Raw genomic sequence first — 57,671 nt, 5'->3', positions numbered from 1 at the left:
CTTCTTAACATGAGTATGAGAGCTTGTCGCTGTGTCGGGGCAGTACACACGAGCAGGGAGCCAGTCGTCCGTTACAGCTGCAACTGCCTCCTAATCGATCGTATGCATTCCTGACTCACAAGCTTGCTTCGCGCGCGAGCGCCGCAGGCGAGCATCGACCGCGCCGCAATCGACTCTCTTCGAGATAAACATACATGTGAGGAGCACAAGGATGCACGTACTGGAACAAAGGAAGCTCGGCAGGACAGAGGCGACCGTCACTTCGCTCGGCCTCGGCACATCGCCATTGGGCGGGTGCGGCGTGCCCGTCTCCTTCGAGCAGTTCGAGGAAGTGATCACAGCGGCGTATCGCGGGGGAGTCCGGTATTTCGATACGGCACCTCTCTATGGACTTGGCAGATCGGAACACACACTCGGTCACATACTCCGAACTCACAAGTTGCGCGGCGATGTCACGTTGAGCACGAAGGTAGGCCGGGTTCTCAAGCCGGCAAGCCGCGCGAAGAGGGCGGAGTCGCGCTATGCAATCAACTGGGTCGATCCACTGCCTTTCGTCGACGAGTATGACTACTCTTACAGCGGCGTGATGCGAGCGTTCGAGGACAGCCAGCAGCGTCTCGGCGTCGATCACATCGATATCCTTCTGGTGCACGACATTGGAAGGGTCTGGTTCGGTGAAAAACACGATATCTACCTCGGCCAGCTGCGCGATGGCGGCTTTCGAGCACTGGACGAACTCAGAAACTGTGGGGCGGTGAAAGCGATCGGGCTTGGTGTCAACGAAACCGAGTCTGTCCTTAAGGTTTCAGACGAGTTCAAACTCGACTGTTCGATGGTAGCCGGCAGATATTCGCTGCTCAATCACGAGCCGGCGAAAGAGTTCTTTCCTGAATGCGAGCGCCGCGGCATTTCCATCATTGCGGCTGGCGTTTTCAATTCCGGCATTCTTGCTGAAGGCAGCGCGGGTAATCCAGCGACCCGGACCTACGACTGCCAGGCTGCGCCCGACGAAGTGCTAGATCGCGTGAGAAAGCTTGAGTCGGTTTGCGAACGATATAGGGTGACGCTTCCGGCAGCGGCGCTTCAGTTTGTGTACCGTCATCCGGCCGTCACATCTGTGGTTATCGGCGCGCTAAGCGGGAACCAGGTCGAAACCAATATCGCGTCCCTAACCGCTCGGATTCCGGAAGAGTTCTGGACAGAACTCCAAACGGAAAAGTTGATTCCGGCGGACTGACCGGCGCTGAACACACAGAATATTAACCACTTGTCACATGGCGTTTGCTGATGCGAGCGCTATGCCCCAGATAAATTCTCAGGACATTTTTGTATGGATTACGTACGTCTTGGCCGCACAGGGCTGAAAGTATCGCAGTTGTGCTTGGGCTGCATGACCTATGGAGCCCCGGATCGGGGCAATCACCCGTGGACGCTCGATGAGGAAAAGAGCAGACCTTTGATTCAGCGCGCGATCGAGGAAGGCATTAACTTTTTCGATACGGCCAACAGCTATTCGGATGGAACGTCAGAAGAAATCGTCGGCAAGGCGCTCCGCGATTTTGCCCGCCGCGACGAGGTTGTGATCGCAACGAAAGTCTACTATCCGTCGTCCAAGGCTCCGAATATCGGCGGTCTGTCGCGGAAGGCAATCATGTCCGAGATCGACAAAAGCCTGCGGCGGCTGGGTACTGACTACGTCGATCTCTACATGATCCATCGGTGGGACTACACGACACCTATCGAGGAGACCCTTGAAACGCTGAACGATCTCATCAAGGCGGGAAAGGTTCGGTATATCGGCGCTTCTTCGATGTATGCATGGCAATTTGCAAAGATGATCTACACGGCCGATTTGCATCGATGGGCACGGCCCGTGAGCATGCAGAATCATCTGAACCTGCTCAACCGGGAAGAGGAGCGGGAGATGATTCCACTGTGCATCGCCGAAGACATTGGCATCACGCCATGGAGCCCACTGGCGCGCGGCCGCCTCACACGAAGCTGGGGTGAAAAGAGCTATCGCACGGAGACGGACGAGCCGGGCAAGAAGTTCTACGAAGAACTCTTCGAGCAGGCCGACAGAAAAGTGGTGGAGGCGGTCGCCGCAATCGCGGAACGCCGCGCCATTCCGCGCTCCCAGGTTGCACTCGCATGGGTAATCCGGCACGCTGGCGTGACATCGACGCTGGTCGGAGCATCGAAGGAAAGCCACCTGACGGATGCCGTTGCCGCATTACAGGTCGAGCTTACCGACGCCGAAGTGGCAGAGCTGGAAGCGCCGTACGTTCCTCACAATATCTCCGGGTTCGAGTAAGCCAAAGCGGTACTCCCTGGGGTTAGGCCGGGCTGGCGGAATCTCGAGGCAGGGCGGATAGGCCTCGTGTCGCTACTGCGCGAGGCTGATCGTTCACGACATTTACACAGCATCAAGCTGCCTGCGTTAGCCGGCGAAGCTGGCCGACATGATGGGAATTTGAAGGTAACCGATTGCACGGTCGCAGAGACTCGGACTACGTACTAGCGTAACGTAGGCAGCAAATCGCATTGGGAGATAAAAAGACCATGACACGAATCGGCGTGACCGGTGGGACGGGGAAACTCGGGCGCGCCACGATCAGAGAGCTGATTCAGCATGGCTACAACGTGGTCAGCCTCGATATGAGCAGGCCGGTGAGTGGCGAGTGCCGCTTCATGCAGGTCGACTTCAATGACTACGGCCAGACGGTCGAATCACTGACGTTTCGCGACGCTGGCTGGGGTGGCATCGATGCGCTTGTTCATCTCGCGGCAATTCGGGGCCCTTACCTGGCGCCCGATGCACACCTGTTTCGAAACAATACAACAACGACGTTCAACGTGTTTCATGCAGCGCGAGCGATTCTCGCATTTTCAAGGCGCTGTATAGCTTGCTTGCACGTCCCAGATGGGCCTGCATCGCCCGCGATGCGGCCTCTTCGTCACCTTTTTCGATGGCGTCGACAATGCTTGAATGTTCGGCCAGCGTCAGTTCTTCGGCGCCGGGTGCGCGTACCACCGGTCTGTAGTAATCCGCAGCCCAACGAAACAGCGATTCGACGATCGCCGGATAAATCGGGTTGCCGCTAATTCGCGCAATCTCACGGTGAAAGGCCATATCGCGTTTGACGAATTCTTCCTATTGTCGGTCGCAGTTCGCTGCCTCGCGATCGCGAGTCTCAAACGGGCAGCGTCCTATTCCGTTGCCTTACTGGCGGCCATCGGAGCTGTCCCCGATTTCAGGAAAATTCGCGCGTCCTTCACGTGTTCGAGCGTGTCGGGTTGCATTCTTATCAGATGCATTGCGCCGCCGGCGACCTGAGATATCAATCGCTCTGCCGTGGGAATGACAACCCGCGCTCGCTCGCCATGGACGATCTCTACGATGCCGGACCGTTCAAGAGTCTACAGCGCTTCGCGTATAGCAGGGCGGCCCACGCCGTAGAAGTCCATTAATTCGCGCTCGAACGGCAATTGCGCACCCGCGGCGATCTCGCCGGACCGGATTCGGTTCATCAAGCGATCTACAACTTCCTGGTAGAGCTTTCGCCGGGGGATAGAGTCTTACATTGTTAATCTCGCGGGTGTTGGTCTAATGACATTACCGTGCGAGAACTTTGTCTGAAAGTGGTCTCTGAGAGACTCGACTTTGCGACCTCGACATTCACAACCCGAAGCTCGCTCGGCGAAGAAATAGGGCGTTTCCTCATCGAAAAAATACTGGCACCTGAAGATAAAATGAATCGAATGCGTGCCGCCATCGTTATGCGCTATGAGCCGCTGGAACGGCCGTGGTGTCGAAAGCCATGTCTAACAAGCGCGAGTAAGCGTTCAAAGGCCGCTGAGGCGGCCTCGAAGGCAGAACTTTCGGGCCGTGGCACTCATTGCGACGACCTGGCCTCCAGCCTGTCAGCGGATAGTCGGAATGTGAGTGGAGATCAAGACGACGCATGGTTGAAGGCGCCCGTTTCTCATCGATTCAATAGTCGGGGTTGTTACGCACCAGGTGCAACGGCTTCGTTTGGCCGTGCAAAGACCTGGGCGTTCGCGGCCTCCAGCGCTTCTTCGACCAGCTCGATCCAGTGACGCACGCGCGTCCTGCCCGCGCCATCCAGATGCATCTGGCAACCGATGTTCGCTGTCGCGATGATATCCGGCTGTCCGCTTTCGAGCGCGGCCATCTTGTGGTCGCGCAACTTCTGTGAGATCTCAGGCTGCGTGATCGAATACGTTCCCGCCGAGCCGCAGCACAAATGCGCGTCGGGCACCGCGGACAGATCGAAGCCGAGCCGCGTCAGCACGCTTTCGACTGCGCCGCCGAGCTTCTGCGCATGTTGCAGCGTGCAGGGACAGTGAAATGCGACGCGCAACGCAATGGCATCGTCGGCGGGCTGCAGGGCGTCGAGCGGCTCGGCCGCCAGCACTTCGGCGAGATCGCGCGCCAATGCGCTCACGCGAGCCGCCTTCGCCACGTAAAACGGATCGTTGCGCAGAAGGTGCCCGTATTCCTTCACGAACGCGCCGCAGCCGCTCGCCGTCTGCACGATCGCTTCGGCACCTGCTTCGATCGCGGGCCACCACGCATCGATATTGCGACGCGCGCGATCGAGTCCGGCATCCTGTGCGTTCAGGTGATAGTCGGTCGCGCCGCAGCAGCCGGCCTCGCGTGCCGGCGTCACGCTGATGCCGAGTCGGTCAAGCACGCGCGCGGCCGCCGCGTTCGTGTTCGGCGATAGCGACGGCTGCACGCAGCCTTCGAGCATCAATACGCGCCGCGCGTGACGTGGAACAGGGCGCGGTTTTGCGGGCACGGCGGAGCGTACAGGAATCTTCGCCTGCACGCTGGCAGGCAACAACGGCCGCAAAGCACGCCCCGTCTTGAGCAGCGCGCCGAACACAGCGGGACGTGGAATCACCGTGCACAAGCCCTTGCGCGTCAGCCGCTCACCGACGGGCCGCTCGACGCGGCGTTCGAGTTCCGCGCGCCCGATATCGAGCAGCCGGTGATAGGTGACGCCCGAGGGGCAGGTCGTTTCGCAATTGCGGCACGTGAGGCAGCGGTCCAGATGCAATTGCGTTTTGTCGCTGACGGGCCCGCCTTCGAGCAGTTGCTTGATCAGATAAATGCGCCCGCGCGGTCCGTCGAGTTCATTGCCGAGCAGTTGATACGTCGGGCAGGTCGCATTGCAGAAGCCGCAATGCACGCACGAACGCAGGATGCTTTCCGCTTCCTCGGCATCGGGCAGGGCTTTCGCGTGAGAGTCGAGATTCGTTTGCATGAGCACGCTCGCTTCAGAGATCGGCGTACAGCCGGCCAGGATTCAATACGCCATTCGGGTCGAGGCGGCGTTTCAGTTGACGCTGATAGCGCAGCAGCGGTGCGGCGAGCGGCTGGAACGGCTCGCGTTCCGGCGACGGCGTGAAGCAGGTCGCATGTCCGCCTGCGGCATGCGCGAACTGGCGGATTTCGGCAGCGGACGCGTCGCTCTTGAGCCAGCGCTGCGCGCCCGCCCAGTCGATCAGCACGTCGCCCGGCAAGGGCTTCAACGGTGTCGCGTTCGGCAGCGACAGGCGCCACAGCGGACGCGTGTCCGCAAAGAACGGCAGCCGATGGTCGCGCAATGCATCCCAGAACGCGCAATCGATCTCTTCGCCGCCGATCCGGTCCACGGCCGACTTCACCGAGCCGCTGCCGCCTTCGAGCCGCACAAGCAGCTTGCCGTCGATATAACAGGCGCCGCTCACCGGCAGCGCGGCCTTGCGCCATGCCGACAGCTCGCGCATCGCTTCGTCGGCGCCGAGCGTGAGCGCAAAGCTGCGGCGCTCGCGCGGCTTCGGCAGCACCTTCAGCGACACTTCCGTCAACACGCCGAGCGAACCGAAACTGCCTGCCAGCAGACGCGACATGTCGTAACCCGCGACGTTCTTCATCACCTGGCCGCCAAAGCGAAGATGATCGCCGTCGCCCGTAATCACGCGGCAGCCGAGCACTAGATCGCGTATCGAGCCTGCCCACGGGCGGCGCGGTCCCGACAGTCCCGTCGCCACCGCGCCACCCACGGTTCCGTGGCCATCGAAAAGCGGCGGCTCACACGGCAACATCTGGTCGGCGTCGTCGAGCACGGCGTGCAGTTCGACGAGCGGCGTTCCCGCGCGGGCAGTGATCACGAGTTCGGTCGGGTCGTACGCGACGATGCCGCGATGCGAGCGCGTATCGAGTTCTTCGCCTGACACGGCGCGGCCGAGCAAGCGCTTGCTGTCGCTGCCGCGAATGCGCAACGGCGTGAGCCGCGCGATCGCGCGCTGAACCTGCGCGATCAGGCGCGCGCTGTCGTCCGTTGAATCGAATTCGCGTCGCATCAGAAGCGCTCCAGCTCGGGAAAGGGCAACTTGCCGTGATGGATGTGCATCGCGCCGAATTCCGCGCAGCGATGCAGCGTGGGAACGTTCTTGCCGGGATTGAGCAGGCCGTCGGGATCGAAGGCGGCCTTCAGCGAATGGAACAGCGTGAGTTCTTCGCTGCTGAACTGCACGCACATCTGATTGATCTTCTCGCGTCCGACGCCGTGCTCGCCCGTGATGCTGCCGCCGACAGCGACGCACAGTTCGAGAATCTTCGCGCCGAGCGTTTCGGCGCGTTCCATCTCGCCGGGCGCATTGGCGTCGAAGAGAATCAGCGGATGCATGTTGCCGTCGCCCGCATGGAAGACGTTTGCCACGCGCAGACCATATGCGTTCGACAGCTCCGCGATGCCGCGCAGCACACGCGCGAGTTCGCGGCGCGGAATCGTACCGTCCATGCAGTAGTAGTCTGGCGAGATGCGGCCCACAGCAGGAAACGCATTCTTGCGGCCCGCCCAGAAGCGCTGGCGTTCGGCTTCGTCCTTCGCAATACGGATGTCGATGGCGCCGGCTTCGCGCAGCAACGCTCCGACGCGATCGCAGTCTTCCTGCACGTCGGACTCCGCGCCATCCAGTTCGCACAGCAGTATTGCTTCGGCATCGACGGGATAGCCCGCGTGGATGAAGTCTTCAGCGGCGCGGATCGCGAGGTTGTCCATCATTTCGAGGCCGCCCGGTATCACGCCCGCGCCGATGATCTGCGCGACGGCATCGCCAGCCTTTTCGATGTCATCGAAGCGCGCGAGCAGTACCTTCGCGCTTTGCGGCTTCGTCAACAGCTTGACCGTGACCTCCGCGACGATACCGAGCATGCCTTCTGAGCCCGTCAACAGCGCGAGCAGATCGAAGCCGGGCGAATCGAGCGCTTCGGAACCGATCGTCAGACGCTCGCCGTCAATGGTCAGCACTTCGAGCTTCAGGATGTTGTGCACGGTCAGCCCGTATTTCAGGCAATGCACGCCGCCCGCGTTTTCGGCGACATTGCCGCCGATGGAGCATGCGATCTGCGACGACGGATCGGGCGCATAGTAGAGGCCGTAAATCGCGGCCGCCTGTGAGATCGCGAGATTGCGCACGCCGGGCTGAACGCGCGCAAGCGATGCTTCGGGGTCGATGTGCAGAATGCGATTGAAGCGCGCCATCACGAGCAGGATGCCCTGTTCGAGCGGCAGCGCGCCCCCCGACAGACCTGTGCCCGCGCCGCGAGCGATGACGGGCACCTTACGCGCAGCAGCGAATGTCAGCAGCGCCTGCACCTGCTCGATCGAATCGGGCAGCGCGACCATCATCGGCGTCGTGCGATACGCGGCGAGGCCGTCGCATTCGAATGGGCGCAGATCTTCGTTGTCGTGCAGCAGTTGCATCGAGGGCACGAGACGCTGAAGCTCGGCGACCAGCGCGGCCTTGTCATGCGAGGGCAGTGGGCCGTCGATCCGTTCGTCGTACGCGTAGCTCATGGGTGTCTCCGAGGGCGCGGGTGCTGTGTCATGCGCCGCTTATCCGTGTTGCCGCCGATTGTTCCCGTTTCGTATTGCCCTGTCGATGGACGTGGCTAGTGGTCGTACCAGTTTTTTGATTTCCACGAAAGCATGCAGGTTGCGCTGAAGCAGGCGTGGAATGAGAATTGGCGCTATCATCGACGGCATCCAGAACCTGTTCGACAAGTGGTCATACCAGTGATTTCCGACCCGGAAAACCCCGCAAAACAGTTCGATCGCAAGATTGCCGATGTGGTCGCGGAGCGCATCGAAAGGCTGATCGTCGACGGCGTGCTGAGGTCGGGGCAGGCGCTGCCATCGGAGCGTCGCCTGACGGACAAGCTCGGCGTATCGAGAACGGCTTTGCGCGAAGGGCTGAAGCTGCTGCGCGCGCGGGGCATCATCGAAACGGCGCACGGCAAGGGTTCGTTCGTCGCGAACCTGACTGCGCAGCCACCGCAATCGCCATTGATGCATCTGCTCGGTTCGCAGCCGCGCACGCTCTTCGACCTGTTCGAAGTGCGCGGCATGCTCGAAGCCGAGTCGGCGCGTCTGGCCGCGTTGCGCGGCACGCCCGCCGACTACATGATGATCACGCGCCGCTACGAGGAAATGCTCGCCGCGCACAATACCGAAACCGACCCGGCCACGCATGCCCGCCTCGATCACGCGTTTCACCTGGCGATCTGCGAGGCGTCGCATAACCCGGTGCTCGTGCACACGCTGCGTTCGCTGACGGAACTGCTGCTGAGTTCAGTTTTCGCGTCGGTGAACAACCTTTACCATCGTCAGCCTCATCGCAAGCTCATCGACCGGCAGCACGCGCGTCTTTACAACGCCGTGACGGGAAAGCTACCCGAGCAGGCGTATCGGGCTGCTGCCGATCACATCAACGGCGTGTGCGAAAGCCTGCGTGAAATTGAGCAGGAGGAGCAACGCCTGGTACGGGCGACACTAAGGCTCGAAGGATGGAGTTGATGCTTGTTGCGCCGATAAGCAGTATGGGACCAACCGAAATACCGTTCGATCCATGCAATCGTAACAATGGCATTGGATGCCTTATCGCATTTGACATAAAAGAAATTATCAACAGGACTGGTATGTTTTAACTGGTATGTTTTAAGGTGTTGCGTTTTTCGGGCATCCGGCGACGGCTGCTCAAGGCTTCCAGCCGGATTCTGCGCAACAGAAACAGCAAGTTCCGATGCGCAACGGCTAGCCGCTGTTTTTCCTCCTGAAGACAGCTTGTGACGCCGATAACTGAATGCGTTCGAGCTTGCCACCATCACGCAACACCTCGCCATACATACCAAGACTCAACAATTGAGCGGTCGTGCTTTTATCGGACTCGTTGCACGTCCGGCCGCGCAAGGTGCGTTCTCTGCGCGAGCGCCGTAGCCGAATGGCCTGAGCGTGCGCGCCGCGTCGGCGTCGCGCGTCAGCCAGAAATGCGGTTCGAGCGCGTCACGCGCAACGGCGCCTTCGACCACGCGGCCGCGGACCGACAGCGTGAAAACCACGGCGCGCCCATCCGGCGAGACGGCGGCTGCGCAATCGTCAACCGAAAAACCGTTCGGTTTCCGCCGCTGGGCCACGATCGCCGGAGATAAATTAGTCCCAGACCAGGATTCAGGTCATCCACCCTTGCAGGCGGTTTTGGGTTGGACGTTTGCATCGCTGGGCTAGATAGTTAGTTGCGTATTGATGGATGACAACCGTCGTTATGGTGAGCTTTTTCAGGAACGCCATGTGACCCGATCGCTTTCACGGATGCGGGGGCCACCATCGGTATCGTCGGCCACGAGCCTGGTCTGGCGGCGACACCGACCTGCCCTTCATCCGGCAAAACCTGCGGCACCGGTTGATCGCAACGACCGGCATCCATCTGCACTGCGAGCACGACCGCCGTCATGCACTCGCCGTGGGAAAGCGGCGGGCACCGCAGCCCGGACAGTCTCTGTCACAATGGTCGAGCATCCTCATTCCATCGGTCGCCGTGAACCATTCGACCTCCATATTCGTCTCGAACTTCCCGGCCCCGGCGACTGCCGCGGCACCGGCACGCGCGCGGTCATCGCCATCCAGCATGAGGGAGAAAATCCGAATGACCCGTATTTCTCTGGACGCAGTGGCACGGGCCATGAGAGCCGTCGAGGCTATGAACCTCCAACAGAAAGAGGCCTTGACCGACGAAATATTCCTTGCCCAGCCTCATATGCTCGGCTCCGTTCTCGTCCTTCCGAAGCTCGGTGTCTCGATGGAAAAGACGGGGTTCGCCATCGAGCTTCTGCTTCTCTGCTTTCAGGCGATGAAAGAGTCGGGCCGGACGTGGCCGCTGATCACGGAAGACGATCAGGAATTGCAGCAGCGGATCTACGTGACTACCGTCAGGCCGGGCGAAGACCTGAGCCCGCCGCAGCAGGATCGCCTGATGCAGCAATACCTGCGAAATCATCCTGAGCAGAATCTGCTGGCAGGCATAGGGGCACGGACGGCGGACTGGCTCGAACGTATAGACCCGGAGGACAGTGACAGGTACGTGATGCTGGCCGCAACCAACCTCGTGAACTGCATCGCTTTCGTTCCCCTTGCCGGAAAGCCGACCCGCCGGCCACGGAGCGTCAAATGAAAAAAGACCGATGCGAACAGTGTGCGCAGCCTACTGCTTCGTATGATGCAATCCACTACGGCTCTGTCGAGGGAGGCTATCGCCTGCTTTGCACCCAGTGTTTCAATGCCGAAGTCGCAAAGTGCAGCGGCGTGACCGACTTCGAAAACGTGCGGCTGGAACCCATCCGCATGATCGATTGTGGCGGCGCCGCGCATCAGTTCCATTTCCAGATGCGTTTGCTGGGCACCATGCTCGTCCTTGATGCCTTCGAGATTCAGGACGGATTCCGCGCCGGTTATGAATCCCGGATCATCGGCAAACCGGAAGATGACGTGCTGGCCCTGCTTGGCCGCCTCGTTGAAAAAATGAGGCGCGCATTGGCAGTCAAGTATCTGGCAATCAACGGCAGCGAGTTTCAGATCCGTGACCAAACCGTGCGGGGACTTATTTCATCCGATCCGGCAGGGCCCGGCGACGTTCCGGTCGTGGTCGTGGATGGCAGGGAAATCGGCTGGGACGACTTCGGGCGAATGCTCGCTGCCTTTGAAGGCTGGCAATTCAGGCTCGAGATCAGGGACCTCGCCGATGACGTTTGATCCCCGGAATTTCTGGCGGCAGCAGAACTGAAAAATCGTGCTGCTATCAATGGCCCGAGCCGATTTTCGCAGGAATTTTGCTTTCATTGGCCGAACCAGGTCGGTGCACGCGCGAGATCTGTGACACGAGCGGTTGCAGCGCCAGGGACTGGCGCCTACATGTGGTGAACCGCTCCGGGACCATCGAGGCTATTTCGGTCGAGTTGATGCCGGCGCGCGCTCTGCGGTCGGTGTATCGCGGGTTCAACATAGTCATGAAGCTGACCATCACGTTGTGACCTGCTCACCGCTAGACCGCGAGTGATCGATTCGCCTGGCGTGCCCTGATTCCTCGCCACCTTTGTGCTATTATTGTGCACAAATTGTGCATGGAGCCTCCACGATGAGCCCCGAAACCGTCCTACGGCCGAACGCCGGCGTTAGCTTTGAACAGTTTATGGCGTCGCTGCGCGATCCAGACAGCGCTGCGCCAATCGTGTCTGCCCGTCGCTTTGGCGAGGCTCTTCATATTGACCTGCAAACGCTCGCCCTGCAGGCGCACGTGCATCGCAATACGCTGAGCCGTCAGCCTGCCTCGGAGAGCGTCCAGCGGTTTTTGCGGGAAGCACTTCGCGTTATCCGGGCGGCGACCGATATCTCGGGTGACGTCAACCAGGCGCTTTTCTGGTATCGAAACGAGCCATTGGCTGTTTTTGATTACAAGACAGCAGAACAGCTGGTATCCGCCGGCCGCACCGACGACCTGCTTCGCTACGTTTCATCGTTCGAGGCAGGCGCGGCAGGATGATTCTGAAAAGCTTCTCCGAAGTGACGGCATATCGTATGCACGTGCCGAAGTGGGCGGTTGCACCGACAAGCGGCGCCGGCGCCGGACGGCATGGCGGTCGCGCTAACCGCATTGGGCTTAACGCCTTGTATCTCGCGCTCGACGTCAACACCGCCGTGCTGGAGTATCAGCAGGTTTCTCCGTTAATGCCTCCTGGCACGCTCGTCAGTTATCGAATGACGCTTGATCCGGTCGTGGATTTCACCAGCGGGTATCAGAGTGGCATCTGGTCTGAGATGTGGGAGGATTTTTATTGTGACTGGCGCACTTGCTGGTTTAACCAGCGCATCGAACCGCCGAGCTGGATAATCGGTGACGAAGTAATTGCAGCTGGCGGAAAGGGAATCCTGTTTCGGTCACGCCTGTCACCGGATGGCGTAAATCTTGTCCTGTACGTGGATGAGCTCGGACCCGACGATCAGCTCGCAGTATATGACCCGCAGACCATGCTTCCACGAGACCAATCGTCCTGGAGACAGAAATGAGGTGCAGCGCAAGCGGGCGAGCCTACGTGTCGCCGCCAAAAACAGGCGATTTGATAATAAGGATTACATATAAATATCGATCTCCCCCCCCGCGAGGCATTGCGTAACGAAGGAATTGGCCGATGTGGGCGCTCATCGACGCCCGAGCAACGTTCGGCAAGGAGAAGCAAGCGGGACCCGTTGTATAGCGTGAATAGCCGTTTCTGTTGCTCCGAATCAGGCGGGAACCCATTGAACTGTCGTCCCGGATACCCGAAAAACGCAATAGACCCAACCATTCCGACCACACAACAAACGATGGCGATTTCTTTTATGTCAAATTGCGGCATGTGGTGCCGTCGGGCCTCCTAATGCACCCGTTGGTTCAAGTAATTTTGTTACTACTGGACCGCCGGAAATTAGCGGCTGCCACGACCATCGAGAACAAAATTGCTGTGCGCCGGGAGACCGGCAAGGAGTAGACGGTGGACGTCCGTTACGATGAAGAGCTGATATGACTCCCGGTGTCAATTGGGATCGGTTGTCAGTTTTCAAATGCATGTCGTGTCCGAATTTCCTGCGGGCGACGTAGCCAGTAAATCTCGACGGTGGATCACGCTTCTATGAGCGAGGGTTCTGTCAAGATCGCTTTTTCCCAAACTTTCATAAAGTGTCTCCGATCGATCTGGCCGGAAGTCGCCGTGGCGCTCGTGAGAAGAACCAGCATCTCACCACCTTCTATCCGCTGGCGTGTCGCCAGCCTTATCCTGCATGCGCGTTACGCCGGAACCCTTTTCCGGGAGCATGCCCCATCTGAAAATATTCGGTTGCTTCAGCAACCCAGCGTGATCACGGGCATGTTCACTCCAACCGTGTTTGCTACGTAACTGCCTAGCCAATCCTTAACCTCCTTTCTGCGAAACCTTCGAGGAATTAAGCACGCTTAAGGTGAGCGCCTTCGGGAATGACTCCGTCTTTGAGATAGCGCCACAGCGCAATGGCAAGACGTCTCGCCACCGCGACGATAGCGATACGTCGTGCGCGTCGGTTCGGCCCTGTACCCAGCGTGCGTTGGTCAAACCATTTTGTTAGTGCGCTGCCGGGCTGGTAGCGCAGCCAGGTCCATGCAATCTCGATCAGCAGCGCGCGCACCCGCCGGTTTGCCTGTTTGCTGATCCCTTGATCGACCTGGCTTTCGCCGCTGTCGTAGGGCTGAGGCACCAGCCCGACGCACGAGCCGACTTCGCGGCGATTGTTGAAGTCCCGCCAGAAGAGCTCGAGCGCAAGACGCGAGGCGCCCACTTCGCCGATACCCTTGAGGCGCGCCAGCGCATCGCAACGCTGGCGCGCGACTGCTGGCACGTTCGTCTTTCGCGTGCTTTCCAGCACCGCAAGTTGCTGTTCGACGAGGGCCAGCCGGTCGCACTCACGCCGTAACCGCTCATACAGCTCGCGCGGTAACGGTGCACCGTCGTGGCATCGCACTTCGTCGCGCTCGAGCCGGTCCGCGAAAGCCCGGTGATCGACCGGATCCCAGCAGCCGAGGGTGGCCAGCAGCTTGCGCATGCGATCCTGGTGCTGCAGGATTTCCTTCTGTAGTTGTCCGCGCTCTCGCATCAGATGGCGCGATGCTTCGTCCTCCGCTGACGGTACGCGAATCACATGCATGCGATCACGCTCGCCGCGCAGCCACGCGCGCAGGTTGATGACGAGCTTGATGACATCGAGCCGATCAGTCTTGGCCCGCCGCTGGTGGCGTTCGACCGGAATGCTGGCCGGATCAATAACGTAGCAGTCGAGGTGTCGCGCCCGTAACGCGCGCCAGATCCAGAATGCGTCCTGTCCAGCCTCATAGCTCACGGCAATCCGTACATCTGTCGGCAACGACCACCTTTCCTTATGTGCCTCGATCAGGTCCAGCACCGCCTGCAGACGCGCCGCAGCCTGCGGCTGTGCAACGGTGTGCACGGCGGGTTTCTCGCGCCGGCCGTCGTGCAACGCAACTTTCCACTTGGCCGCAGCCAGTTCCAGCGACACTGCCAAAACCATTCCGTCACCACTCGTGTACGTCTGATCGGAACACATGACGTTCTCCTTTGAGCAAACCTCGGCACGCCAATTTTAGACCTCAGCGTGGCGAGGGACGCGCTTCATAGGATCTGATATCCGCGGGTTGGTTACCGCATTACAGAGGTCCGCCCAATGAGCCTGCCGCTATCTAGGGTCGCAAGTCGGATGCAATCCGTTGCGTAGCTCTGTCGCGGGTTGCTCGTGTGCCGGGGCTACGCCGCCTTCAGGAAACTCCTGCTTCAGTTGTTAGGGTAGGTCAGGTTACTCAGGTGTCACGTCATGCGGTGAGCTCCTCGCGCGGTATGGCGAGCGACACTGCGAGCCGGCTGATGTGCCAGATGAACCCGCTGAGTTCGCGGGAGACCGCGACCACCGCGATGTTCTTCTGCTTGCCGCGCGCGACGAGCTTGCGATAACGCCGGCATAGGCGAACCTGCGCGTCCCAGGCGCGATCAACGATGGGCTTCGGAATGCCTTCGTGCCGGCGCTGGATCTCGGGACTCACGCGGGCCGGGTGCTGATAGCTCCAGGCCGCTTCGATGAGCAGCTTTCTGGCATAGCTGTTTCCGTTCTTGGTAATGCTGCCCTGACGGCGCTTGTCGCCCGACGAGTGTTCGCAGGGCGTGACACCGAGCCAGGCCATCAGCTGGCGTGGGTGCGCGAAGCGTGACAGATCACCCAGCTCGGCGAGCATGCCCACTGCCGTGGTGAACTGCACGCCGCGCATCGTCTGCAGGCCGAGGACAGCCGGATAGAAGCGCCAGTTGACGACCGCCTCGCGCAACGCGGCTTCGAGACGCTCACATTGCGCGAGACGGTCCTCGATGGTGCGCCGAAGCTCGTCGAACGCCAGTTGCTGCCAAAGGCTGTCGAACGAAAACGCGCTCAGCCAGCGCCGGTGCGCGGGCCCCCAGTCGGCCCGGCCTGCATAGCGCACCCCATGCGAGAGCAGGAACGACTTCAACCGTTGCCGGGCACGCTTCAGATCGTCTTTGGCGCTCACCCACGCACGTGCCAGATCGCGGAACGCTTCATCGTCCACGGTGGGCACGTACACCGCTGATAGGTCGCCGGCACGGAGCGAGCGCACGAGCTTGACCGCATCGCGTCGATCGGTCTTGACACGTTCACCCGGCTTTCTGGGAATCAGCGACGGTGCGCACACCATGCAATCGAAGCCCTTCTGCACGAGCTGACGGTAAAGCCCATAGCCGCACGGGCCCGCCTCGTAGACGACGCGTATGCGGCGCGCTTTGGACTGCAGGCGTTTGCACAGGCGATCGATGTCGGTCTGCGTCGTACCAATCTTGCCGAGCACTTCGACCTCGCCCGAGCCGAGCGCGTAGGCGACCGTGATCGAATCCTTGTGAACGTCCAGACCGACGTACAGCGTGCTATCGTTTTCCATTGCTGGCCTCCGTGTCGGAAATCGCCCCGGTGTGGCCCTGTCCACACCGTGCGGCTCTGGCAATGCTAACCCGCGTTTGATTCCTCACGGCAGGCCAGCCTTTGCCTCACGGGAGTCATACTGACTTCTATGAGCTTCAAGTTGTCAAGGCGGTTTTCACGTTTCGTTAGCGCACAGCCGTCTCTTCTGCATTCCTTTGTTTTGAAGCCGATCATCGCGCACGTAAGACTCCAACGTCTTACCACCTTCTATCCGCCGGCGCGTCTCCGCCAGCCTTATCCTGATGCGCGTTACGCTGGAAACCATCCCCAGGAACATGCCCCATCTAAAATATCGGTTGCATGTGCAACCCAGTCAGTATACGGGCACATTCACTTCAAACCGATGTCTGCTATCTCCTGCATCGCTAATCCCAACCTCCTTCCCGCCAGACCTGAGGGCTTATGTGGACTTTAGCTGTGCACCTTTGGGTATCTCTCCGTCCCTCAAATAGCGCCACAGCGCAATCGTGAGGCGTCGTGCGACAGCGACGATCGCAATCCGTCGCGCGCGGCGGTTCGGTCCTGTGCCCTGCGTGCGCTGGTTGAACCACTGCGTGAGGACGCTGTTGGGCTGGTAGCGCAGCCAGTTCCATGCGATTTCGATCAGCAGCGCGCGGACTCGGCGGTTTCCCTGTTTGCTGATTCCTTGGTCGACCTGGCTTTCGCCGCTGTCGTAGGGCTGCGGCACCAGCCCTACGCACGCACCGACCTCGCGCCGGTTGTTGAACTCCCGCCAGAAGAGCTCGAGGGCAAGGCGTGCCGCGCCCACTTCCCCGATCCCTTGCAGGCGCGCCAGCGCATCGCAACGCTGGCGCGCGGGTGCTGGTACGTCCATCTGTCGCGTCTTCTCCAGCGCTGCAAGCTGCTGTTCGACGAGTGCCAAGCGTTCGCATTCCCGCAGTAACCGCTCGCGCAACTCGCGCGGTAACGGCGTGCCGTCGTGGCAGCGCACTTCGTCGCGCTCGAGCCGGTCCGCGAAAGCCCGGTGATCGACCGGATCCCAGCAGCCGAGGGTGGCCAGCAGCTTGCGCATGCGATCCTGGTGCTGCAGGATTTCCTTCTGTAGTTGCCCGCGCTCGCGCATCAACTGGCGCGATGCCTCGTCGTGTGGTGACGGCGCGTGCACGACGTGCATGCGGTCGCGCTCGCCCCGCAGCCACGCGCGCAGGTTGATGACGAGCTTGATGACATCGAGCCGGTCGGTTTTGGCGCGTCGCTGATGGCGTTCGACCGGAATGCTGGCCGGATCGACCACATAGCAGTCAATGTGTCGGCTATTCAGCGCGCGACAGATCCAGAACGCCTCCTGGCCGGCTTCATAGCTCACGACGATCCGTACGTCGGTGGGCAACGACCACTTCTCTTTATGGACCTCGATCAGGTCCAGCACTGCCTGCAGACGCGCCGCGGCCTGCGGCTGCGCGACCGTGTGCACGGCCGGCTTCTCGCGTCGGCCGTCGTGGAGTGCGACTTTCCATTTGGCCGCCGCCAGTTCCAGCGACACTGCCAGCACCAGTCCGTCATCACTACCCGTGTATGCCTGATCGTTACGCATGATGTTCTCCCGTGAGCAAACCTCAGCACGCTGATTTTAGGCGTCAGCTTGTCGAGGGCCTCGCTTCATAGGATCTAGCAACTCACGTCGGCCCCGAGCCGTGCGTAGCCGCCCGCGAGGACGTCTGCGAAGCGTCGGCAGGGGTGCGTGCAGGCCAGCCATTGAGCCACGATATTTGTATCGTCCTGGGTGCTGACATGTTAGTAATCATGGAAGGCAATGTGACCGGTTGCGTTATAGCGAGTGACCGGGCAACCCTGCGTGGTCAGAGACCCTGGCATGTGCGTACGCTCCTTGTACGGGAACCGGGAGATCTCCAGTCTGACCTGTCGCAGTATGGGCAGGCCCGCATCGGGAAGGCGAGGAGCCGTAGCCGATGATGAACGGACGGGAGAAGTCAGACTCCGCCATAGTAGCGAAGAAGCCTGCGAACAACGCCGGGGAACCGGTCGCGGAGCGGGTGGAGCGAAGGGCGGGGACCAAGGGGAACACGGGTCAGTCCAACACGTGCCGGGCGCAGAACCGGGAAAGCGTGTCACACGGGCTGGAACGTGTACGGCAAGCTGCAAGACAGCGGAAGAAGGGGCGGTTCACCGCTCTGCTGCACCACGTCACCATCGACCGACTTCGAGAGTCGTTCCATGCGCTCAAGCGCAATGCGGCTCCAGGAGTGGACGGTATGACATGGCGGTACTTCGAGGCAAATCTGGAGGACAACCTTCAGCGTCTGCACGCGCAAGTACAAAGCGGAGCGTACCGGGCACTGCCCGTCAGGCGGCAGTACATACCCAAGCCGGATGGGAAACAGCGCCCGCTGGGGATTGCTGCGTTGGAAGACAAGGTCGTCCAGCGCGCGGTGGTCGAAGTGCTAAACGCCATTTACGAAGAAGACTTTCTCGGCTTTTCGTACGGGTTTCGGCCCGGGCGCAGTCAACATGATGCGATGGATGCGTTATCGGGGGCATCGTACTTCCCGTGCAAAATCTGGCGCTTTGATCGTGAAAATCGATATTGATCAGGAACTTGCGCAATCGCTGATTGCGCGAAACCTACCGACCTGCCAAGCCTTTCTGCAAGCGGCTCTGAGCGCGGCTACCGCCAGATTTTGCACGGGAAGTACGATAACCCCTAATAGACGGACGTCGCGTTGCAGAGAGTTCTGTCACGACCACGATGGGCGCCGGGGCGTTCGCCGAGACTTGAACGGTTGCCCCTCAGTATCGCATCAGGCTGAAACCAGTTTGCCCTGGAGTTCCCACACGTTGGCAGGCGGGGCGTTTCGCCAGACAGTGCAAACCCGACGCCAGACAAAATCCGCAGGCGCCGCAAATGGAGCGCGCAGCCGGTATGAGAACTGGACGAGGCGGCGCGCCTGGTCTGCACGCAAAACATCAGCCAGCGCTTCCACAGTTGGGCGCACAATCCTGGCCGGCAATGACCTGAAGGGCAAGCCCGACACGACTACCGTTTTCGGAGGAAGGTCGTGCAGCACGGAGACGTTTTCGTGGAATGCGCCGGCGACCACCTGAGCACGAGGAAACCGCGCATGTAGGCCGTCAGCGAGTTGCTCTGACAGTTCGAATACAACCAGACGCGCCTCTGGATTGCGATTCGCAAGTGCCTGGGTAATGGCGCCTGTTCCCCCGCCCACTTCGACAATTGCGTCAAAAGCCTCCGCCCCTTCAGCCATCGCGGCGGCGAGATATCGGGAAGACGGTGCAATAGCGCCGACAGACATAGGATCCCGCAACCAATGCCTAAGAAATTTTGCTTTCACGTTAGTCGAAAAGGGTAAAGGAGCGTATAGCCATCGCGCCAATCCATCATTGTGCGCCGTCAAGGACATTGGACGGCAACGGACAAGGTAGACCTCGGGCGGCCGCTATCAGCTCAGCACCGAGACGTCCGCAACCACAACGCGAAAACACCGCGAGCGCGTCCTTGTCGATGCGCCGTTGGCAGATCCTTGCCGCCACTCACCGGCTTCGCGGTGAAAAAGAGAGCCGGCCTGAGCCGGCTCGAAAGGTGGTTCCATTTGCCCACTTGAGGCGCATGGAACCGGCGGGGATCATTGTGATAACACCACCTCGACGAAATCAGAATAAGCCGATAGACCCACGAAGACCATTGTACGAACGGTTGCGGCAGTCCTTCGTGAGCATAGTGCTCTTATACGTGTGTATCTCATCGATGTGGTGACGGAAGGATCTGCCTTAGCGGGCGTCTGGCAAGTAGTTACCATCAACCCGTCATACGCAGGTACAAGGCAGTCGTTCATAAGCAGGGGCAATCCCTGCCGTTCGTGGAATTGTCTTGTTCGTCTTGCACGTCTAATCTGATTTCGCGGTGATGCATTTGCACGACGTCTGCAACAGACGCCGTTCTCCTTGCTCACCCGTTTTCCCTTCCTTATCACTCGACTCTGAAGAAAGACATGATGAAAATAATCCTGATTGGAGCGCTCATGATGGGCTTAGGCCTGTCACCTATCGCGCTTGCGAAATCACCCACGAAAGTGCAACCAGGCAGAATGAAATGCGAAGACTTCGTGGCGCTGGACGACAATTACAAGCCCGCATTGGTTTTTTGGGCCGCCGGCGTCGACCGGCTCGGTGTGAAAGAAACGGATGAGCTCTCGGTGGACACCGCACGTCCGGTCGCCTTAGTCGTTGAGGAATGCAAGAAAACGCCGAAAGCATCATTCATGGGCAAGATAAAGCAGCTGGCCAGGTCGGGGAAGTTCAATCTTTACGACCACCACTAACCGGATGCGCACTATCGATCCCGTACAGATCGTCCTTTATGCAAATGTATGAGATCCCTACCGCTCGCAGAGGATCGTGCCAACCGTTCGTAGAATGTTTTTTTTGAGGTCATCCGCCTATCTCGATTCCATGGACCGCGCGATCTTTCAGTAATAGTCAATCGGGTCGGTCCACATCCCCGGCGCTGAAGCCCTTCCGAGATAGCGTGCGTCTTCCCGGTGACAGCGAAGCGCGTACTGGTGTCGCCAAATTTTTGCAGCTTGTTCCAGTCCGATGGAGAATGCAATGAGCAAACACACGTATGTATCGTCGGCCCCCGATGCTGCTCCGTCAGTACTCCCACGCGGCCGTAATCCGTCTTTGTCTGGCTCGCGGTACGTCGCCGCGCCAGCGAACGAATACGCGTCGCGTTGGCTGCACATTACCTGTTCGCTCCGCGCTTGCAGTGGCGATCGTGACGAGACCGCCCAGCCCGCGCGGTGCAGTCAGCGTCCCTCCCGCGCCCCTGCTCTGGAGGTCGGTTACGGGCTCAATGCCACGATCGACATTCTCGATCGGCCGAGCGCCGTATCGGTGGTCCTGTCATGGCGCGACCCGACGAGCTGCAATTATGGATATCAGACGTGGCGAAAGAGGGTTGCGAGGCGGGTGGGAGTCTGCGCGCTAAGTGGGTTGCCGATACAAAGCAGCGATGCGATCTATCGACCGGGCCCAAGCCGCCGCAGGCCGTCGAATGCATCCGCGATGATCCTCGCCGTCTACATCGATTCCCCTCAACTCGCGCCCTGGCGGCCGTCGCGCGAGTGACCGTCAGAGCTCAAGGACATGTCATGGCATCAAAACACGAATTGAAACGATATCGCGCGAACCTATCCGACGAACTTCATAGCGCCGAGTTGTACGAGACCCTGGCGAAGGTTGAGGACAACCATGCGCGAAAAGAGATCTACGGCGAGCTGGCAAAATCGGAGCGCGAGCACGCACAGGTTTGGGCCGACAAGTTGAAGGTCAATGGCGACCGATATCACGGGACCGGTCTTGCTGTAAAAACGCGCCTGATGAAGGCGCTCGTACGGCTGATTGGCGCAGGTTACGTGCTGCCCACGTTAGCAGCTGCCGAGTATGCGGATCGCGACAAGTACCAGGGCCAGCCAGACGCTGGCAGTATGTCGGCCGACGAACATCGCCACGCGGCCGTCATTCAGCAGCTTGCCCGCGGTGGCGACCCGAAAATGTCACAGGGGGCACGCATCGCAGCGGCAGAATCCTGGCACAAGGGCGTATCGTCAGGCAACGATCTGCGCGCCGCCGTACTGGGTGCGAACGACGGACTGGTTTCCAATTTCTGCCTCATTATGGGCATGGCTGGTGCGGGAACCGGCAATAGGACGATCCTCTTTACGGGGCTGGCCGGGTTGATCGCCGGAGCGTGCTCGATGGCGCTTGGTGAATGGCTGTCCGTGACCAACGCGCGTGAACTGGCTAGCAACCAGATTGCCAGGGAGGCCGAGGAACTCGAGACCACGCCTGAGGCGGAAGAGCACGAGCTCGTGCTCATTTACCGCGCTAAAGGTCTCGATGCGGATGAGGCAAAGCGTGTCGCATCACAAATGATGCGTGACAAAGATAATGCGCTTGATACATTGACACGTGAGGAGCTAGGTCTGGACCCGGCGGATCTGGGCGGTAATCCGTGGTCGGCAGCGGGGGTGTCCTTCGGTCTTTTCTCGGTGGGGGCGATCTTTCCAACGATGCCGTTTTTTTGGACGCACGGCTTCAGCGCAATCGTTCAGTGCATCGTGCTAAGCACTTTGGCTTCGGCTTCCATCGGCGTATTCACGTCGCTTTTTAACGGACGTAGCGCCCTTTTTTCGTGTCTCCGTCAGGTGGTCATCGGTCTTCTGGCCGCAGGATTTACGTTCGGCGCCGGCCACTTGCTTGGCGTCTCTATTTCCTGAATCTGAACGGCGATCGAGCCGGCGTCGATGCACCTGCCCAGCCCGTATCCGGCATCGACGCCCGGCAGATCGGCACTCTCGAGTGCCTTCATTCGTCGAGATTGCATCCCATTAGCCCTGCGAGTCGCTAGGTTGTTTCCGTGCGCCTGCCAATACCGCGCACCGAGGACGACATGACACGGATAACTTGCTTTCGCGCATCGGCCCAGTGCAGAACACGATAACGAAAGCAGTCTTGCCGGCGCATTCGATCAGAGACAACAGCGAAATCGCGACGGAGTGCTTGAACTCGAACGGCAGTCCGGGTGCGATGGCCAATACGCTCGTGCCGCAAATAAAGGCGAAAATTCCGCGGGCGAAACGAACGTCCGCAATGGCCGCAACGCCCACGGCGATGATGATCAGTTTCGCCACGACAAGGTCCGACAGCCAAGTATCGCCGCTCGATGCACCGCACTCAAACGGCGCTTCAATAAAAGACCATCCACAGATTGCGAAAATCAGCGCTGTTACGGTCCGGCCGGGCGGCAATTGTGACGCGTCCGCTTCGTTCTGAATCGGCAAATATTCTGCAAAGAACCGGTTGTGATCCGCGACGTCGCTAGCGCGTGCTATCTCTTTCATATCCACGAGACATGCTCCTGTTGGCGATGCCGGTGAAAAATGGACGCATGCATGGCTTAACTGATTGCGCCGCCAGTCAATGAGAGCGACGTACCCGCGCCGTACGAACGCCTCCGTCGTGCAATGAAGATACGCGCGCCTGACTGGCAAACCCATCCTATGAACGGTTGGCGCCGCTGCCGCATAGACGTTGCGAACTCATACCTGCGTATAGCTCGCCAAATACGACGGAGTGCGGTACCGTGCGTTCCAGGACGCGCCGATTTACCGAAAGTGGTTCATGTCTTCGCTCGGCGCGCTTCCGCGCACGCGATGTCCAACGTCACCGCGCATTTTGTCGATTCGGAAGAGGAATAGATGATTTTGGAGCCGCATTCGACGTCGACCCGCAGCGCCGGCGGCAGCAAGCCATCTGTGGTTTATGTGGTCGACGATGACGAGGCCGTTCGGCTCGCGCTGGGCGCCCTGCTTCGCTCAGTCGGGCTACGCGTCGAGACTTTCGGATCGTCGCACGAGTTTCTCGCCTTCGAGAAGTACGACACGCCCAGTTGCCTGATTCTCGACGTCAGGTTGCGCGGCGAAAGCGGCCTCACCTTTCAGGAAGAAGTGGCGAAGAGCGGCCCGCAAATGCCGATTCTGTTCATGACAGGCCATGGCGACGTGGCAATGTCCGTCAAGGCCATGAAAGCGGGAGCGCTCGACTTTTTTTCCAAGCCCTTTCGCGATCAGGACATGCTGGACGCAGTCTCGAATGCGTTGACGCGCGATGCGGCGCGCCGCGCGGCCGAACAATCCATCGCGGCGCTTCGGGCCTGCTACGGCTCGTTGACATCGCGGGAGCGAGAGGTAATGGGATTCGTGGTGGCCGGCCTGATGAACAAACAGATCGCCTCGGAGATGAATCTTAGCGAAATCACCGTGAAGATCCATCGCGGACAGGCAATGAAAAAAATGGCGGCGCGTTCCGTAGCAGATCTCGTGCGAAAGGCGCAAGCCCTCGGGATCGAGCCGCATCACCTGAAGTGATCTTGATCCTTCCGTGACGGTGTGCTCGCTGTCCGCCCCGCTTCTGCTCGGTACATTCTCATTCGAGAGGATTCAACTCGCTGCTTCGTGCACTCCCGAGCGCTTGACACGCTATGACCCGCCGGACGCGAGAGTCAGGCAGTGTGCCAGGGCGGCGGTGTCGATGGGCTTCTCGAGGAACGCCAGCACACTGTTCGCCTCGATTTTTGCCTGGATTTTCGCCTGCAGAACAGCGGTTGGAAAGGCTGTCATCAGGATGGTGGGCGGAGCGCACCCGAGTTCCAGCAGGCGATCGTGCAGATCGACGCCGGACATGCCCGACATGATCACGTCGGAAATCAGACATGCCGTATCTGCGATGCTCGCGGACGCCAAAAACTCCTCAGCCGACGCGAAGACGCGCGTGTTCCAGCCTAACGAACGAATCAGGCTCGCGGTGGCAAGGCGGACGGCCTCGTCGTCGTCGACAATGCAAGCAATCCGGGGGACACGTAACTGGCTCACCTCTACCCTCGGGAAATGGGGCGCAACGGACAAAGCGCGGACATGCAGGCTCCCCCGTATGCGCTATCGGAGCCAAGCGTAGAGCACAAACCGGTGGACGAAAATCATACGAATGTATGAATACGAGCGCCCCGGCTCGGCTGCCATCCCCATCATCTAAAAGCCGCTGGCACCAGAAACTCAATACGCAGGTTGCCTTCAGGAAAGGCGACGTAACTTTGAAGGATCGAGAGCGGGCAACTTCATGGCCGCAATTTTCGCCGCCTCGCTTGCGGGCACGCCCAGCGCTCTTAGAATGGAAGCCGCGAGCGCAGACGCATGCTTAGGACCTGCCTTCCCCAGCAATACTGACCGGATGCCCATCAAGCCCGAGCCCAGTATGACGTCGGCGCCTACCCGTTCGGCATCGATCAGGAACCGCTTCGACTTTACGCCCTCCCGAACGTCGCGGGTCAATTCCCGTGCCATGCTATCCCCGAGAAGACCGGCTCCGAGGCCGATGCGCAGGATCACCCACCCCCAGATTGCATCGTCGGCTGCCCGCTGGACGAAGTAGCGAACGGCGCATGCCATTCGTTGCGCGGGATCGGGCATTGCGGCCGTCAATTCGACAATATGCAGATTGAGCTCCTCAGCCAGGTCTGTCGCGACCGCCGTCAACATGTCCTCGCGTGTTTGAAAGTGGTTATAAAAAGTGCCCTTCGCGAGCCCCGCCTTCGCCATGAAGTCGTCGATGCTCGCGTTATCCGGGCCCTTTTCAGCGAGAACCCTGATTCCGGCGTCGATTAGCAAAGCCCGCGTACGGGCACGACGCTCGCGTCCAATCTCCGCTCGCCTGGCCAATTGCGCCGGCGCCATTCCTGTCTTTTCGCCTGAACTCTTCATCGTCTCCGCGAACCACTTAACAGATCGTTCCCCGATACTAAGGGACACCGAACATTTGGACAATAAAGTCATTTTGACTATACTGTACATATTGAAGTATGAAGCGGCCATGAGTATGGCCACGACGCTCGCGACAGCAGTGCTCACGCCACGGTCTGCCTGACCTTCGACAGCCTGGGTGAGGCCGCCGAAACAGGGCATTCGTCCTTTTACCTTCCGTGGCCTGGCTGTCGTGGCGGCAACGGAGTGCTTACCCTATGCAGCAATTTAACGAAGTTAGCGGGACAGACGGCAGCCTCGCGGAAGAGTGCGGCAGATAAGTAACCCTCCTATACATGGTTCCGGCGCCGATGAGTAACCGACTCCAGATCTTGTGGGACGATGGCGAGCGCGTCTTCTGTCGGGGGCGGCGCCCGGGCGATGTCGGCGGCGACAATGTGCTGATGGTGCGGCCCGCCGCCGAACCTGCGCCGCCGGCGAGCCTCGATCGTCTCGCTCATGAATTCGCACTGAAAGACGAACTCGATGGCGCGTGGGCGGTGCGGCCATTGGAACTGGTTCGCGAAGAGGGCCGCACGCTACTGGTGCTCGAGGATCCTGGCGGTGAGCCGCTCGGGCGACTGCTCGGCGCGCCCATGGAGGCGGGCAGCGTATTGCGCCTCACCGTCGGCATCGCCGCGGCGCTGGGCAAGCTGCACCAGCGCGGCCTTGTCCACAAGGATCTCAAGCCCGCCCATATCCTGGTGAACGGCGCGGATGGACAGGTGCGGCTCACGGGATTCGGCATCGCCTCGCGGCTGCCGCGCGAACGGCGGGCGCCCGAGCCACCCGAGACCATCACCGGCACCCTCGCCTACATGGCGCCCGAGCAGACCGGCCGGATGAACCGCTCGATCGATTCGCGCAGCGACCTCTATTCGCTCGGTGTCACGCTCTATCAGATGCTCACCGGCGCGCTGCCGTTTACGGCCGCCGACCCCATGGAATGGGTGCACTGCCATATCGCCAGAAAGCCGGTGCCGCCTGGCGAGCGGTTGGAAACGGTCCCCGCTGCGCTCTCCCGGATCGTCATGAAGCTGCTCGCCAAGACCGCCGAGGAGCGCTATCAGACCGCGGTCGGCGTCGAGCGGGATCTGCGACGCTGCCTCGCCAGTTGGGAGCGCGATGGCCAGCTCGACGACTTCCCGCTGGGCGAGCACGACACGCCCGACCGGCTGCTGATTCCCGAGAAGCTGTACGGACGGGAGCGCGAGATCGACACCATGGTTGCCGCGTTCGATCGGGTCGTCAAACGCGGCACGCCCGAACTGGTGCTGGTCTCCGGCTATTCCGGCATCGGCAAATCCTCGGTCGTCAATGAACTGCACAAAGTGCTGGTTCCGCCGCGGGGGCTCTTCGCTTCGGGCAAGTTCGACCAGTACAAACGCGACATTCCCTATTCGACGCTGGTGCAAGCTTTTCAAAGTCTGGTGAGGCCGCTTCTCGGCAAGAGCGACACCGAGCTGGCGAGCTGGCGCGGCGCGTTTCTGGAGGCGCTGGGCCCGAATGCACGGCTCATGACCGATCTCATCCCCGAACTGAAGCTCATCGTCGGTGAGCCGATCGCGGTCCCGGAGCTCGACCCGCAGCAGGCGCAAAGCCGATTCCAGCTGGTGTTCCAGCGCTTCATCGGCGTGTTTGCCCAACCGGAACATCCGCTCGCGCTGTTTCTCGATGATCTGCAGTGGCTCGACGCGGCGACGCTTGATCTGCTCGAGGATCTGCTGACCCGCTCGGAACTGCGATACCTGATGCTGATCGGCGCTTACCGGGACAACGAAGTCGATGCCACGCATCCGCTGATGGTCAAACTTCAGGCCATCAGGAACACAGGCGCCACGATCGCGGAAATCAGGCTCGCACCGCTCACCCAACAGCACATAGAGAAATTGATTGCGGATGCCCTTCACTGCAAGTCGAAGCATGCCGCGGCGCTCGCGCAGCTGGTGCATGAGAAGACCGCCGGCAATCCGTTCTTCGTGATTCAGTTTCTTTATCTGCTTGTCGAAGAGGCACTACTCACCTTCGACTATGACGCGGCGTGCTGGTGCTGGGATTTCGATCGCATCCACGCCAAGGGTTATACCGAGAATGTGGTAGACCTCATGGCCGGCAGGTTGACCCGCCTGCCGGTCGGAGCGCAGCAGGCGTTGCAGCAGCTCGCCTGCCTTGGCAACGTGGCCGCGAGCGCGATGCTTTCAATCGTTCTCGGCGCCTCGAAGATGCAGGTCAACGCGGCGCTATGGCCGGCGGTGCAGCAGGAACTGGTCGAGCGTCTGGAAGGCTCTTACAGATTTATCCACGACCGGGTGCAGGAGGCCGCCTATTCACTGATCCCGCAAACGTTGCGGGCTGAAGCCCATCTCCGGATCGGACGGCTGCTGGTGACGCAGACGCCCCCCGAGAAACGGAAGGAGGCGATCTTCGAGATCGTCAATCAGCTCAACCGCGGCGTCGCGCTGATCACCGAACAAGAGGAGCGGGACCAGCTCGCCGAGCTCAATCTGACCGCGGGCAGGCGCGCCAAGGGGGCCACCGCCTATGCCTCGGCGCTCACCTATTTCAATTCCGGTGCGGCACTGTTGGCGACGGATAGCTGGGAGCGCCGGCACGAGCTGATCTTTGCGCTGGAGCTGAACCGGGCCGAATGCGAGTTCCTCAGCGGTGCCCGGACAGTCGCAGAAGACCGGTTGAACGCGCTTTCGCCTCGGGCTGCAACGACCATCGAGCGTGCGTCGGTCGCCTGCCTGCTCCTGGACCTCTACACGGCGCTTGGTCAGAGCGGCCGCGCCGTTGCCGTTGGCCTCGACTATCTCCGGCATTTGGGGGTCGACTGGTCGCCGCAGCCGACAGAGGAGGACGTGCGACGCGAATACCAGCGATTCTGGTCCCAGCTCGGGCGCCGCAGCATCGAGGATCTGATCGAACTGCCGTTGATGGCCGATCCAGCATCTCTGGCGACGATGGAGGTCCTGACCAAGCTCGTGTCGCCTGCATTCCATACGGAAAAGAACCTCTATCCCCTCGCCATGTGCTGGGCGGTCAATCTCAGCCTGGATCGGGGCAACAGCGACGCATCGTGCGCGACCTACGCATGGTTTGGCTGCGTCGCCAGCGCGCACTTCGGCGACCACGAGTCGGCCTATCGCCTCGGGCAACTTGGCTGCGAACTGGCAGAGCGACGCGGATTCACGCGCTTTCAGGCCCGGACCTATATGGCAGCGGGAAGTCACCTGATTCCATTCGCGAGGCAGGTCGGGACTGCGCGCGATGTGCTGCGCCGTGGGTTCGAGATCGCGAACAGGAGCGGCGATCTGCTGTTCATGGGGTGGTACAGGAGTCTCTACCTGATCGACAATCTACTCGCAGCGGGCACCCCGCTCATCGAGGTCCAACTCGAAGCCGAGGGCGGTCTCGCATTTGCACAAAAGATGCAATTGGGGCACCACGTCGAGCTCATCGCATCGTACCTCGGGCTGGTCCGGATGCTGCGCGGCTTGACGTCGACATTCGGCTCTTTCAATGACGAACAGTTCGACGAGATCCAGGTCGAAGCGCGTCTGGCAAGTGACCCGCAGTTCGCGTGGATCGATTGCCTTTACCATACCCGAAAGCTGCAGGCCCACTTCCATGCTGGCAACTTTGCCGCTGCCATCCAGGCGGCATCCAGAGCGGAACAGGTGCATCCGGGCATCTTGCGATTGCTGTTCACAGCCGCGGATCATCGCTTTTACTGTGCGCTGTCCCATGCCGCCTGTTGCGAGCGCGAACCGGCCGGCGAGCGACAGCAGCACCTGGACGTTGTCGTTGGGCACCATAACCAGCTCCGGGCTTGGGCGGACAACTGTCCGGAGAATTTTGAGGACCGCGCGGCGCTGGTAGGTGCCGAGTTCGCTCGCCTTGAAGGCCGCGATGTCGACGCGATGCGCCTCTACGAACAGGCGATCCGTGCGGCGCGCGACAATGGCTTCGTCCAGAACGAGGCAATCGCGTACGAAGTGGCCGCGCGCTTTTACACCGCGCGCGGCTTCGAACAGTTTCGGCGCCTGTATTTGCGGCAGGCTCACTGCTGCTACCTGCGTTGGGGAGCCAACGGGAAGGCGCGGCAACTTGAGGAGCAGTATCTGCACCTTGGCGTGGAAGAGCCCCCGCCCCGCCTGACGGGCACAATCGGCGCGCCGGTCGAACATCTCGATCTCACGACTGTGATCAAGGTATCGCAGGCCGTCTCGGGCGACATCGTCCTCGACAAGCTGATCGATACGCTCATGCGCACGGCGATTGAACAGGCCGGTGCCGAGCGGGGTCTGTTGATTCTTCCAGACGGCGGCGAACAACGGATAGCAGCAGAAGCGACGACCGGCGGCGACACGACCCAGGTGCAGCTGCGCGCGGAGCCGGTGACTGCGGCGGTGCTGCCGGAGTCGGTCCTCTACCACGTCCTGCGCACCCGGGAGAGTGTCATTCTCGACGATGCCGCGGCCCAGCCCCCGTTTGCGACGGACCCCTACATCCATCAGCATCGTGCCCGTTCGATTCTCTGCCTGCCCCTGATGAATCAGGCCAGACTAACCGGCGCGCTTTACCTCGAAAACAATCTGACTATCCACGTCTTTGCACCGGCCCGCATCGCTGTGTTGAAGCTGCTTGCCTCGCAGGCGGCGATCGCGCTGGAAAATGCCCGCTTATACCGCGACCTCGCGGAACGCGAGGCTCAGATCCGGCGTTTGGTCGACGCCAACATCATCGGGATAGTGATCCGGAACCATGAAGGTGCAATTCTCGAGGCCAACGACGCGTTTCTACGAATCGTGGGATACGACCGTGAAGATCTCGTCGCGGGTCGCGTGCGGTGGACGGATCTGACAACTCCGGAATCACGCGACCGCAGCGCACATGCCCTGGCCGAACTTAAGAATACCGGGACCGTTAAACCGTTCGAGAAGGAGTATTTCCGTAAGGATGGCAGGCGTGTGCCTGTGCTGACCGGGGCAGCGGTCTTCGAGGAAGGCGGGAGCGCGGGTGTCGCTTTCGTGCTCGATCTGACCGAGCTTAAGCAGGCAGAGGAACAAGTTCGCGAGGGCGAGCGGCGCTACCGCGAGGTGCAATCGGAGCTGGCACACGCGAACCGCGTCGCGACCATGGGCCAGCTCGCTGCCTCGATCGCTCATGAGGTCAATCAGCCGATTACCGCGACGGTCACCAACGCCGCGGCTGCGCTGCGTTGGCTGCACGCCCAGCCGCCCGACGTGGAGGAGGTCCGGCAGGCGCTTAGCCGGATCCTCAATGACGGCAATCGGGCGGGAGATGTAATCGGCCGGATCCGTGAACTGATCAGGAAGGCGCCACCACGCAAGGAAAGGGTCGACATCAACGAGGCGATCCGCGAGGTGATCGAGCTCACCCGTGGTGAAACCGTGAAGCACGGCGCCTCGGTGCAGACGCAACTTGCAGACGGCTTGCCCTTCATCGAGGGAGACCGTGTCGAATTGCAACAGGTCCTCCTGAACCTGATCATCAACGCAATCGAGGCCATGAGCGACGTCAGCGATGGCCCGCGGGAAGTGCTGATCAGCACCAGAAACGCCGAGGCTGACTGCGTACTTGTGACGGTGCGCGATTCGGGGCCGGGCTTTGCCCCGGACAGCACCCCCGAGCATGTTTTCGCCTCGTTCTATACAACGAAGCCCACCGGTTTGGGAATGGGACTGTCGATCTGCCGTTCGATCGTCGAGGCACACGGCGGCCGATTGTGGGCGAACGCGAACAAGCCTCGCGGCGCGATCTTTCAATTCACGGTGCGCGCTCACCAGAAACTTCAAGCGGTTGCTGAAAGGCATTGCGTTCAGGGACGGCGAGCCGGTTAAGGACGATCACCGCGCACATCAAAATTCGCCGCGTGAAGATCGCTACTTATCAAGCCGTACAGACACCACTCCTGGTGTTAGCTCCGTAACGTGAAAATTACATGCTTGACATATTTGTACAAACACACGTTGTCCAAATTTCAAAAAATTCACCATGCATACAAGGCTAGACTTTCGTCTCCCGCAAACGCTGCCCTGTTTGCGAGGAGTACTCAGTTATGAAGAGTCTTGATGAAGTACAAAGTATTGTCTGCCACGCTGCTTGCAGCACTCGGTACGACCGCAGCGCATGCGCAAAGCATGCGTGACCCTGTACGGCCTGCTGGATGAAGGCATTAGTTATAGCAACAACACCGGCGGTCACAGCATTCTGAAGTTGACCGACGCCATGATGCAAAGCAATCGTTGGGGCCTGAGAGGCGCCGAAGATCTGGGTGGTGGCCCGAAGGCACTGTTCGTGCTGGAAAACGGCTTCACGCTGAGCAACGGCAAGCTTGGCCAAGGTGGCCGCGAATTCGGCCGAAGCGCCTATGTCGGCCTGTCGAGCAGCCAGTTCGGCACCCTGACCATGGGTCGTCAGAACGAATTCATGTACGACTGGGTCAGCCATGTATCGATGGAAAACTTCAACGGCGCAGGTGGCAATACCTTCGCGCACGTGATGGACAACGACAACATGCTCGGAACGTTCCGCGTCAACAACGCGGTGAAATACCAGAGCCCGAATTACTATGGCCTGACCGTCGGCGCCTTGTATGGCCTCTCGAACCAGGCCGGCGGCTTCGCGAACAACCGTGCGTACAGTTTTGGTGCCATGTACAACAACGGGCCGATTCTTGCGACGTTGGGTTACACGCAGATTAACAACAACATCAACAGCCTCAACAACAGTGGCGCAGTTGATAACAGCGCCAATGGCAGCGGCACCGGTGACCAGAACTTTACCGCAGGGCGTCAGCGTACCTTCGGTGGCGGCTTGAACTACACGTTCGGCCCGGCCAAAGTTGGTTTTGTGATCACGGACACCAAGCTGAACAACGCAACCGCTTTCCCCGGCGGCGGTACGTTGACGGCTGCAAACGCCGCTTATGTTCATTTCACGAACTATGAAGTGAACGCACATTACAGCCTGACCTCGGCGTTGACCCTGGGCGCAGCTTACACGTTCACCGATGGCAAGTTCGACAACACTGGGAACGCGGCATCGCCGAAGTGGAACCAGCTCAGCCTGTTGTCGGATTACGCCCTGTCGAACCGCACGGACGTCTACGCAGTCGCCAACTGGTCACACCTGAGCGGCGGTCTGAACTCGGCGGCACCGGGTAATTCGAGCTTGACTGCATTTAAAGGCGCAAGCTCCTATGTCGGCGGGATTGCGGCAACGAAGAACCAGGGGTCGTGGGCGCTGGTCTGCGCACCCGCTTCTAAGGCCTGATCGAACGGTTGAGGAACGCCGGGCTTGCGGCAATTCGCGTGTGGCAGGCAGGCGTGTTTCTCAGCCGGCGATGACTGATATTTGTATCGTTGGGGCTCGATTCGTGGGAGCGGAACATTCGCTTCCCCGGGAGAGAGCCTGCTACCGCTATTGAGATACTTGATCTCCCTCGCACGCATATCGTTCCACCCGAAAAGCGCATCGAGATAATGCCGGGGTATCGCGCGCGGGATACACGATGATCAGTCTGCGGCACTACTGCCGCGATTGATCTCGTCCGATGCCCGTGCTTCCTCTGCCGCGCCGCGCTAAACCTTCGAAACCCGCACCAGTTGATTGAAAATTATTCTAGGCGTGAACCGCTATGCCTTGTCTCACATAGGCCGCTCTAACCGGTAACCGGTACAAAAAATCACGGTGTTCCCCACCTCGGCGGTACGCCGATACGAGAGACTGGATATAAAACTCATAGTTGACAAATATCTCACTAACGAGTTAAATATCGGCGAAAGACAACGTGGCCGTTTCGGCCAACCGCAAGCACGTCTCGCCGGGATTGCAACTGAAGGAAAGGGCCATGAGCGTGGCAACACATAGAGACCGATTCATAGGCAACGTCCTCGGCAGTTGGGTGATCGCCTGCTGTGCAATGGATGCCGTGTGCTATTTCCTACCCGACATACGGCAGCTAGCGCCGTTCCCGCCAGCTTTCGAACTGGCGACGGCGACATGTGTGGCGGCGCTGGCCGCGCTGTTCGTGCCATCGCTGTGCAGTTGTTTCGTGGCACGCCGCGCAGGGTTGCTCGGCCATGATGGCGCGCATTACGCGGCATGGTGCGGGCGTCTGACGGGGCTGATTCTCGGTGTATTGGGCGATGTCACGTTGCAGGGGATCTGAGACAAGGGGGATGCGTTTGCGGTTTGCAGGATTCTCGTCCAGTTCGCAGATGCTGGCGGGCACTGCGGTCGACGACGAGCGCTATGGTGACATCACGGCTCGAGCCTCACTTCGGCGATAACGATATTTTGAAGAAAGGTAGGTTTTTCATGGGCAGCTATTTCCTTCGTGCGACGTTGACGGTCGCACTTGCGACTTTTGGTTTGCTGAATGCGGCGATGCCGGCTCAAGCGGCACTCAGCGGAACTCCTATACCGACTCCAGTCGGCGCGTCCGTCGAGACGATCGCACCTCCGTCACTCCCCGTTTGCTCGACCGCTTCGGCGAGCTACACGGTCAGACAAACGAACTTGCCTTCGGGCACCGTCGTGCATGAATACGCCGGGCAGGACGGCAACGTGTTCGCGATTGCCTGGAGTGGCCCGCGCATGCCCGACGTTGCCGCTTTGTTCGGAAGCTACCTTCCCCAGGTCACGAACGCCGTCGAGGCCCAACGCGCGCAACGCGACGGCGGCCGTGGGCCCGCCAGGATCGACCAGTCCGGGCTAGTTGTGCGCTCGGGCGGCCATATGGGTTTCTTTGCCGGCCAGGCCTATCTTCCCCAGATGCTGCCGGCGGGAGTGACCGGCAGCGATATCCGGTAACCGAGTGACAACAAGCGGAGAATTATTGTGCGATCAGGCAACACTTTCCGGCGCGCGGTCAGCGCCTTCGGCCTTTTTGTTGCCGCGGTATCGATTGCCGGATGCGGCGGTGGAGGTGACGGCGACAGCAGTAGCAGTACTTCCAGTTCCAGCGGCAGTTCGTCGACCAGCGCGAACAATCAGGTCGCTGTAACCGTTGCTCGTGGAGTCGAGGGAGTCGCCAACATTCCGACGGTCAGCATCACTGTCTGCGCACCCGGCAGTACGATCGATTGCCAGACCATCGACAACGTTCTGGTCGATACCATGTCGTACGGTTTGCGACTCGCGAACACGGCGGCGTCTCAGGTTCTCGGCAATCTTGGCGTCGAGACGGACCGTAGCGGCAGTCAGATTGCGGAATGCTCGCTTTTCGCAGATGGGTATATGTGGGGAACAGTACGTACAGCGGATGTGAAGGTCGGCGGCGAAACGGCAAGCAGCGTTCCCATTGCAATTGCCGGCGACCTGTCGTCGTCCGCGCCCAGCAGTTGTAGCGACCGGTCGGTCGGCGGCGCCTTGAACACAGTGAGCGCAATCGGCGCGAACGGAATTCTCGGCATTGGCGTGACACCCTACGACTGCGGCACCTCCTGTGTAGAAGACGCGAGCGACAGCACCTATTACAGCTGCCCGAACGGCGCCAGCTGCACGCAAACCACGATTGCGCTGGCGAACCAGGTGACCAATCCGGTCACGAAGTTCTCCACCGACAACAACGGTGTCGTTCTGGCGATGGCGACGCCGGCCTCGGCAGGGTCGTCTTCGGTTTCCGGCACGCTAACGTTCGGCATCGGTACGCAGTCGAACAACACGTACTCGGCGTCCCGGAAGTTGACGACGAACTCGTACGGCGACGTAAACAGCACCATGGTTAGCGGAAGCTATTCAGGCTCCGCTTTCTTCGATTCGGGCTCGAACGCCTACTTCTTTACCGACTTCTCGCTTGCAACGTGCTCGGACAGTGCGTTTTACTGCCCTTCATCGGCCACGACCCGCAGTGTGATGGTCTCGAGCTATTCAGGCACCAGCACGTCGGCTACGGTCACCATGGCGGTCGCCAATGCCGATTCGCTCTTTGCGAGCGGCAACTATGCGTTCAACGATCTCGCGGGCGAAGGTGTTCCTGGCACGGTCGATATCGGCCTGCCGTTCTTCTACGGCACCAGTGTCTATTTCGGCTATGACCAGACACCGCTGGGCGGCACGCAGAAGCCGTACGTGGGCTTATAGCAGTTTCCGCTCTTATGATGATGAGTTGTACTGTCGGCCCCGGCTCCAGTCGTCGAGCAGCCGGGGGCCGTTCTAGTCGGTACCATGCCGCCTCGCCCATTACCCTGAAGGTTGCCCATGGTCGCAAACCCGTTCTCGGACGTTAGCTGCGTTACCATGCCAGCCCGAATTCTGGTTGTCGACGACGACGTCCGGTTGTGTGATCTGTTGCGCCGCTATCTGGCCACATGGGGTTTCGAGGTGTTCGTGCAACCCGACGCGCGCTCGCTGGAATGCAGACTGCAGCGCGAACGCCCGGACCTGGTCGTGCTCGATCGGCTGATGCCGGGTGTCGATGGACTTGCAGCGCTGCGCTTGTTGCGTGCATCAGGCAACGATATCCCGGTCATCATGCTCACCGCCCGCGCTGATGAGAACGATCGGATCGCCGGTCTCGAACTGGGCGCCGACGACTATCTCGGCAAGCCGTTTGATCCGCGCGAACTGGTGGCACGGGTTCAGTCAGTGCTACGGCGCCCGCGTGCGCTACCTGTTTCCGGTATGCATCAACAGCGGGCGCCGTTCAGATTCGGGCGGTTCGTACTGGATTTTCAGGCGCGCACGCTGAGCATGGCGGACAAGGCATTCGCTTTATCCGCCGGCGACTTTGCGCTTCTGCAGGTTTTCGTCAGTTCGCCCATGCGCACACTCACTCGCCAGCGTCTGCTCCAGTCTCTGTATGGCCCGGAATGCGACACGAGCGATCGCGGCATCGACGTCAAGATTTGGCGCCTGCGCCGGATGCTCGAAACCGACCCGTCCACACCACGCATCATTCAGACCGTACGCGGCCGCGGCTATATTTTCGTGCCGTCCGGCGAACAGCATATGCGGCCGTAAGGGGTTCCGGTTCGGGCGTTCGAGAATGCGGTGAGCGGCTTCGCGGTCTCACACATGAAAACCTCGACCAGACAGCCGCGTGCATTCGGGCGTTTTCGGAGCACTGCGGCGCACCGCTGCCCTTGCCCGCGCCCCCCGCGCACGGACTGCTGAGTCTATGCCGACGGTGTGAGCCTTTTCCAGAAGTGGAATCCGGAAGCGGTCTACCCGGTGTTGCGCGTCGTCTCTTCAGATGGACATCCGGGCGTTGTTCAGTGCTTTCGTTCAACACGAGCGGAACGAGCCACTCTAGCCAGCGCCAATCGTCCTGCCTCGGCCTCAATCGGCATTCAGCTGCGACTCCACCACGGGCAATGGCCGGCGTGCGATCCTGTTCGCTTCCGCACGTCCGATGCCGAGCGTTTGCAGCAGCGCCGTCGCCGCTCGCTCCGGGAAGTCCTTGCTGCGTAATCCGAGCTCGCCCAGCGCGCTAATCTCCGGGCCGATCGGAGCGTCGCCGTACAAATCGACCGCGATGGCAGCCAGTACCGTGCCGCCCACCGAAAGGAGCGCCATCAACGGATCGGCAATGGAGAAACGTTTGGCAGCGATGCCTTTGCGGATGTCCCGCGAAAGCCGCTGACCGAGACCACGGTTCAGTGCATGCGGGGAGAGACCTTCGCGAATCAGGAACTGCCCCCATACGGGTTCCCGGCGTGCGCGCAGCAGCGTATGGCGCACACTGACGGAGATGACTTCCGCTGGATCGGAGAGGTCACCGGCAAGGCGTTCCAGGGTGTCGGCGAAATCTTCGAAAACCTGGTCCGTGAGTGCCGCATGAATCGCCTCTTTGGACTCGAAGTGGTTGTAAAACGAGCCGAAACCGACATCCGCGGCTTCGGTGATTTCGTTGATGGCGACGCCTTCCATCCCTTTTTGCGCCATCAGGTTGAGGGCGGCTTCGAGTAGCCGGGCGCGGGTTTCGCGTTTTCGGCGGGCACCGCGTGGCTCACGCTCTTCCGTGCCCGGGGCAGAGGGCGCCGCAGCAGCCGCGGCGGGACGCTTGACTGTTCGCCGAATAGGAGATTTCTGCATGGTAACTGGAGGTGCAAGGAGACAGAAGTGTAGATTCTAACGTCATGGCTGACAAGGTAAGCACTTTTGAGTGAAAACTCCTCTCGCCGGCCATGAACGTAGAAGTGCGTGTTGAAGCTTCAGCACTACGTCGTACCGCGTCATTGCCTCTCTGCACCGTCAGCAATCACGCGTGGTGGGATTCGCGAGGCCCGGGCGCCATTGACGTTGGACGAGAATATCGGCTCCGATCCACCTGCGGACACTTGCACGACGATTTTGCCAAGGTGTGGGGATTGTCGCGCAGCGTCATGGGCCGCACTCAGCGCTCGGAAGCCATAGGTGCTCAGAGGGGGCGTCGACAGGAAGCCGCGTGAAATCGAGGTTGCCAGAGCGTCAAGCCTGGCGGCACCCGGCTTGAAAAACACCCAGCGATAATCAATTTCGCGCCGCGCTGCGGCGCGCATCGCCTGGTGCCTGTAGAGACCACTGCGGACCAGCCCCGACACCAGCCCTGTCTCGTCGACGATGTCCGGCACCGGCGTGACAGGTGTTGCGTAGCGCCCCCCAGCAGGCAATGTCTCGATGAAGCGACGCTCAATGGAAAAACGGGCATCATGCGACGCAACGAGATCGAGCAGGGTGTCGCATTCCGCGATGCCGCGCATGATTTCGTCGGTTCGCGAGTTGAAGCAGGTGCACGGCGCGCGCCCCTTCAACGCGTCGAACACGGCCGGCGCCGCACTGACGAAAACGGTAGCGCCCCATGCGTGCAACAGGTCCAGCAGGACCAGGCCAATTCCGCCGCTCGCGCCGTGAATAAAGACGCGGCGTCCTCTGGCCTGTCGCTCGTCGAGTCCCGCCGCCTCGAGCAGGCGAAGTGCGGTGACCCCCGCATACGGCAGACTCGCGGATTGCGTTGCGGTTAGTTCCGCCGGGGCCGGACTTGCCAGTGCGCTGTCAATCTGGATATGAGTGGCATAGCTGCCACGTCGAAAGGGTGGCAACCCGAACCACACGGCCATTCCCGGTTGTAGATGGCACACCCGCGTACCGACTCGCGTCACAACGCCGCTGCCGTCCCGTCCAAGCTGCAATGGCAGACGACCGCCTGCGCCGAGTCCGAATATGCGTCGGCCGTAACCGCTTGCCATCAGCAAATCTAAGGGATTGACTGAAACAGCGGACACGGCGATTTCGACGCTGTGTGTCGGCAAGGGCGGTTGTGGCCGCTCTACATAACTGAACCGCGCGGGAGCCTCGCAATACTGATTGACCAGGGCGACGATGGCAGATTGGCGCATGGTGGAGCTCCGTTGATTGCTTCGAATCCGTCGCGGGTCTTGTGGACGAATGGGTCCGGCGCCCGCGCAATGTGGAATTGGAAACTGACCGTGTAGCTCTTCAAATCCCCTGGTTTGGCAATACCACTCCAGGCAAAGGCCGGTGAGCGATTTCCTCCGCCTCCGAACGTGGGAGTCCCATCAATTGCAGCAGAATCGCGGCGGTGCGCTCTGGAACATTTTCGCCGCTGAACCCGAAGTCCCTGAGCGCACTGGCCTGCAACCCGCCCGCAATAGCGAAACGGAGCTCCACGGCGATCGCCGTCAGGATCATGCCGCCAGCCGAAATGAAGCTCATGAGCGGGTCGGCGATCACAAAGCGCTTCGCTGCGATACCTCGCCTGATATCCCTTAGCAACCGGGGACCGAGACCCCGGTTGAGATTACGCGCGGCGAAACTCTCGCGGATGAGGAACTCCCCCCAAATTGGCTCTCGCCGCGCACGCAGGAGCGTGTGGCGCACCGATACGGACATCACCTGAGCGGGGTCCGACAGGCCGCCGATCGCGCGGTCCACCTCGTCCGCAAAATCCTCGAATACCCAGTCTGTCAACGCGGCGTAAATCGCTTCCTTCGACTCGAAATGGTTGTAGAACGAGCCGAAACCCACATCCGCTGCTTCGGTGATTTCGTTGATGGCGGCGCCCTCCATCCCTTTTTCGGCCATGAGTCTGAGTGCCGCTTCGAGTAATCGCGCGCGCGTCTCGCGTTTGCGGCGGGCGCCGCGCGGTTCGCGTGCTGCCGGGACGTCCGCAGACGTCGTCGGCGCCGCCTGAATGGGGTGCTTGCCCGGGCGGCGAGTAGGTGGGTTCGGCATGAGAGGTCGGACGGATATGGAAATCCGAGTATAGAGGTAAACCTCATGATTGACAATTTACTCATGCATGAGTTTAATGTCGATAAATGCAGAGAAACCATAAGATCAACGGATACGGAGTCATGGTGGAGACAGGCGCACAGATGAATGATCGGGCCGCTGTCGGTTGCGATTCGCTACAGCCGACTATCGGGGGCTTGCCGTCAACCGTCGACGTGCTGGTGGTCGGCCTGGGCCCCGTCGGCGCGGCGGTGAGCAACCTGCTGGCGCGTTACGGTGTTCGTGTTCTGGTTATCGACAAAGCGACTGATATCTTCATGGCACCCCGCGCCATTGCTCTGGATAACGAAGCGCTGCGCATCCTGCAGCTGGCCGGTGTGAACGAGGGCGATTTCGAGACGGTGGCGATACCGTATGTGCGAATGAGATCGCCAACGCTCGGCGAGTTCGGCAAGGGCAACACGCTGGGCAGCCTGGACGGACACCCCAAGCTCGTGACGTTCTATCAGCCAGAACTGGAGCGTTGCCTGCGCAACCGGCTAAAGACGTATAACCATGTGCAGGTTGCGCTTGGCATCTCGCTTGCCGGTTTTGAATCGGGAAAGGAGTCGGTCGTTGCATCACTGGACCTGGGGCAGGGACAGACCCATTCGGTAGCAGCCCGGTACCTTGTCGGTGCCGATGGCGCCAGTTCACTGGTGCGTCAACTGATCGGGCTGGAATTTAAAGGCAAGTCCTTTACCGAAGACTGGCTGATTGTCGACGCGCGCAAGGTTCCACACCCCATCGATCATGTCGAGTTCATCTGCGACCACCGCCGGCCGACTCCGCATATGACTGCGCCCGGCGAGCGTGAGCGCTGGGAGTTCATGCTCCGGCCCGGGGAGACCCGCGAGGAAATGGAATCCGATGTGCGTATTCGAGAGTTGCTTGCACCGTGGGGGAACGTAGACGACATGATCATTGAACGCAAGGCAGTCTACCGTTCCCACGCGAGGACGGCGAGCGCGTTCAACCGCGGGCGCGTCTTTCTGGTGGGCGATGCTGCGCATATCACACCGCCGTTCGCCGGGCAGGGACTGGTCGCCGGGCTGCGCGACGCGGCAAATCTATGCTGGAAACTCGCATGGACCATTCACGGTCGCACTGCGCCGCAGGTTCTCGAGACCTACGATCAGGAACGCCGCCCTCATGTGAAAGCGATGATCAAATTCGCCAGGTTCATGGGGAAGCTTGTGATGCCGCGTAATCGCGTTACCGCTTTAGTCATCCATGGCCTCTTGCGTACCACACGGCGCGTGCCGCAGATGCGCGCGTATTTCGAGGAACTGGAAGTCAAGCCGAAACACACTTTCCGACGCGGGCTGTTCGTCGGAGGCCACACGCATAGCAGGCTCACTCGCGGCGCAGTCATTCCTCAGGGCTGGGTGCGCGGCCCGGATGGCACAACGTGTCTGAGCGACGACATACTCGGCACGGGTCTCGCGCTGATCGGGTTCGGCCACGACGCGGGCACAGTACTCGACGCCTGTACGGCTGCGGCGTTCGCCGCTGCTGGTGGCGCTGTGGTCCAGATCGCGCATCGCGGGCAGCGGCTGCATCTGGCGCAACGCGGTAGCTGGGAGGACCTGGACGGCGTGTTCCTTCCGCGTGCCGTGCCGTTCGGCTGGGCAGCCGTGGTCCGGCCCGACCGGATGATCGTCCATGATGGTCCCGCGATCGATGCAAACCGTCTGGTGCGCGAAAGCCTGGCTTTGCTCGGCACACCTGTCAACGCGACGGCACATTCCGCCGAATATGCCCTACCTTCCGTCTGAGGTTTTTTCCCATGAAGCTGACTACCCCACAGCCAGTTCGCCATCCGCGCCCGACGACGAAAGCGTCCGCACTGGCTTATCTGATTTTCGACCGCCCCGACCTCGCCAGGGCCGAGCAGTTTCTGAACGATTTTGGGTTGCGCACCGTATCGCGCGACAGCGAGCAATTGTTCCTGCGCGGCACGAGTGCCGCGCCGTTCTGTTACGTGGTCCGTCGAGCTGCAAAGGCGCGTTTCGTCGGACTCGGTTTGCGCGTGAACGACATGATCGATCTTCGGATGCTGTCGCGCCTGCCCGACGCGTCGGACGTGGAGCCGTCGAATTGGCCGGGTGGCGGCCATCGCGTGCGCCTCACCGACCCCTCGGGTTTCCGCGTCGACGCGATATGTGGACAAATTCCCGCTGCAGCGCTCCCTCATCGAGCGCCGCTGCCGTTCAACTCCGTGGACGCCGCGGTCCGCATCAACGGGACACAGCGCCTGCCGGCCGAACCGCCGGAGGTCATCCGGCTCGGACACGTTGTGCTCGAGCTGGCCGACTTCCAGAAGACCTGCGCGTGGTACACGGAGCACTTCGGATTCGTCCCGAGCGACGTGCAAGTGCTTCCCGACGGCTCGCCCGCGGTCGCCTTCATGCGGCTCGATCTCGGCAGCACGCCCGCCGATCATCACACGCTTGCGCTGGCTCAGGGCTTCGCGCCGCTTTACAGCCATAGCGCTTATGAGGTGGTGGACGCCGACGCAGTCGGCATGGGCCAGCGCGTATTGCGCGACAAAGGCTGGACGCACGCCTGGGGTATCGGGCGGCACATTCTCGGCAGTCAGGTTTTCGACTATTGGCAGGACCCGTGGGGCGACAAGCACGAGCATTACTGCGACGGCGATCTTTTCACCTCGGCCGAGCCGTTAGGCGTGCACGCCGTCAGCCGCGAGGCGATGTCGCAGTGGGGGCCGGCCATGCCGCGCAGCTTCACCAAACCCAGGTTCACGCCCGGCAGCGTGGCGGCGCTCGTCCGCAATCTCCGTCGCAGTCCTGATGTGACGGTGGAAAAGCTCAAGATGCTTGCCCGGCTGTTCGCCTGACGCAGGTCACATCACACGGTCACACGAGGCGTATTCATGTCATTGCACGTTCTTCACTACAAGCATCAAGGCCGCGCCCAGTGGGGTGTGGTCCGAAATGGCCTCATCACGCCGATTCCCGGCGAGTTCGAGACGACTGCCGATTTTGTTCGTGCCAACCGGATCGGAACACTGTCCGAGCTGACTGGGCCAATGATTCAAGAGTCCGAAGTGGAGTGGCTTTCGCCCGTCACGCGCAACCAGCAGTTCGTGTGCCAGGGTGCGAACTACCGGCAGCACATGATCGAATCGGGCATGAACCCGAATGCCAAGAAGTTCAACATGATCTTCACGAAGGCGGCGAGCTGCATCGTCCCTGCGGACTCCCACGTCGTGCGGCCCCGGGACGTGCATTTTCTCGACTACGAGATCGAATTGGGCCTCGTGCTGAAGCGCGACATCACGTCCCGTCAGTCGATCGACGATGCGAATCTGCACGAGTATGTTGCCGGTGTTGTGATCGTGAACGACTACTCGGCCCGCGACGTCCAGATTCCGCAGATGCAGTTCTACAAGGGCAAGAGCTACCGCACGTTCGGTCCAGTCGGCCCTTACTTATGTCTGATCGAGCCGCACGATATTCCGAAGCTGAGAGGACTCGATCTGACGCTGACCGTCAATGGCGCAGTCCGTCAGAAAGACTCGACGGCCAATCTCGTCTACGGCCCCGCAGAAACGCTGGAGGAACTGTCAGGCGTGCATGATCTGTACACGGGCGATCTGCTTGCGACGGGTACGCCTGCCGGCTGTGCGCTCAGCATTCCGTCGCCGGTGAAACAGAAAATCGCGGCACTGCTGCCTGAAGCCGTCAAATGGAAAGTGTTCATGGAAGTGCAGGCAGGAAGACAGCAGTATCTGCAAGCCGGCGACCTCGTCGAATCGCGCATCGCGAGCCCTGACGGGCTGATCGATCTCGGCGTGCAACGCAACCGGGTCGTCGGAGAAGCTGGATGACAGGTATCGCCAATCAGCAGGATGTGCTTGCGGCCGAGGCCGAAGGGCTGCGGGCGAACCTGCCCGCGAGCACATACGAGATGATCTGCCGCGGCGCTGCTATCAATCCGTCCGCGCCTGCCCTTTCGTTTTTTCTGCGTGCCGACGACTATCGAAAAGCGGAGTGCTGGACTTACCGCGAGCTCGTGCGCGACATCACGCGCACAGCGAATATGTTCGCGCGCCTGGGCGTGCGTGACGATTCGGTGGTGGCCTATCTACTGCCGAATCTGCCTGAAACGCATCTCGTAATCTGGGGTGGCGAGGCGGCCGGCATTGTCTGCGCGATCAATCCGCTGCTGGAAGGAGCGGCTATCGCCGAACTACTCAATGCCGCAGGGGCCAAGGTTCTGGTTACCCTGGCCCCGTTCCCCGGGACGGATCTTTGGCCCAAAGTGCAGTCGGTCCTCGACAGGGTGAAGTCGCTGCAGCATCTGGTGCTCGTTAATCTCGCAGACCGAGTGCGCGGCCCGAAGCGGTTCGTGGCCCAACTGCTTCAACGCCGCGAATGTGCGCGGCTGCATGGCCGCGGCAGTTTGCGCCACGCGGTTCCTTCGCACATCGGTATTCACGCATTCAGCAAGGCAATTGCGCGGGAGTCCGGAACCGTGCTGCTGAACCTGCGCCGGTTCAATCCGGATGCATTGTCCTCGTACTTCTGTACCGGCGGCACAACCGGGTTGCCGAAGATCGCCATGCGCCGCCACAGCAATGAGGTCGCCAATGCATGGAGCGTTGGGCAATTCTTCGGCGACGACATGGGCCCCGGCAAGACGATCTTTTGCGGATTGCCGCTGTTTCACGTCAATGCGGTACTGGCGACAGGGCTCGTGCCGTTTTCGCGGGGAGCGCATGTCGTACTGGGTACGCCACAAGGCTATCGCGGTGATGGCGTCGTCAAGCGGTTTTGGAAAATCGTCGAGCACCACCGCATCAATTTTTTTAGCGGTGTTCCTACGCTTTATGCGTCGCTGCTCGATGTTTCCATCGACGGTCACGATATCAGTTCGCTCGAGTATGGCTTGTGCGGTGCGGCCCCGATGCCAGTTGAAGTATTTCGCACCTTCCAGGAGCGGACCGGCGTGCGCATCCTCGAAGGCTATGGCTTGACGGAGGGGGCTTGTGTCAGCAGCGTCAATCCGCCTCTCGGAGAACGACGACTAGGCTCGATCGGGCTGCGCGTTCCGGGACAGGAAATGAAGGCGGTTCTCGTCGACGCCGCTGGCCGATTTGTCCGTGACTGCGGCGCGAACGAAGTCGGACTTCTCGTGATCGCAGGCCCGAATGTTTTCGCCGGCTACGCTCAGTCCGATCAGAACAAAGCGCTCTGGATGGACATGGGCGACGGCAAGCGCTGGCTGAATACGGGCGACCTGGGATGTTGCGATGCAGATGGCTATTTCTGGCTGACCGGCCGCAAGAAGGACCTGATCATTCGAGGCGGACACAACATCGATCCGGCGACGATCGAGGAACCGCTGCATCGGCATCCGGCAGTCCAGATCGCTGCGGCGATCGGTCGACCCGACGCGCACGCAGGCGAGTTGCCGGTTGCCTATGTGCAACTGAAGCCCGGTGCGAGCGCTACCGAGCACGATCTCGCCGAATTTTTGCGCCGCGAGATCAGCGAGCGGGCTGCACTGCCCAAGCAGATTCGTATCGTCGACGCAATCCCGCTGACCGCCGTTGGCAAGTTATTCAAACCGGACCTGAAGCGGCGCGAAACGGCCGACGTACTTCGCTCCGCACTAGATGAAGCTGGCATTGGCGGAGCTCGACTGACTGTCTCCGACGACGCTTCGCGGGGCATGTCACTGCGTCTGGAACTCGCCGATTCGACGCTCGAAGCGCGTGCGGCCGCAGTATTAGGGCGCTTCCCTTTTGCGTTCTCGATCGATACGAGTGCCGAGTCGGTGGAGGCCGGCGGAAGGTGCGTTTGACGTTCAACTCAACGCTGTGGAGATATGTCGAGCCATGACTAGTACGCAACAGAAAGCAATCGGTCCGCCCTCAGGCTGGAGAACCCTTCGGGCGCCACGCCTGAGTCCGTTGAGACGGGACCAGCTCCCGTTGATCCCGCGAGTCATGCTGCGGATCATGGGAAAGCGCGCCCGCGTCAGCGCGCCCAATCTCTTCTTGACACTGATGCGCCACAGGCGGCTCATCCGTCCGTGGGGGAAGTTTGCTTCCACACTCATGCCTTACGGGACGTTGAGCCGGGTCGACTGTGAGCTGGCAATCCTGCGGGTTGCGTGGAATTGCCGAAGCAAATACGAGTGGTTCCAGCATGTTTCGATCGGGCTCGGCGTGGGTTTGACGCGTGCGGATATTCAACGAGTTGCGCAAGGGCCGGAGTCGCCGGGGTGGGAGGCACACCACGCGGCCGTGCTGAGAGCAGCGGATGAAATCCATCATGAGCGCGCCGTCGCTGACGACACGTGGACGCAACTCGCCGCGCGATACGACGACAGGCAACTGATCGAACTATGCATGCTGGTCGGTCACTACGAGATGTTGGCGTCCGTGCTCAATTCGCTGGGGATCGAAGTGGAAGAGTCGCTTTACCAGCGCGTGTGCGATGCGGGACTGGCTGACCTCATTGATGACAGGCGACTTGTGACTGCATGACCGGCGCAGGTGAGATGAATTGCTGTGCGGCAGCGGCGCAGGAGGATTGAATAGAAGCGGCGGTAAGCGCTGAACGACGGATTATCGAATGTATCGAAAGCCGCCTTTAATTAGGATATCGAAATACATGGCTTTAAACGATACAAATTTACTGCATTCTGACATGGCGGCTAGAACCGCCCATTTTTACACCGGAGGAGACATAATGCACTGCGAGAAAATTGTACGGGTTGTAGGCATGACCGTGTTAGGCTGTGCGGCATTGTTCGCTAGCGATGCACAAGCGCAGGCGAGTGGTAGCACAACTTTGGGGATAGGCTGGCTTCGGGTCATGCCGCAGGGAAATTCCGATCCCACGGTGGTAGAAAGCGCCGGCGGCATGCCCGTAAACCAGACAATCTCAGGCACCGGGGCGCATGTCGGCGCTTCAAACGCGGTCAGCCTCACGGCCGAGCATCTGTTCACCGATCACATCGGTGTTGCCTTTCTGGCAGGCTCGCCATTCACGAGCGACCTGATCGGCAACGGATCATGGGCACACTATGGGGTGATCGGTCAATCGAAACCGCTCGCGCCGGTGATTGAAGTCAGGTATCACTTCTTGCCGCCCGAAGCGAAGTTCAGACCGTTTCTTGGTGCGGGCGTCAACTATACGTGGTACTCGCACACGCGCATCACCAATGGGCAGTTCATCGGCGACTCTTGCGGGCCTGGCTGCACGACGCGTGCGTCGCTGAGTCCCTCGTGGAATCCGGTAGTGGAAGCCGGTATGAGCTACGCGCTGAGCAAACATTGGTCGATCAATGCTTCAGTGACCTACATACCGCTGTCGACGACACTGACCACGAATGCGACAACCGCGGTGGGCACCGAGATCGTGACGAAGATGCGCATTGCGACCAACCCGCTCATTACGCACCTCGATATCGCCTATACATTCTAGCCTTCGCGCGGGCGGCATAGCGCGGTGGCTATGAAGGCGATGTAGCGCGCCACCTATGCTGCCCGTATCTGGGTCTTGCAAACTTTCGACATATGTTCCGTCGGACCGCGACGTATCGAGTTTTGTCAGCAACCACACCGAACAACCGCCGCTTATTGATATATGTCAACGATGGTCATATATATAGTCGAAGGTCCACTGGCACCCGGTTTGGCATCGGCTATCGGTTTAGGACATTTAGCAAGCAAGGTGTTTTCGCGGCGTTGTTGCGTTAATCACAGGTAGAGACAACATGCCCCCAGTGTTCTCGATCTCAGGCGATACGGACGGACTGTTGGCGAGCGAGGGCTACCATGTGGTTGAGCACACCCACACGGATCGACACCTCAGTTGCCTGCGAGCCGGTCTCGCGCGCCCACAGACAGGAACCCGTGAGCACCTTGAGCCGGTAAATCAAGGTCTCGGCCAGCGAGCGCCGGTGGCAGCCAGTCGCCTGCTTCCATTCGCGCCTGCTGCCTTTCGCGATAGCGGCGATAGCCGCATTGTGCCAGGAGGCGCCGGGCGTGTTATCTGGCCACGGCATCGCTCCATCGCGCGACCGAATCGATGGGATCGCGCCGCGCGCGGCGATCTGCGCGTGGCGCAGCCGGGTGTCGTAGGCGCCATCGCCACCGATGGTATCGATCACCACGTCAGCCGGAATCTGGTCGAGCAGATCAGGCAACACTTGGCCTTCGTCCTGATGAGTCGTCAACGCGGCGCATATCTGGCCGGTGTTCGCGTCCATCGCAAGATGTACCTTGCGCCATGTCCGGCGCTTCGAATAGCCGTGCTTGCGCACCTTCCGCTCACCTTCGCCGTACACCTTCAGTCCAGTGTTATCGATCACCAGATGCAAGGGGGCATTGGGGCGCTGCGTTGGCAGTACAGCCTTCAGGGTCTGTGCGCGATGGCTCAAGGTCTTATAGTTCGACACTGGCAAGCCCGGGTAGGCGCGTTTGCCCAGACTGAACGCGAAGCCCTGTAGAGCGCGTAGCGGCAGATGAAAGATCTGCTTGAGGCCAAACAGCATCTGGATCGCCGCGTCACTGTAGACACGCGGTCGGCCGTGCCTCGTCGGGCCAGCCTCGGATACCTGCGTCAGCACGCTTTCATCGATCCACATGGTCACGTCACCTCTCGCAATCAAGCCCGTGTTGTATTCCCGCCAGTTCCTGACGCGGTACACCCCTTTGGGCTCGCTTGCCCTGCGTTCGTCCTTGCGCATCTTCTCGGGGAAAAAATCGAGAATCTACGCAGTTCGACGCGAAGCTAACATCCCGGTCAACCCGAGCGTTGTACGTAAGCGTCAATCCACCGCGAAGCACTCCAATTTTTTGCAACAACGCCGATCCGTTGCAGTGTCGCCAGTGGATATAAGAGTGGAACAGTCATAGGCACCGTCGTCTCGAGACTAGTTTCGATCCTACCGCTTATCAATGAGTGCGCGTGCGGGAGTCGAACGAAGGCCCGGCTCCGAGCAAGCGGGCGGCCCTCATCCACTGCACAAAGCTATCCCACACCGTTTGCGCCTTGGGGTTGCTCCTATACGCCGCTCACTTCGCGGTCGGCATCGCGAATTCCGCACCCTTTTCGGTGCTTTCAGGCCAACGTTGCATGATCGACTTCTGCTTCGTGTAAAAGCGCACGCCCTCCTCGCCGTATGCGTGCATGTCGCCAAACAGGCTGCGTTTCCATCCACCGAATCCATGCCACGCCATCGGAACAGGAATCGGCACATTGATGCCGACCATCCCTACTTCGATTAGCCGTCCGAATTCGCGGGCTACATGGCCATCACGCGTGTAGCACGCAACACCATTGCCGAATTCGTGTGCGTTGATAAGTTCGACCGCTTCGGTGAAGTCCTTCACGCGCACACAGGCAAGCACAGGACCGAAGATCTCTTCCTTGTAGATGCGCATCTCCGGAGTTACGTTGTCAAACAGCGTACCTCCCGTGAAAAATCCTTCTTCATGCCCCCTCACCTTGAGGCCCCGTCCATCGACGACGAGCGTCGCGCCTTCTTCAACTCCCAATCCGATGTAGCCTTCAATGCGCTCAAGCGCCTGACGGGTGACGATCGGTCCCATCTCGGCATCCGGCTCCATACCGTTCTTTACCACAAGCGTGCGAGCCCGATCCGCCAGTCGTGGAATGATCTTGTCAGCCACATCTCCCACCAGGACTGCGACCGAAATAGCCATGCATCGCTCGCCAGCCGAACCATAGCCCGCTCCAACCAGTGCGTCGACCGCCTGTTCAAGATCAGCGTCCGGCATGACCACCATATGATTCTTCGCGCCGCCCAGCGCCTGCACGCGTTTGCCGTGCTTCGCGCCCGTTTCATAGATGTAGTTGGCGATCGGTGTGGAGCCGACGAAACTCACCGCCTTGACTGTCGGGTGAGTCAGGACCGCATCGACAACAATCTTGTCTCCCTGCACAATATTGAACACGCCGTCAGGCAGCCCAGCCTTCTTCAAAAGGTCCGCCATGAACAGCGCCGCCGACGGATCACGCTCGCTCGGCTTGAGGATGAACGTATTGCCCGCCGCGATGGCGACCGGGAACATCCAGCATGGAACCATGCACGGGAAATTGAACGGCGTAATCCCTGCCACAACGCCCAACGCCTGTCGTGTCGTCCAGTTATCCATGCCGGTGGAAACCTGCTCGGTGTAATCACCCTTCAGCAGTTGCGGAATACCACACGCGAATTCGATCACGTCAATACCACGTGCCACTTCGCCTTGCGCATCCGAAAACACCTTACCGTGCTCGGCCGTAATAATTGCTGCGAGTTCGTCGCTATGCCGGTTCATCAATTCAAGGAAACGAAGCATGACGCGGGCGCGACGAATCGGCGGTGTATTGCTCCACTTCGGAAAGGCCGCTTTGGCGCTTGCGACGGCCGCATCGACATCGGCCACTTCGCCCAGCACCAGCTTGCGCGCGGGCGCGCCGGCGGCCGGGTTGAAGATCGGCTGGGTGCGATCGCCAGAACCCCTCACGCGCTCACCATGAATGTAGTGAATCACGTCCGCCGCGTCGTTGAATGCCTGCATTTCCACACCTCTGAATTGATTGGGAGTAGTAGCAGTGTATGAAGGTCCGGGCACGAAGCAAAGACGCTATGATTGAAATCATTGTTTTCCATAGCGAACAATAGAATCATGGACACGCAAAAGATCGAGGGACTCTGGAATCATCTGCACTGGCTTACCGTGCTGGCCGAACAGGGCAGTTACACGGCGGCCGCGGCGAGGCTCGGCGTGAGCAAGGCCGCTATGAGCCAGTGAATTGCGGAACTGGAACGGGCTGCGGGCGTACCACTCGTCCAGCGCACCACCCGCAGCGTGCGCTTTACGGAAGCCGGCCAACGACTTGTCGACGATACGCGCAGCCAGTACGACAACATCGCGGCGAGCTTTGCTAATGTGCGAGAAATGGCAGGAGTAGCAAGAGGCGTGATTCGTGTCACGGCGCCTGTGGCCTTCGGGCGGCAACAACTCGTACCGAGAATGTCCGCGTTCCTGCGTGAAAATCCCGAGGTCCGCGTCCAGCTCGATTTATCCGACAGACTCAGTTCCATCGTCACCGAAGGATTCGATCTCGCCATCCGGCACAGCGCACAGGCTCCCGAGACCCACGTCGCCTGGAAATTATGTGAGACACGTTCGGTTATCGTCGCGACACGGGCTTATCTTGCGCGCCGAGGCACGCCCGCAACACCAGGCGACCTAACTTCACACGATTGCCTTTTCTATCCTCGTGCGCGGAGTTCTGGTGTCTGGTCGTTTGAGCGGAAAACGACGCGCAAAAATGTGTCCGGGCCTCTCACGCTGACAGTCAATGGCCCCTTCTCGGCCAATAACAGCGAGGCGCTACGTGATGCCGCGCTTGACGATCTGGGCATTGCGCTACTTCCTGATTTCACAGCGCAATCCGGAGTGCAGTCGCGCAAACTGGTCGTCGTTCTGCCCGAATGGCGTCCTGTTGGCGCATTCGCCGAACAGGTCTATGTGGTTCGCCCGCAGACATCCCATGTCCCCCGCGCGGTGCGACTTTTCATTGCCTATCTACGTGAGACATTTGCCGGCGGCTTTCCCCTCTGAGCATGAAGGTCGCTTCTGACAGCTATTGAAATGCGCGTTGCACTTGGGGTACTGTCAATAAACGGGTTTTTTCGTTAAGACGCGGCCAAATTGCTATTGCTGCAGAAGAACGCCGAAAATGCTACACGACGGACCCCGCCGCGGCTTTATTCCATGAGGGCGACTGGGTTCCACGGTTCGGAACTCCCGACGCTGCTGCGAACGCGGCGCTTCCACGCGCCGTCGAGTTCGCTAGGTTAGTATCTGGCAACTTTACATTGCCGCCACCGCTCGGTTTTATCGCCGTCATGTAGAACATGAATGAGTGGCACTATTCGATGGGCGGTTGCGCCGATAACGCGCCGGCGATGTGGTTAAACAGACCCGGCTTGAAATAAACCACGTAGAACGGTGTTGCCTTCGCAATCCGATTGTCTCGTACCAAATCATCAACGAGCCTCCCGTAAGGATTCACGGAACGAACCAAGCATCGAGTACCCATGATTGGGTGGCAAGGTAGTCGACCATTGAGGATAATGTTTCGTCCGGCATTCCAACGAAGATGAGACTAAGTTCCTCAAAACCCGCCTTGTGGTCGGAACGTATGCGGTCCACGAACGACGCCACTCAGAGGTACTCTGAGGCGTAAATTGTGTGGTAGCGAGAAGGGTCAGCGGAGATCGACGGGCATCTTCCACGGCATATGCGCAAGTGAAGAACGATTTCCTGATACTCGCAGGCTGTGTTAAAGCGGACACCCGCACAAACACAGCAGAGGATCTGCACGATGACGGCAAGACGAACGACCATCCGGCAACTGCCGCTGACCGAGGTCGTTGACCGCGACACACCCGGCGCGACGCCGGTCAGTATCACCACGCCCGAGGGCGGCACCATCTATCACACGGTCCCGCTCGCAGACCCCGACACCGGCAAGCGGCGCGACGCCCGCCCGCAGTGGATCGCAGGCACCTTCCCTCTTTTCCCTGTTGTCCGACTCGCTGACGGCGCGCCGTGGGCTGAGGCGAACGTCTGGCTCATCGATATGATGGAGTCGAAGTCGTCGCCCAACATGCTGACGTTCGCCAGCATCGCAGACGACCTGGTGGCGTTCCATCGCTATCTGGATGACGAGGGCATCGACTGGCTGACGTTCCCCGCGAACAAGCGGCAACGTCCGACCTACCGCTATAGCGCCTCGATCAGGCTGGCCGTGCAGGCAGGCGAACTATCTCCGGGCGTTGCCAGGCGTCGTATGGGCGCCGTGGTGCGCTTCTATCGCTGGCTCATGACCGAAGCAGGCTTCAAGCCCGCGAACGCGCCGTGGGTCGAATCCGGCCGTTTCATCGAGTTCAGGGACCAGAAGGGCTTCAGCAGCACGATCGAGGTCAAGACTACCGACCTGTCGATCAGCGGCCGGCGCGCAGAAGACCCGTGGGACGATCACATTCAGGACGGTGGTCGCCTGCGCCCGCTCCCATCTTCCGAGCAGTCGGTGCTGCTTGAATCGTTAGCCGCTCTCGACAACACCGAGATGACGCTCATTCATCTGTTCGCGCTATTGACGGGCGCCCGCATCCAGACGGTACTAACCGTGCGCGCGAAACACGTAATGCGCAAGCCGGGCGAGTTTCACGGCGACGACATCCGTCTCGCCTGCGGGCCGGGTACGGGCATCGACACGAAGGGCGGTGTCAAGGGCGTGTTGCACCTGCCGCGCGGTTTCTACGAGCGGCTGTACATCTACATGCACAGCGAACGTGCGCGCAAGCGTCGCCAACTGGCAGACGGCGGCGAACACCCCGACCAGCCGCTCTTTCTCAGCCATCGCGGTGCACCGCTCTACGAGGATCGTGAGTCGCGCGGCCCGGTCAGCACTGGTCCGCAGGTGCGCCGCCACGTCAAGACCGGACAGGCCGTGCGTCAGTTCATCAAGGACGAATTGTTGCCCATGATGCGCGTACAGCTCGGCAACCCCAGGCACAAGTTCAGCTTCCACGACCTGCGCGCGACCTTCGGGCTGAACATGGTCGACGCGATGACAGCGAAGGAGACGAAGTACACGCGGGCACTCGATCAGTTGCGGCAGTTGATGTGGCACGTACGACTGTCCACGACCGAGCGCTATTACCGACAGTAAGTTGTTATGTAGAGTGGCCAACGTAAGTGCTTTGAGAGCAAGGCGTTAGCCTTGGACTACTGCACATAAAGTTTCATGATGGGACTCATGGCGGCCATCGGGTTCGCCTTTGGTGAGGAGCTCGATCATGCACCAATCCACCCATCAAGTTTCAAACAACCTGCCGCTGGACCGGTTCGTTGCCGGAGCCTTGGGCGAACTGGAGAAGCTTCGCTATAGCACCGCTGAGGTCACACATGCCGTTTTTGAACTGCGGACCTCCACAGCCGGCTCAAATATTTATGTTGAGTACCAGCGACTGGTCTCCTTTGCTATCAAAGAGCTGGAGGTGATACTGCACATAACAACTTACTGTCGGTAATACGCGGCGGTCGTCTGCACCGACGCGTGGCCAAGCAGCGCCTGCGCCGCCGGCAGCGGCACCTGATGGTCGACGATCATCTGTCGCGCGTACGCGTGCCGCAGCCAGTGTGGCGAAGCCTGTCGCAGGCGCGCGGCGCCGGCATGGTCGGTTTTCGCGAGCCGCTCAGCCGCAGCGATGAAGATCGCCTTGACCTCGTCATAGAGCCCCGAGCCTTGCAGCGAACCGCCCTTGAGTCCGTGGATCAGCGCCGCATGTTCGTCAAGACCTGGCTGCGGCGGCAGGCCGCGCAGTTGCCGGTATGCCTGCAGCACCGGCACACAGACCGCCGGCAACGGAATCGCACGCGCCTTGCGTCCCTTGCCGATCACGTGCAACGTCCAACTGCCGCGATCGTCCACCTCAAGCTTCGGCAACTGCGCCTCATTGGACCAAACGAGTTCGACCAGCCGCACGCCGGCATAGCGGTATAGCGTCCAGATCGCACGGCGACGGGCGATGCCAAGGGCGTCATCCCCCGTCACCGTTTCGGACACCCACGCATCGCATGCGGCGAGCAACGCTGGCGGCAGCATCCGTTGCGGCGCGAAACTCGCGCGCGAACGGTTACCGCGCACCAGACCAGCAGCGGGATTCGCGGTGAGATACCCGGTCTCGGCCCAATAGCGGAACAGGCTCGCGACCACCGCGAGCGCCCGGGACTGCAGCGCCTCCGAGACCTTATGCGGTGCATCGTCGGCGGCATCCCGTACCGGCTGGCGCAGCGCCTGCCGGTACGCCAGCAGGTCGTGCCGCGTCAGATCTGACAGGGGGCCGAGCTGATGGGTCTCGCACCACGCGACGAGCCGGCGCAGTTCCGCCCGGTACGCACGCAGCGTATGCGGCGAGCGGCTCGCCCGATCGCGCAGGAACAGCGCCACGGCCTGCGCGTCGTCGCCGACGCCGAGCGTGTTGGTCGCGCTCGCGACGTTCGCGAATCGCCCGGCACGCGCGAGCCATGCGACGAGCGGTTGCGGCACGGCAGCCAGCGCCGGCGGCTCCCGTTCCGACTCACCGATTGCGGCCAGCACACCCAGCACAGTCGCAAGCCTGAAGCGCCGGCGGTGCGTATGCAACACCCGTTGCAGGATCGTCTCCGGCGTCGGTGCATCGTCCACGGCAACCGTTCGCACGCGGCCGCGATCCCAGTACTCGACCACGGCCGGATAATCGAGCAGCAAGCGCATCACGGCCGGGTGGGCTGTCCTGGCGTCGGTCAGCGATGGGTAGCGGCGCTTGATGGCCACGAGTGTCCAGCGCGTGTAGACGATGTGGCCGAGTGCGTCCGCAAGGTATGCGAGCGCGGCGTCAACCTCCGCCGGCATCCGCCGCGGTGGAGTGACGCCGCCATCGATCCAGTCCGCGGGGTTCAGCGTGGCGCTCATGATTTCTTCGCCCGCGTGGCCGCGCCGCTCTTTGGCGTTGCTTTCGTCCGCCGGGCGGTCGCCAGCCCCGTAGACGCGACCGGCGCACGACGGGGCGCGTCGATCGCCGACATGATGCGCATCAACTCGTCGAGCTGTGCGTGCTGGCTCGCATTGACCGCTTTCAGGGCGAGCGCCTCGCCCACTGCCTGCTGGCGTGTCCCGCGTTCGTGGGCCAGTTCGCCTTCGAGGCGGTCGCGTTCTCCTTCCAGCACGGCAAGGCGCCGCTCGGCGAACTTCAGCTGCGAGGCGAACTGCTCATGTTCCTTCTTCACGGCTTCACGCTGATGCGCCGTTTCCTGCAGCAACTGTTTCGACAGCGCCTCGTAGCGGTGCTGCGCGTCGGCGAGCGCCTTCGCGTGAGTGCGATCAAGGCCGGCCCGTTCGGCCGCCACGGTATCCAGCTGCGCCTGCCGGTCCTGGAGCGCGGCGTCAAGCGCCGCGCAACGTTCCCTGACGCTCGTGTTCTGCGCGCGCAAATCGGCAAGCTCGGCATCGCGTGCCGTCAGGGCCGAGCGCAACTCGGTCACCTCCTGGCGCAGCAGTTCGACGCGCAACTCGGCGTCGGTGCGCGCCGCATCGGCCACGGCGATGGCCTGCTGCGCCTCGGCTTTCAGGCGCACGACGTCGTCGAGCTGCACAGTGACCGCTGCCTGCCAGAGCGCACGCATCTGTTCGGCGATGTCCGGTGGGATGCCGGGCATCGCGATTTCAGCCAGCCCCGAACGCACGACCTCGGCCTCGATCGCATTGAGCGCCCGCGCGAGTGTGGCGGGATCGCCCGCGCCGAGCCGCGCGCGCAGCTTGCGCACCGACACGAGCTGGCGGAAGCGGGCGCCGGTCGCAGGTGTGGCGTCGCCGGCCTCGGCGAGCATCGCGAGGACGGTGGAACGGATCTGGTCGGGGGTAGCGGCGGCCGGACGGGGCATGGCGGGCTTCAGGCGGGAGATGGGCTGATTTCCGGCCTATTATTTCATACATGCCTAACGCTAGAAAACCATATCTCTACTACTTGAATCTATCCGATCCGCGATAAACGCTCTTATCACCGCTAAACGGTGCCCAATGATCCCATTGGTACCCTTGTCCGCCGCACAAGCCCCGCCGGGGAGGTCTTCAAGCAACACAAAAAGACCAGACAGCAACTAGCTGATTTGATTGTGAAATATTATAGGGGCTGACCGGAAAGCCTTGTCGCGTCTAGATGCCACTAACCCGGTAAACGGCATGAAAATCACGGAGACCCCGTGTGATGTCACGGGCGGAACTGTGCGCGATACCAGGGTTAACCCAAATTCGACAACGATCCTCTCCAGACATCGCTCTTAATCTTAAGCGCCCATTTACCTAGACTGTCGTCATTGATTACGAACAGGGCTGTTCGTAGAAGGTCAAGACAAAGTCTGGAGGTAGTCACCATGAAGTCCCTGATTCAAGTCGTTGTTGTCGCCGCTGCCCTTGCTGCTCCGGTTGCCGTGTTCGCCCAATCGAACGCGCCTCTCACGCGTGCACAGGTGCGCGCAGAACTCATCCAGCTGGAGAAGGCTGGTTATCATCCGGGCGATGGTGACAACACGACTTATCCGGCGGACATCCAGGCTGCTGAAGCCAAGGTTGCCGCACAGAACAATGCCGTAGGTGGTGTAGTAGACGGTTCGTCGCAGTCGGGTCGTGCAACTGACACTGCGGTGTCCACATATTCGCCCCGGATCTACACCGCTCACTAAGTTAAGCAAACGGGCGTGTACGTCCTGAACTCGCTACGGGCGCCGCGTGACGACGGTCCTGAAGAATGAAACATGGTCGCTCTTGCCAGAAACGTGAGAGCAGGCCTGTTTTGCCAATATCAGAATACCTCCGCCGCCGGGTTCCCGGTGGCTTCGCCCAGACCTTCCCGGTCTGGGCGGCTTTTGTCAGGCGGTTTCAGGTACGAAAAGCGACGCCGCGTCCAAATGGTCTCATTCTTAGCAGGCAAAGGAAGTCGTCCGTGTTGATGAGGAGCGGGAAAGCGGCGCGGCGACCGCTGCCCAGATCCGCGCGATTGTCGGTCTGGGCGCGCGCGACGAAGATGGTTGCCAGGCAATGGATGGTTGGCGACGGTCTTGTCTGGCTGCACCTGTTGAAGACGGTGACCGCCGCTTTGCTCGCGATGGGCATCGCGATGTTGCTGGAACTGCCGAGTCCGCGCACCGCCATGGTGACGGTGTTCGTCCTGATGCAGCCGATAAGTGGCATGGTCCTGGCCAAAAGCTTCTACCGGGTCCTCGGAACAGCGGCCGGAACGATCGCATCGTTAGTGCTGGGCGGACTGTTTGTGCAGCAGCCCGAGCTATACATGCTTGGGATGACGTTATGGATCGGTGCCTGCACGGCTGCGGCAGTCCGGTATCGCCATTTTCAGTGGTACGGCTTCGTGCTCGCAGGGTACACCGCCGCGCTGATTGGCATCCCAACGGTCATGGAGCCAAACGGTCTGTTTCTGGCCGCCATGACACGCGCGGCTGAAGTGACGATCGGCATTCTGTGTTCCGGTGCGATCAGCGCGCTGGTGCTGCCGCTGCGATCGAGCACAGCATTGCAACATAAACTGCGCA

General features: G+C 60.6%; 43 protein-coding genes and 4 pseudogenes. 28 read left to right on the top strand and 19 right to left on the bottom strand.

Features of this window, described 5'->3' with window-relative positions; genetic code table 11:
- The first annotated feature begins 211 nt into the window (after nt 1–211).
- Together B0G74_RS43880 and B0G74_RS43875 are read left to right on the top strand one after the other, a co-directional pair.
- A complete protein-coding gene (locus B0G74_RS43880; RefSeq protein ID WP_132384079.1) occupies nt 212–1,237 on the top strand; it encodes an aldo/keto reductase in 1,026 nt (341 codons plus the stop codon).
- Nucleotides 1,238–1,330: 93 nt separating this feature from the next.
- Nucleotides 1,331–2,314, top strand: a complete 984-nt coding sequence (locus B0G74_RS43875) for an aldo/keto reductase (RefSeq protein WP_132384077.1) — start codon at nt 1,331–1,333, stop codon at nt 2,312–2,314.
- A 537-nt stretch (nt 2,315–2,851) separates the two neighbouring features.
- Here B0G74_RS43875 and nanR read toward each other — a convergent pair.
- From nanR to glcD, 4 genes and pseudogenes are all read right to left on the bottom strand, one after another.
- Nucleotides 2,852–3,531, bottom strand: a pseudogene (gene nanR, locus B0G74_RS43865) (transcriptional regulator NanR).
- 479 nt (nt 3,532–4,010) lie between these two features.
- Complete coding sequence (gene glcF / locus B0G74_RS43860; RefSeq protein ID WP_132384073.1) at nt 4,011–5,294, bottom strand: glycolate oxidase subunit GlcF; 1,284 nt, start codon at nt 5,292–5,294, stop codon at nt 4,011–4,013.
- Nucleotides 5,295–5,307: 13 nt separating this feature from the next.
- A complete protein-coding gene (gene glcE / locus B0G74_RS43855; protein WP_132384071.1) occupies nt 5,308–6,375 on the bottom strand; it encodes a glycolate oxidase subunit GlcE in 1,068 nt (355 codons plus the stop codon).
- The gene (gene glcD / locus B0G74_RS43850) at nt 6,375–7,874 is read right to left on the bottom strand and encodes a glycolate oxidase subunit GlcD (RefSeq protein WP_132384069.1); all 1,500 of its coding nucleotides are present in this window, start codon (nt 7,872–7,874) and stop codon (nt 6,375–6,377) included. Before glcD ends, glcE begins: the two co-directional genes overlap by 1 nt.
- Before the next feature lie 132 nt (nt 7,875–8,006).
- Between glcD and glcC the strand changes: the two genes are divergently transcribed.
- On the top strand, nt 8,007–8,873 hold the full coding sequence (gene glcC, locus B0G74_RS43845) for a transcriptional regulator GlcC (RefSeq protein ID WP_243658596.1): 867 nt from the start codon (nt 8,007–8,009) through the stop codon (nt 8,871–8,873).
- 361 nt (nt 8,874–9,234) lie between these two features.
- Here the strand turns inward: glcC and B0G74_RS47275 are convergent.
- A pseudogene (locus B0G74_RS47275) lies at nt 9,235–9,490 on the bottom strand (hypothetical protein).
- A gap of 509 nt (nt 9,491–9,999) precedes the next feature.
- Here B0G74_RS47275 and B0G74_RS43835 point away from each other — a divergent pair.
- The 4 genes from B0G74_RS43835 (at nt 10,000) to B0G74_RS43820 (ending at nt 12,413) form a co-directional block, all read left to right on the top strand.
- On the top strand, nt 10,000–10,524 hold the full coding sequence (locus B0G74_RS43835) for a hypothetical protein (RefSeq protein WP_132384067.1): 525 nt from the start codon (nt 10,000–10,002) through the stop codon (nt 10,522–10,524).
- Entirely contained in the window at nt 10,521–11,102 is a 582-nt protein-coding gene (locus tag B0G74_RS43830; RefSeq protein ID WP_132384065.1) for a hypothetical protein, read from the top strand. The genes B0G74_RS43835 and B0G74_RS43830 overlap by 4 nt, the downstream gene beginning before the upstream one ends.
- A 382-nt stretch (nt 11,103–11,484) precedes the next feature.
- Complete coding sequence (locus tag B0G74_RS43825) at nt 11,485–11,889, top strand: DUF2384 domain-containing protein (RefSeq protein WP_132384063.1); 405 nt, start codon at nt 11,485–11,487, stop codon at nt 11,887–11,889.
- Nucleotides 11,886–12,413 carry an RES family NAD+ phosphorylase gene (locus B0G74_RS43820; RefSeq protein WP_132384061.1) on the top strand — a complete coding sequence of 176 codons (528 nt, stop codon included), beginning with the start codon at nt 11,886–11,888 and terminating at the stop codon, nt 12,411–12,413. Before B0G74_RS43825 ends, B0G74_RS43820 begins: the two co-directional genes overlap by 4 nt.
- A gap of 912 nt (nt 12,414–13,325) precedes the next feature.
- On the opposite strand, the gene B0G74_RS43815 is transcribed toward B0G74_RS43820, so the two are convergent.
- The 3 genes from B0G74_RS43815 to B0G74_RS43805 all read right to left on the bottom strand — a co-directional run bounded on the left by B0G74_RS43815 (nt 13,326) and on the right by B0G74_RS43805 (nt 17,466).
- Nucleotides 13,326–14,477 carry an IS110 family transposase gene (locus B0G74_RS43815; RefSeq protein WP_106286357.1) on the bottom strand — a complete coding sequence of 384 codons (1,152 nt, stop codon included), beginning with the start codon at nt 14,475–14,477 and terminating at the stop codon, nt 13,326–13,328.
- Between the two features lie 262 nt (nt 14,478–14,739).
- On the bottom strand, nt 14,740–15,870 hold the full coding sequence (locus tag B0G74_RS43810) for an IS110 family transposase (RefSeq protein WP_132384059.1): 1,131 nt from the start codon (nt 15,868–15,870) through the stop codon (nt 14,740–14,742).
- A 441-nt stretch (nt 15,871–16,311) separates the two neighbouring features.
- Entirely contained in the window at nt 16,312–17,466 is a 1,155-nt protein-coding gene (locus B0G74_RS43805) for an IS110 family transposase (RefSeq protein ID WP_132384057.1), read from the bottom strand.
- Between the two features lie 376 nt (nt 17,467–17,842).
- On the opposite strand from B0G74_RS43805, the pseudogene B0G74_RS43800 reads away from it, so the two are divergent.
- Nucleotides 17,843–18,424, top strand: a pseudogene (locus B0G74_RS43800) (reverse transcriptase domain-containing protein); the annotation flags it as partial.
- Nucleotides 18,425–18,691: 267 nt separating this feature from the next.
- Here the strand turns inward: B0G74_RS43800 and B0G74_RS43795 are convergent.
- Nucleotides 18,692–19,204 (bottom strand): methyltransferase, encoded by a 513-nt coding sequence (locus B0G74_RS43795; RefSeq protein ID WP_243658595.1) that lies wholly within the window; start codon nt 19,202–19,204, stop codon nt 18,692–18,694.
- 696 nt (nt 19,205–19,900) lie between these two features.
- Here B0G74_RS43795 and B0G74_RS43790 point away from each other — a divergent pair.
- Nucleotides 19,901–20,230, top strand: a complete 330-nt coding sequence (locus B0G74_RS43790; protein WP_243658594.1) for an HdeA/HdeB family chaperone — start codon at nt 19,901–19,903, stop codon at nt 20,228–20,230.
- An 831-nt stretch (nt 20,231–21,061) separates the two neighbouring features.
- Complete coding sequence (locus B0G74_RS43780) at nt 21,062–22,189, top strand: VIT1/CCC1 transporter family protein (RefSeq protein WP_132384053.1); 1,128 nt, start codon at nt 21,062–21,064, stop codon at nt 22,187–22,189.
- A 111-nt stretch (nt 22,190–22,300) separates the two neighbouring features.
- On the opposite strand, the gene B0G74_RS43775 is transcribed toward B0G74_RS43780, so the two are convergent.
- Complete coding sequence (locus B0G74_RS43775; RefSeq protein WP_132384051.1) at nt 22,301–22,819, bottom strand: hypothetical protein; 519 nt, start codon at nt 22,817–22,819, stop codon at nt 22,301–22,303.
- A gap of 351 nt (nt 22,820–23,170) precedes the next feature.
- Between B0G74_RS43775 and B0G74_RS43770 the strand changes: the two genes are divergently transcribed.
- Nucleotides 23,171–23,839, top strand: a complete 669-nt coding sequence (locus B0G74_RS43770; RefSeq protein ID WP_132384049.1) for a response regulator transcription factor — start codon at nt 23,171–23,173, stop codon at nt 23,837–23,839.
- Between the two features lie 111 nt (nt 23,840–23,950).
- Here the strand turns inward: B0G74_RS43770 and B0G74_RS43765 are convergent, their stop codons facing one another.
- Both B0G74_RS43765 and B0G74_RS43760 read right to left on the bottom strand, forming a co-directional pair.
- Complete coding sequence (locus B0G74_RS43765) at nt 23,951–24,343, bottom strand: response regulator (RefSeq protein ID WP_165924055.1); 393 nt, start codon at nt 24,341–24,343, stop codon at nt 23,951–23,953.
- Nucleotides 24,344–24,541: 198 nt separating this feature from the next.
- On the bottom strand, nt 24,542–25,228 hold the full coding sequence (locus tag B0G74_RS43760; protein ID WP_165924054.1) for a TetR/AcrR family transcriptional regulator: 687 nt from the start codon (nt 25,226–25,228) through the stop codon (nt 24,542–24,544).
- A 350-nt stretch (nt 25,229–25,578) separates the two neighbouring features.
- Between B0G74_RS43760 and B0G74_RS43755 the strand changes: the two genes are divergently transcribed.
- From B0G74_RS43755 to B0G74_RS43730, 6 genes are all read left to right on the top strand, one after another.
- A complete protein-coding gene (locus tag B0G74_RS43755; RefSeq protein WP_132384045.1) occupies nt 25,579–31,134 on the top strand; it encodes a trifunctional serine/threonine-protein kinase/ATP-binding protein/sensor histidine kinase in 5,556 nt (1,851 codons plus the stop codon).
- A gap of 289 nt (nt 31,135–31,423) precedes the next feature.
- Entirely contained in the window at nt 31,424–32,569 is a 1,146-nt protein-coding gene (locus tag B0G74_RS43750) for a porin (protein ID WP_243658593.1), read from the top strand.
- Nucleotides 32,570–33,146: 577 nt separating this feature from the next.
- A complete protein-coding gene (locus B0G74_RS43745; RefSeq protein ID WP_132384043.1) occupies nt 33,147–33,467 on the top strand; it encodes a hypothetical protein in 321 nt (106 codons plus the stop codon).
- Between the two features lie 149 nt (nt 33,468–33,616).
- Entirely contained in the window at nt 33,617–34,111 is a 495-nt protein-coding gene (locus B0G74_RS43740; RefSeq protein ID WP_132384041.1) for a DUF2844 domain-containing protein, read from the top strand.
- 27 nt (nt 34,112–34,138) lie between these two features.
- Nucleotides 34,139–35,383, top strand: coding sequence for a DUF3443 family protein (locus B0G74_RS43735; protein ID WP_132384039.1), 1,245 nt, complete (start codon nt 34,139–34,141; stop codon nt 35,381–35,383).
- A 156-nt stretch (nt 35,384–35,539) separates the two neighbouring features.
- On the top strand, nt 35,540–36,262 hold the full coding sequence (locus tag B0G74_RS43730; RefSeq protein ID WP_132384037.1) for a response regulator: 723 nt from the start codon (nt 35,540–35,542) through the stop codon (nt 36,260–36,262).
- A 318-nt stretch (nt 36,263–36,580) separates the two neighbouring features.
- Here B0G74_RS43730 and B0G74_RS43725 read toward each other — a convergent pair whose 3' ends face one another.
- The 3 genes from B0G74_RS43725 to B0G74_RS43715 form a co-directional block, all read right to left on the bottom strand.
- Nucleotides 36,581–37,336 carry a TetR/AcrR family transcriptional regulator gene (locus tag B0G74_RS43725; RefSeq protein WP_132384035.1) on the bottom strand — a complete coding sequence of 252 codons (756 nt, stop codon included), beginning with the start codon at nt 37,334–37,336 and terminating at the stop codon, nt 36,581–36,583.
- Between the two features lie 140 nt (nt 37,337–37,476).
- Nucleotides 37,477–38,619, bottom strand: a complete 1,143-nt coding sequence (locus B0G74_RS43720) for a zinc-binding dehydrogenase (RefSeq protein ID WP_132384033.1) — start codon at nt 38,617–38,619, stop codon at nt 37,477–37,479.
- 100 nt (nt 38,620–38,719) lie between these two features.
- Nucleotides 38,720–39,475, bottom strand: a complete 756-nt coding sequence (locus tag B0G74_RS43715; RefSeq protein ID WP_132384031.1) for a TetR/AcrR family transcriptional regulator — start codon at nt 39,473–39,475, stop codon at nt 38,720–38,722.
- A 143-nt stretch (nt 39,476–39,618) separates the two neighbouring features.
- On the opposite strand from B0G74_RS43715, the gene B0G74_RS43710 reads away from it, so the two are divergent.
- From B0G74_RS43710 to B0G74_RS43685, 6 genes are all read left to right on the top strand, one after another.
- The gene (locus B0G74_RS43710) at nt 39,619–41,292 is read left to right on the top strand and encodes a bifunctional 3-(3-hydroxy-phenyl)propionate/3-hydroxycinnamic acid hydroxylase (RefSeq protein ID WP_132384422.1); all 1,674 of its coding nucleotides are present in this window, start codon (nt 39,619–39,621) and stop codon (nt 41,290–41,292) included.
- A gap of 11 nt (nt 41,293–41,303) precedes the next feature.
- Entirely contained in the window at nt 41,304–42,374 is a 1,071-nt protein-coding gene (locus tag B0G74_RS43705; RefSeq protein WP_132384029.1) for a VOC family protein, read from the top strand.
- A 36-nt stretch (nt 42,375–42,410) separates the two neighbouring features.
- Complete coding sequence (locus tag B0G74_RS43700; protein ID WP_132384027.1) at nt 42,411–43,367, top strand: fumarylacetoacetate hydrolase family protein; 957 nt, start codon at nt 42,411–42,413, stop codon at nt 43,365–43,367.
- A complete protein-coding gene (locus B0G74_RS43695) occupies nt 43,364–45,346 on the top strand; it encodes an acyl-CoA synthetase (RefSeq protein ID WP_132384025.1) in 1,983 nt (660 codons plus the stop codon). The genes B0G74_RS43700 and B0G74_RS43695 overlap by 4 nt, the downstream gene beginning before the upstream one ends.
- A gap of 34 nt (nt 45,347–45,380) precedes the next feature.
- Nucleotides 45,381–46,034, top strand: a complete 654-nt coding sequence (locus tag B0G74_RS43690; RefSeq protein ID WP_132384023.1) for a carboxymuconolactone decarboxylase family protein — start codon at nt 45,381–45,383, stop codon at nt 46,032–46,034.
- 205 nt (nt 46,035–46,239) lie between these two features.
- On the top strand, nt 46,240–46,977 hold the full coding sequence (locus B0G74_RS43685; RefSeq protein ID WP_132384021.1) for an OmpW family outer membrane protein: 738 nt from the start codon (nt 46,240–46,242) through the stop codon (nt 46,975–46,977).
- 313 nt (nt 46,978–47,290) lie between these two features.
- Here the strand turns inward: B0G74_RS43685 and B0G74_RS43680 are convergent, their stop codons facing one another.
- Both B0G74_RS43680 and B0G74_RS43675 read right to left on the bottom strand, forming a co-directional pair.
- Entirely contained in the window at nt 47,291–48,244 is a 954-nt protein-coding gene (locus B0G74_RS43680) for an IS5 family transposase (protein ID WP_132384019.1), read from the bottom strand.
- Between the two features lie 328 nt (nt 48,245–48,572).
- Nucleotides 48,573–50,084 (bottom strand): CoA-acylating methylmalonate-semialdehyde dehydrogenase, encoded by a 1,512-nt coding sequence (locus tag B0G74_RS43675; RefSeq protein WP_132384017.1) that lies wholly within the window; start codon nt 50,082–50,084, stop codon nt 48,573–48,575.
- Between the two features lie 108 nt (nt 50,085–50,192).
- Between B0G74_RS43675 and B0G74_RS43670 the strand changes: the two are divergent.
- From B0G74_RS43670 to B0G74_RS43660, 3 genes and pseudogenes are all read left to right on the top strand, one after another.
- Nucleotides 50,193–51,134 (top strand): annotated as a pseudogene (locus tag B0G74_RS43670) (LysR family transcriptional regulator).
- Nucleotides 51,135–51,900: 766 nt separating this feature from the next.
- Entirely contained in the window at nt 51,901–53,253 is a 1,353-nt protein-coding gene (locus B0G74_RS43665; protein WP_243658592.1) for a site-specific integrase, read from the top strand.
- A 127-nt stretch (nt 53,254–53,380) separates the two neighbouring features.
- The gene (locus tag B0G74_RS43660; protein ID WP_132384015.1) at nt 53,381–53,614 is read left to right on the top strand and encodes a hypothetical protein; all 234 of its coding nucleotides are present in this window, start codon (nt 53,381–53,383) and stop codon (nt 53,612–53,614) included.
- Here B0G74_RS43660 and B0G74_RS43655 read toward each other — a convergent pair.
- Nucleotides 53,602–55,038: a tyrosine-type recombinase/integrase gene (locus tag B0G74_RS43655; protein ID WP_243658591.1), complete on the bottom strand. Its 1,437-nt coding sequence runs from the start codon at nt 55,036–55,038 to the stop codon at nt 53,602–53,604. The two genes, B0G74_RS43660 and B0G74_RS43655, sit on opposite strands and share 13 nt — an antisense overlap.
- A complete protein-coding gene (locus B0G74_RS43650) occupies nt 55,035–56,006 on the bottom strand; it encodes a DNA-binding protein (protein ID WP_132384013.1) in 972 nt (323 codons plus the stop codon). Before B0G74_RS43650 ends, B0G74_RS43655 begins: the two co-directional genes overlap by 4 nt.
- A gap of 489 nt (nt 56,007–56,495) precedes the next feature.
- Here B0G74_RS43650 and B0G74_RS43645 point away from each other — a divergent pair, with 489 nt between their 5' ends.
- Nucleotides 56,496–56,804 (top strand): DUF4148 domain-containing protein, encoded by a 309-nt coding sequence (locus B0G74_RS43645; RefSeq protein ID WP_132384011.1) that lies wholly within the window; start codon nt 56,496–56,498, stop codon nt 56,802–56,804.
- Between the two features lie 314 nt (nt 56,805–57,118).
- The coding region (locus tag B0G74_RS43640; protein WP_243658590.1) for an FUSC family protein at nt 57,119–57,671 on the top strand (553 nt) is incomplete at its 3' end.

The organism is Paraburkholderia sp. BL9I2N2, from assembly GCF_004339745.1.
Taxonomy (GTDB): Bacteria; Pseudomonadota; Gammaproteobacteria; order Burkholderiales; family Burkholderiaceae; genus Paraburkholderia.
Note: the sequence above shows the minus strand (reverse complement) of the source record. Positions and strands in the feature narration are given on the sequence as shown.

Coding starts and splice junctions, on each gene's coding strand:
- B0G74_RS43750 (WP_243658593.1), top strand. CDS start 31,424: ATGCGCAAAGCATGCGTGACCCTGTACGGCCTGCTGGATGAAGGCATT.
- B0G74_RS43645 (WP_132384011.1), top strand. CDS start 56,496: ATGAAGTCCCTGATTCAAGTCGTTGTTGTCGCCGCTGCCCTTGCTGCT.
- B0G74_RS43665 (WP_243658592.1), top strand. CDS start 51,901: ATGACGGCAAGACGAACGACCATCCGGCAACTGCCGCTGACCGAGGTC.
- B0G74_RS43705 (WP_132384029.1), top strand. CDS start 41,304: ATGAAGCTGACTACCCCACAGCCAGTTCGCCATCCGCGCCCGACGACG.
- B0G74_RS43740 (WP_132384041.1), top strand. CDS start 33,617: ATGGGCAGCTATTTCCTTCGTGCGACGTTGACGGTCGCACTTGCGACT.
- B0G74_RS43710 (WP_132384422.1), top strand. CDS start 39,619: ATGAATGATCGGGCCGCTGTCGGTTGCGATTCGCTACAGCCGACTATC.
- B0G74_RS43655 (WP_243658591.1), bottom strand. CDS start 55,038: ATGAGCGCCACGCTGAACCCCGCGGACTGGATCGATGGCGGCGTCACT.
- glcC (WP_243658596.1), top strand. CDS start 8,007: ATGCAGGTTGCGCTGAAGCAGGCGTGGAATGAGAATTGGCGCTATCAT.
- B0G74_RS43660 (WP_132384015.1), top strand. CDS start 53,381: ATGCACCAATCCACCCATCAAGTTTCAAACAACCTGCCGCTGGACCGG.
- B0G74_RS43880 (WP_132384079.1), top strand. CDS start 212: ATGCACGTACTGGAACAAAGGAAGCTCGGCAGGACAGAGGCGACCGTC.
- B0G74_RS43695 (WP_132384025.1), top strand. CDS start 43,364: ATGACAGGTATCGCCAATCAGCAGGATGTGCTTGCGGCCGAGGCCGAA.
- B0G74_RS43755 (WP_132384045.1), top strand. CDS start 25,579: ATGAGTAACCGACTCCAGATCTTGTGGGACGATGGCGAGCGCGTCTTC.
- B0G74_RS43745 (WP_132384043.1), top strand. CDS start 33,147: ATGAGCGTGGCAACACATAGAGACCGATTCATAGGCAACGTCCTCGGC.
- B0G74_RS43685 (WP_132384021.1), top strand. CDS start 46,240: ATGCACTGCGAGAAAATTGTACGGGTTGTAGGCATGACCGTGTTAGGC.
- B0G74_RS43835 (WP_132384067.1), top strand. CDS start 10,000: ATGACCCGTATTTCTCTGGACGCAGTGGCACGGGCCATGAGAGCCGTC.
- B0G74_RS43680 (WP_132384019.1), bottom strand. CDS start 48,244: ATGCGCAAGGACGAACGCAGGGCAAGCGAGCCCAAAGGGGTGTACCGC.
- B0G74_RS43690 (WP_132384023.1), top strand. CDS start 45,381: ATGACTAGTACGCAACAGAAAGCAATCGGTCCGCCCTCAGGCTGGAGA.
- B0G74_RS43805 (WP_132384057.1), bottom strand. CDS start 17,466: ATGCGTAACGATCAGGCATACACGGGTAGTGATGACGGACTGGTGCTG.
- B0G74_RS43770 (WP_132384049.1), top strand. CDS start 23,171: ATGATTTTGGAGCCGCATTCGACGTCGACCCGCAGCGCCGGCGGCAGC.
- B0G74_RS43780 (WP_132384053.1), top strand. CDS start 21,062: ATGGCATCAAAACACGAATTGAAACGATATCGCGCGAACCTATCCGAC.
- glcD (WP_132384069.1), bottom strand. CDS start 7,874: ATGAGCTACGCGTACGACGAACGGATCGACGGCCCACTGCCCTCGCAT.
- B0G74_RS43820 (WP_132384061.1), top strand. CDS start 11,886: ATGATTCTGAAAAGCTTCTCCGAAGTGACGGCATATCGTATGCACGTG.
- B0G74_RS43795 (WP_243658595.1), bottom strand. CDS start 19,204: ATGTCTGTCGGCGCTATTGCACCGTCTTCCCGATATCTCGCCGCCGCG.
- glcE (WP_132384071.1), bottom strand. CDS start 6,375: ATGCGACGCGAATTCGATTCAACGGACGACAGCGCGCGCCTGATCGCG.
- B0G74_RS43875 (WP_132384077.1), top strand. CDS start 1,331: ATGGATTACGTACGTCTTGGCCGCACAGGGCTGAAAGTATCGCAGTTG.
- B0G74_RS43760 (WP_165924054.1), bottom strand. CDS start 25,228: ATGAAGAGTTCAGGCGAAAAGACAGGAATGGCGCCGGCGCAATTGGCC.
- B0G74_RS43725 (WP_132384035.1), bottom strand. CDS start 37,336: ATGCAGAAATCTCCTATTCGGCGAACAGTCAAGCGTCCCGCCGCGGCT.
- B0G74_RS43715 (WP_132384031.1), bottom strand. CDS start 39,475: ATGCCGAACCCACCTACTCGCCGCCCGGGCAAGCACCCCATTCAGGCG.
- B0G74_RS43790 (WP_243658594.1), top strand. CDS start 19,901: ATGATGAAAATAATCCTGATTGGAGCGCTCATGATGGGCTTAGGCCTG.
- B0G74_RS43650 (WP_132384013.1), bottom strand. CDS start 56,006: ATGCCCCGTCCGGCCGCCGCTACCCCCGACCAGATCCGTTCCACCGTC.
- B0G74_RS43675 (WP_132384017.1), bottom strand. CDS start 50,084: ATGCAGGCATTCAACGACGCGGCGGACGTGATTCACTACATTCATGGT.
- B0G74_RS43720 (WP_132384033.1), bottom strand. CDS start 38,619: ATGCGCCAATCTGCCATCGTCGCCCTGGTCAATCAGTATTGCGAGGCT.
- glcF (WP_132384073.1), bottom strand. CDS start 5,294: ATGCAAACGAATCTCGACTCTCACGCGAAAGCCCTGCCCGATGCCGAG.
- B0G74_RS43825 (WP_132384063.1), top strand. CDS start 11,485: ATGAGCCCCGAAACCGTCCTACGGCCGAACGCCGGCGTTAGCTTTGAA.
- B0G74_RS43815 (WP_106286357.1), bottom strand. CDS start 14,477: ATGTGTTCCGATCAGACGTACACGAGTGGTGACGGAATGGTTTTGGCA.
- B0G74_RS43700 (WP_132384027.1), top strand. CDS start 42,411: ATGTCATTGCACGTTCTTCACTACAAGCATCAAGGCCGCGCCCAGTGG.
- B0G74_RS43830 (WP_132384065.1), top strand. CDS start 10,521: ATGAAAAAAGACCGATGCGAACAGTGTGCGCAGCCTACTGCTTCGTAT.
- B0G74_RS43730 (WP_132384037.1), top strand. CDS start 35,540: ATGCCAGCCCGAATTCTGGTTGTCGACGACGACGTCCGGTTGTGTGAT.
- B0G74_RS43810 (WP_132384059.1), bottom strand. CDS start 15,870: ATGGAAAACGATAGCACGCTGTACGTCGGTCTGGACGTTCACAAGGAT.